The sequence below is a fragment of the Salinispora pacifica DSM 45544 genome, from assembly GCF_000378845.1.
In the GTDB taxonomy this organism is placed as follows: domain Bacteria; phylum Actinomycetota; class Actinomycetes; order Mycobacteriales; family Micromonosporaceae; genus Micromonospora; species Micromonospora pacifica.
In genome coordinates this window covers 84,458-142,128 of the sequence record NZ_KB905359.1, presented here as the reverse complement: position 1 = coordinate 142,128, position 57,671 = coordinate 84,458, and the positions used below count along the sequence as shown (strand labels likewise).

The 57,671-nt window shown below is 70.0% G+C and carries 44 protein-coding genes (2 of these 44 running past the window's edge); 24 read left to right on the top strand and 20 right to left on the bottom strand.

Annotation, left to right across the window (positions count from 1 at the left end):
* From SALPAC3_RS0100515 to SALPAC3_RS0100490, 6 genes are all read right to left on the bottom strand, one after another.
* Nucleotides 1-724 carry the 5' portion of a cytochrome P450 gene (locus tag SALPAC3_RS0100515; protein ID WP_018219304.1) on the bottom strand. The gene continues 638 nt to the left of window position 1, outside the view, so the window shows 724 of its 1,362 coding nt (coding positions 1-724); its start codon is at nucleotides 722-724; its stop codon lies off the left edge, out of view.
* Entirely contained in the window at nucleotides 721-1,278 is a 558-nt protein-coding gene (locus SALPAC3_RS0100510; RefSeq protein ID WP_018219303.1) for a flavin reductase family protein, read from the bottom strand. Before SALPAC3_RS0100510 ends, SALPAC3_RS0100515 begins: the two co-directional genes overlap by 4 nt.
* Nucleotides 1,275-1,712: an acyl-CoA thioesterase gene (locus SALPAC3_RS0100505; RefSeq protein WP_018219302.1), complete on the bottom strand. Its 438-nt coding sequence runs from the start codon at nucleotides 1,710-1,712 to the stop codon at nucleotides 1,275-1,277. Before SALPAC3_RS0100505 ends, SALPAC3_RS0100510 begins: the two co-directional genes overlap by 4 nt.
* A 2-nt stretch (nucleotides 1,713-1,714) precedes the next feature.
* Nucleotides 1,715-7,525 carry a type I polyketide synthase gene (locus SALPAC3_RS0100500; RefSeq protein ID WP_026185116.1) on the bottom strand — a complete coding sequence of 1,937 codons (5,811 nt, stop codon included), beginning with the start codon at nucleotides 7,523-7,525 and terminating at the stop codon, nucleotides 1,715-1,717.
* Nucleotides 7,526-7,629: 104 nt separating this feature from the next.
* Nucleotides 7,630-8,592, bottom strand: a complete 963-nt coding sequence (locus tag SALPAC3_RS0100495) for a DUF1702 family protein (RefSeq protein WP_018219300.1) — start codon at nucleotides 8,590-8,592, stop codon at nucleotides 7,630-7,632.
* A 163-nt stretch (nucleotides 8,593-8,755) separates the two neighbouring features.
* Complete coding sequence (locus SALPAC3_RS0100490; RefSeq protein WP_018219299.1) at nucleotides 8,756-9,745, bottom strand: DUF1702 family protein; 990 nt, start codon at nucleotides 9,743-9,745, stop codon at nucleotides 8,756-8,758.
* 169 nt (nucleotides 9,746-9,914) lie between these two features.
* Here SALPAC3_RS0100490 and SALPAC3_RS0100485 point away from each other — a divergent pair, with 169 nt between their 5' ends.
* The 4 genes from SALPAC3_RS0100485 (at nucleotide 9,915) to SALPAC3_RS0100470 (ending at nucleotide 14,527) form a co-directional block, all read left to right on the top strand.
* A complete protein-coding gene (locus SALPAC3_RS0100485) occupies nucleotides 9,915-10,946 on the top strand; it encodes an NAD-dependent epimerase/dehydratase family protein (RefSeq protein WP_018219298.1) in 1,032 nt (343 codons plus the stop codon).
* Between the two features lie 227 nt (nucleotides 10,947-11,173).
* Nucleotides 11,174-11,743 carry a DUF5987 family protein gene (locus tag SALPAC3_RS0100480; RefSeq protein WP_026185115.1) on the top strand — a complete coding sequence of 190 codons (570 nt, stop codon included), beginning with the start codon at nucleotides 11,174-11,176 and terminating at the stop codon, nucleotides 11,741-11,743.
* Nucleotides 11,740-13,374 (top strand): GMC family oxidoreductase N-terminal domain-containing protein, encoded by a 1,635-nt coding sequence (locus SALPAC3_RS0100475; protein WP_018219296.1) that lies wholly within the window; start codon nucleotides 11,740-11,742, stop codon nucleotides 13,372-13,374. The genes SALPAC3_RS0100480 and SALPAC3_RS0100475 overlap by 4 nt, the downstream gene beginning before the upstream one ends.
* A 103-nt stretch (nucleotides 13,375-13,477) precedes the next feature.
* Nucleotides 13,478-14,527, top strand: a complete 1,050-nt coding sequence (locus SALPAC3_RS0100470; protein ID WP_018219295.1) for a carboxymuconolactone decarboxylase family protein — start codon at nucleotides 13,478-13,480, stop codon at nucleotides 14,525-14,527.
* Between the two features lie 197 nt (nucleotides 14,528-14,724).
* Here the strand turns inward: SALPAC3_RS0100470 and SALPAC3_RS0100465 are convergent, their stop codons facing one another.
* Entirely contained in the window at nucleotides 14,725-15,528 is an 804-nt protein-coding gene (locus SALPAC3_RS0100465; protein WP_018219294.1) for a TIGR03084 family metal-binding protein, read from the bottom strand.
* Nucleotides 15,529-15,866: 338 nt separating this feature from the next.
* On the opposite strand from SALPAC3_RS0100465, the gene SALPAC3_RS0100460 reads away from it, so the two are divergent.
* From SALPAC3_RS0100460 to rfbB, 5 genes are all read left to right on the top strand, one after another.
* Entirely contained in the window at nucleotides 15,867-17,087 is a 1,221-nt protein-coding gene (locus SALPAC3_RS0100460; RefSeq protein WP_332308156.1) for an acyl-CoA dehydrogenase family protein, read from the top strand.
* Between the two features lie 57 nt (nucleotides 17,088-17,144).
* Nucleotides 17,145-17,561 carry an SgcJ/EcaC family oxidoreductase gene (locus SALPAC3_RS0100455; RefSeq protein ID WP_018219292.1) on the top strand — a complete coding sequence of 139 codons (417 nt, stop codon included), beginning with the start codon at nucleotides 17,145-17,147 and terminating at the stop codon, nucleotides 17,559-17,561.
* 274 nt (nucleotides 17,562-17,835) lie between these two features.
* Entirely contained in the window at nucleotides 17,836-18,513 is a 678-nt protein-coding gene (locus tag SALPAC3_RS0100450) for a DUF2306 domain-containing protein (RefSeq protein ID WP_018219291.1), read from the top strand.
* Between the two features lie 408 nt (nucleotides 18,514-18,921).
* Entirely contained in the window at nucleotides 18,922-19,782 is an 861-nt protein-coding gene (gene rfbA, locus SALPAC3_RS0100440; RefSeq protein WP_018219289.1) for a glucose-1-phosphate thymidylyltransferase RfbA, read from the top strand.
* 44 nt (nucleotides 19,783-19,826) lie between these two features.
* Complete coding sequence (gene rfbB, locus SALPAC3_RS0100435) at nucleotides 19,827-20,831, top strand: dTDP-glucose 4,6-dehydratase (protein WP_018219288.1); 1,005 nt, start codon at nucleotides 19,827-19,829, stop codon at nucleotides 20,829-20,831.
* A 41-nt stretch (nucleotides 20,832-20,872) separates the two neighbouring features.
* On the opposite strand, the gene SALPAC3_RS0100430 is transcribed toward rfbB, so the two are convergent.
* The gene (locus tag SALPAC3_RS0100430; RefSeq protein ID WP_018219287.1) at nucleotides 20,873-21,754 is read right to left on the bottom strand and encodes an SRPBCC family protein; all 882 of its coding nucleotides are present in this window, start codon (nucleotides 21,752-21,754) and stop codon (nucleotides 20,873-20,875) included.
* On the bottom strand, nucleotides 21,747-22,304 hold the full coding sequence (locus tag SALPAC3_RS0100425; protein ID WP_018219286.1) for an ArsR/SmtB family transcription factor: 558 nt from the start codon (nucleotides 22,302-22,304) through the stop codon (nucleotides 21,747-21,749). Before SALPAC3_RS0100425 ends, SALPAC3_RS0100430 begins: the two co-directional genes overlap by 8 nt.
* Before the next feature lie 202 nt (nucleotides 22,305-22,506).
* On the opposite strand from SALPAC3_RS0100425, the gene SALPAC3_RS0100420 reads away from it, so the two are divergent.
* From SALPAC3_RS0100420 to SALPAC3_RS0100410, 3 genes are all read left to right on the top strand, one after another.
* Entirely contained in the window at nucleotides 22,507-23,247 is a 741-nt protein-coding gene (locus tag SALPAC3_RS0100420) for a methyltransferase (RefSeq protein ID WP_232430435.1), read from the top strand.
* 239 nt (nucleotides 23,248-23,486) lie between these two features.
* Entirely contained in the window at nucleotides 23,487-24,239 is a 753-nt protein-coding gene (locus SALPAC3_RS0100415; protein ID WP_018219284.1) for an SDR family NAD(P)-dependent oxidoreductase, read from the top strand.
* Nucleotides 24,240-24,293: 54 nt separating this feature from the next.
* On the top strand, nucleotides 24,294-25,319 hold the full coding sequence (locus SALPAC3_RS0100410; protein ID WP_018219283.1) for a phosphotransferase family protein: 1,026 nt from the start codon (nucleotides 24,294-24,296) through the stop codon (nucleotides 25,317-25,319).
* An 81-nt stretch (nucleotides 25,320-25,400) separates the two neighbouring features.
* Here the strand turns inward: SALPAC3_RS0100410 and SALPAC3_RS0100405 are convergent, their stop codons facing one another.
* Nucleotides 25,401-26,933 carry a class I SAM-dependent methyltransferase gene (locus SALPAC3_RS0100405; RefSeq protein ID WP_018219282.1) on the bottom strand — a complete coding sequence of 511 codons (1,533 nt, stop codon included), beginning with the start codon at nucleotides 26,931-26,933 and terminating at the stop codon, nucleotides 25,401-25,403.
* Between the two features lie 195 nt (nucleotides 26,934-27,128).
* On the opposite strand from SALPAC3_RS0100405, the gene SALPAC3_RS0100400 reads away from it, so the two are divergent.
* From SALPAC3_RS0100400 to SALPAC3_RS0100380, 5 genes are all read left to right on the top strand, one after another.
* Nucleotides 27,129-28,532, top strand: a complete 1,404-nt coding sequence (locus SALPAC3_RS0100400; protein ID WP_018219281.1) for an ABC transporter substrate-binding protein — start codon at nucleotides 27,129-27,131, stop codon at nucleotides 28,530-28,532.
* A gap of 25 nt (nucleotides 28,533-28,557) precedes the next feature.
* Complete coding sequence (locus tag SALPAC3_RS0100395) at nucleotides 28,558-30,219, top strand: carboxylesterase/lipase family protein (RefSeq protein WP_018219280.1); 1,662 nt, start codon at nucleotides 28,558-28,560, stop codon at nucleotides 30,217-30,219.
* A gap of 60 nt (nucleotides 30,220-30,279) precedes the next feature.
* A complete protein-coding gene (locus tag SALPAC3_RS0100390; RefSeq protein ID WP_018219279.1) occupies nucleotides 30,280-30,870 on the top strand; it encodes a dihydrofolate reductase family protein in 591 nt (196 codons plus the stop codon).
* Nucleotides 30,871-30,968: 98 nt separating this feature from the next.
* On the top strand, nucleotides 30,969-32,336 hold the full coding sequence (locus SALPAC3_RS0100385; RefSeq protein WP_026185113.1) for an aminotransferase family protein: 1,368 nt from the start codon (nucleotides 30,969-30,971) through the stop codon (nucleotides 32,334-32,336).
* A 24-nt stretch (nucleotides 32,337-32,360) separates the two neighbouring features.
* Complete coding sequence (locus SALPAC3_RS0100380; RefSeq protein WP_018219277.1) at nucleotides 32,361-33,953, top strand: GMC family oxidoreductase; 1,593 nt, start codon at nucleotides 32,361-32,363, stop codon at nucleotides 33,951-33,953.
* A 58-nt stretch (nucleotides 33,954-34,011) separates the two neighbouring features.
* Here SALPAC3_RS0100380 and SALPAC3_RS0100375 read toward each other — a convergent pair whose 3' ends face one another.
* Nucleotides 34,012-35,388 (bottom strand): condensation domain-containing protein, encoded by a 1,377-nt coding sequence (locus SALPAC3_RS0100375; protein WP_018219276.1) that lies wholly within the window; start codon nucleotides 35,386-35,388, stop codon nucleotides 34,012-34,014.
* Nucleotides 35,389-35,392: 4 nt separating this feature from the next.
* Nucleotides 35,393-36,718, bottom strand: coding sequence for a nucleotide disphospho-sugar-binding domain-containing protein (locus SALPAC3_RS0100370; protein WP_018219275.1), 1,326 nt, complete (start codon nucleotides 36,716-36,718; stop codon nucleotides 35,393-35,395).
* 300 nt (nucleotides 36,719-37,018) lie between these two features.
* On the opposite strand from SALPAC3_RS0100370, the gene SALPAC3_RS0100365 reads away from it, so the two are divergent.
* Nucleotides 37,019-38,386 carry an FAD-dependent oxidoreductase gene (locus tag SALPAC3_RS0100365; protein ID WP_033774791.1) on the top strand — a complete coding sequence of 456 codons (1,368 nt, stop codon included), beginning with the start codon at nucleotides 37,019-37,021 and terminating at the stop codon, nucleotides 38,384-38,386.
* 109 nt (nucleotides 38,387-38,495) lie between these two features.
* On the top strand, nucleotides 38,496-39,878 hold the full coding sequence (locus SALPAC3_RS0100360; protein WP_033774789.1) for an FAD-dependent oxidoreductase: 1,383 nt from the start codon (nucleotides 38,496-38,498) through the stop codon (nucleotides 39,876-39,878).
* Between the two features lie 229 nt (nucleotides 39,879-40,107).
* Here the strand turns inward: SALPAC3_RS0100360 and SALPAC3_RS0100355 are convergent, their stop codons facing one another.
* Nucleotides 40,108-41,331 (bottom strand): acyl-CoA dehydrogenase family protein, encoded by a 1,224-nt coding sequence (locus SALPAC3_RS0100355; RefSeq protein WP_018828006.1) that lies wholly within the window; start codon nucleotides 41,329-41,331, stop codon nucleotides 40,108-40,110.
* 120 nt (nucleotides 41,332-41,451) lie between these two features.
* Entirely contained in the window at nucleotides 41,452-43,062 is a 1,611-nt protein-coding gene (locus SALPAC3_RS0100350; RefSeq protein ID WP_018219271.1) for an MFS transporter, read from the bottom strand.
* Nucleotides 43,063-43,311: 249 nt separating this feature from the next.
* On the opposite strand from SALPAC3_RS0100350, the gene SALPAC3_RS0100345 reads away from it, so the two are divergent.
* The 3 genes from SALPAC3_RS0100345 to SALPAC3_RS0100335 all read left to right on the top strand — a co-directional run bounded on the left by SALPAC3_RS0100345 (nucleotide 43,312) and on the right by SALPAC3_RS0100335 (nucleotide 47,679).
* Nucleotides 43,312-44,694 carry an FAD-binding oxidoreductase gene (locus SALPAC3_RS0100345; RefSeq protein WP_018219270.1) on the top strand — a complete coding sequence of 461 codons (1,383 nt, stop codon included), beginning with the start codon at nucleotides 43,312-43,314 and terminating at the stop codon, nucleotides 44,692-44,694.
* A gap of 130 nt (nucleotides 44,695-44,824) precedes the next feature.
* Nucleotides 44,825-45,979 carry an epoxide hydrolase family protein gene (locus SALPAC3_RS0100340; RefSeq protein WP_018219269.1) on the top strand — a complete coding sequence of 385 codons (1,155 nt, stop codon included), beginning with the start codon at nucleotides 44,825-44,827 and terminating at the stop codon, nucleotides 45,977-45,979.
* 125 nt (nucleotides 45,980-46,104) lie between these two features.
* Nucleotides 46,105-47,679, top strand: a complete 1,575-nt coding sequence (locus SALPAC3_RS0100335) for an MFS transporter (protein ID WP_018219268.1) — start codon at nucleotides 46,105-46,107, stop codon at nucleotides 47,677-47,679.
* 255 nt (nucleotides 47,680-47,934) lie between these two features.
* On the opposite strand, the gene SALPAC3_RS0100330 is transcribed toward SALPAC3_RS0100335, so the two are convergent.
* A complete protein-coding gene (locus SALPAC3_RS0100330) occupies nucleotides 47,935-48,954 on the bottom strand; it encodes an alcohol dehydrogenase catalytic domain-containing protein (protein ID WP_018219267.1) in 1,020 nt (339 codons plus the stop codon).
* Nucleotides 48,955-49,027: 73 nt separating this feature from the next.
* Nucleotides 49,028-50,554, bottom strand: coding sequence for an alpha/beta hydrolase (locus tag SALPAC3_RS0100325; RefSeq protein WP_232430434.1), 1,527 nt, complete (start codon nucleotides 50,552-50,554; stop codon nucleotides 49,028-49,030).
* A gap of 199 nt (nucleotides 50,555-50,753) precedes the next feature.
* Between SALPAC3_RS0100325 and SALPAC3_RS0100320 the strand changes: the two genes are divergently transcribed.
* Both SALPAC3_RS0100320 and SALPAC3_RS0100315 read left to right on the top strand, forming a co-directional pair.
* Nucleotides 50,754-51,620 (top strand): formylglycine-generating enzyme family protein, encoded by an 867-nt coding sequence (locus SALPAC3_RS0100320; RefSeq protein ID WP_018219265.1) that lies wholly within the window; start codon nucleotides 50,754-50,756, stop codon nucleotides 51,618-51,620.
* 32 nt (nucleotides 51,621-51,652) lie between these two features.
* The gene (locus SALPAC3_RS0100315) at nucleotides 51,653-51,919 is read left to right on the top strand and encodes a MoaD/ThiS family protein (protein ID WP_232430433.1); all 267 of its coding nucleotides are present in this window, start codon (nucleotides 51,653-51,655) and stop codon (nucleotides 51,917-51,919) included.
* Nucleotides 51,920-51,994: 75 nt separating this feature from the next.
* On the opposite strand, the gene SALPAC3_RS0100310 is transcribed toward SALPAC3_RS0100315, so the two are convergent.
* The 4 genes in view from SALPAC3_RS0100310 to SALPAC3_RS0100295 are tightly spaced (at most 42 nt apart) and all read right to left on the bottom strand, a layout consistent with a single transcriptional unit that may run on beyond the window.
* The gene (locus SALPAC3_RS0100310) at nucleotides 51,995-53,554 is read right to left on the bottom strand and encodes a 4-hydroxyphenylacetate 3-hydroxylase N-terminal domain-containing protein (RefSeq protein ID WP_018219263.1); all 1,560 of its coding nucleotides are present in this window, start codon (nucleotides 53,552-53,554) and stop codon (nucleotides 51,995-51,997) included.
* A 42-nt stretch (nucleotides 53,555-53,596) separates the two neighbouring features.
* On the bottom strand, nucleotides 53,597-55,426 hold the full coding sequence (locus tag SALPAC3_RS0100305; RefSeq protein WP_018219262.1) for a non-ribosomal peptide synthetase: 1,830 nt from the start codon (nucleotides 55,424-55,426) through the stop codon (nucleotides 53,597-53,599).
* Nucleotides 55,427-55,429: 3 nt separating this feature from the next.
* On the bottom strand, nucleotides 55,430-57,118 hold the full coding sequence (locus SALPAC3_RS0100300) for a thiamine pyrophosphate-binding protein (protein ID WP_026185111.1): 1,689 nt from the start codon (nucleotides 57,116-57,118) through the stop codon (nucleotides 55,430-55,432).
* Nucleotides 57,119-57,158: 40 nt separating this feature from the next.
* A protein-coding gene (locus tag SALPAC3_RS0100295; RefSeq protein ID WP_018219260.1) for a class I SAM-dependent methyltransferase crosses the window boundary here: on the bottom strand, nucleotides 57,159-57,671 show its final stretch. Its footprint extends 540 nt past the window's final position; only the last 513 of its 1,053 coding nucleotides appear in the window; the start codon falls outside the window, past its right edge; it ends in the stop codon at nucleotides 57,159-57,161.

Sequence of the window (57,671 nt, the reverse complement as noted above, 5' to 3'; positions counted from 1 at the left end):
GGGTGGAGAGGATCAGCCGGGACAGAACGTCGTCCCGACCCTCAACAGCCTGACCACGCTCCGCGGCCAGTACGTCAACGACCTCCTGCAGATGCTGACGGGCGCGCCGGAACCGCCGTTGCCGACGCAGGGGAATCCAGGTCGGTACCGTGTTCAGGGTTTCCAACTCGAACATCGCCTGGTCCTGCACCGCCGCGAACGACTCACCAACGCCGTGGAAGCCGGTCAGCTCCGCGTCGAGCAGGGTCCGGCCCAGCACCCCCAGGGTCAGCCGGGTCATCTCGTCCAGGACGTCCACCGGCGGTCCGTCCACCCGCGTCGCGAGGCGTGCGACGAGCCGGGTGGCTTCCTGCCCGACCGCCCCGGCGTACTGGGCCAGGCGCCGATTCTGAAACGCCGGTTGGATAACCCGCCGCTGTTTGCGCCACAGCTCGCCCTCGCTGGTCAGCAGGCCGTCACCGAGGGCACGCCGGGCATGTACCAACCCGATGCCCTTCTGATAGTTGGCGTGGTTATCCGCCAGGACGTGCTTGGCGTGGTCGGGATGGTTGAAGAAGTACAGCTTCTTCGGGCCAACCGGCAGCCGGGCGACGTCGCCGTACTCAGCCGCCGCCGACGTCATCATTCCGAGCCGGTCGCGCCCCAGGGCCAGCAGCAGGCGCAGGCCCGCCGTGACCGGAGGACCGGGTGGGATCCGCCCACCCCGGTCCGCAATCACCGTCATGCCGCGTCTCCGATCTGCCGCTGGAGCTGACCGAACCTGCCGGACATGAACAGCAGCGCCTCGTCATCTGGCCGGCGCTGCGCAGACAGCAGTCGACCGACGAAGATGGTGTGGTCGCCACCGTCGTACGAGCCCCACACCGCGCACTCGAAGTGGGCCAGCGCCCCGGTGATCAGCGGCACCCCGGTCGACGAACCGGGCAACCAATCCACCCGGTCGAACTGTTCGGCGCCCAACGGGCGGCGCGCATCGGCGAAGTACCGCGCCACCGACTCCTGCCCCGACCTGAGCACCGAAACCCCGAACTCACCCATGTCACCCAAAAAGCCGTGCATCATGGCCGTCCGGTTCACGCAGACCAGCAGTAGCGGCGGATCCAGTGACACCGAGGCGAACGAATTGGCGGTCATGCCGTGCGGGGTGTCACCACCGACCGTCACCACGGTGACACCAGTGGCGAAGGCCCCATACGCCCTCCGCAGCGCCTTCGACTCGGTTACGCCGGTAGTGAGTGTCCGCTGTGGCTTCACGTCTGCCTCCTCGTAGGCTGTCACAACCCCGCCGCCGCGTAGGGCTCCAGCGCCCGGATCAGCGCCTCGGGCACCCGCGCCGGCACGGTCTGGGTGTTCGGCCCACGCATACAGGCCACCCGCTGGCGGCCTCGGGCTACCACCGTTTCCCGACCGTCCGGGTCGAGTCGCACATAGTCGAAACTGAACTCCACCTGGGTCTGTGCGAGCTGGGCCAACCGCATTCGAATCGACAACTCGTCAAAGGCGGTGATCTCGGCGAAGAACTCACAGTCGACTCGGAGGGTGAACAGCTTCAGGTCGTCGCGGAGGTCGGCGAGCACCTCCGGGGCTCGCTCCTTGAGGAACATCTCCCGGCATCGCCCCTGCCAGCGCAGGTAGTTGACGTAGTACACGTTGCCGACGAGGTTGGTCTCCTCGAAGCCGACGGTGTGCACGTATTCGAAGTACTTGTCCACGGTCAGTGCTGTCCTTCCGTCAGGATGGCGATGGCAACCGGCGCCGACAGATTCCGTACGGTCGCCACCAGGGTGGCGATCCGCAGGTTGCCGGAGCCGAACAGCTGCCAGCCCGGCCGATCCGAGCGCAACAGGGTCAGCGGCGCCCGGTGGGAAAGACCCGCCTTGCGCAGGCACTCGATCGCCGCCCAGGTACGGGTAGCCGAGGCGTGATACGACTCGTCGATCTCGGTGGCTACCAGGCGGGCCAGCTCCGCGAACGGACCGAGCAAGCCCTGCCATACCGACTCGTCGCGGTCTCGGACCGTCTCCACGTCGCACGCGACGGTCCGGTCCGCTACCGTGCAGAGGGTCAGCCCGGAAACGTGTGAGGCCGAGAGCTGGCGACCACCATGCAGCTCTGGGCGACCGTCGGGACGATAGTGGACCTGCGCGGGGTGGCCCAGCGCATGGCCGGCCGCGACGGCGGTGACCGCACGCCGCTCCCGCAGCCACTGCTCGCTCCGGCCGGAGGTCTCCGGTTGTGCGGTGGCCGAGTGCGGTAGCACTGTCACGGCGACCTGGGCACCGACCAGATCACCGACGCTGCGCTCCAGGTAGGAGCCCAGTAGCGGCGCCACCCATGGGCCGCGGCCGTCCTTCTTGCGGACCGCGCGGAGACGCAGACCGTCCCAACGTTCCAGCACGGTGCCGTCGGCGGACCGCAGGGCGATGTCGTACACGTACGTGTCGCCGTCCCGGCTCCGCTCCACCGCGCAGTAGCGCAGCTCCTCGGCGCCGCCCAGCCGCGGCCCGGCCGGGTAAAGGCGGGCGATACCGGCCGGTAGCAGTGTGCCGTCCGGAACGCAGACCTGGTTGCCGTGCATCAATGCATCCCGGACACCCGGGTCACCGAGCAAGAGGGTGGCCGGCAGATAGTCGGCGAACCAGCGAGTGTCGGCCACCGCTGCCACCACTGCGTCGACGTGCCGGGCCGCAGCCCGGTGGTAGCGGCGCAGGCGCTGGAAGAGGGCTCCCTGGAACAGGGTGTCTCCGTAGAGCTCCGATACGGGGTTCAGCGGCACCGCCGGCAGCCCGTCAGGGACCTCGTCGGGGGGGCCGGCCGGCGCCGGCGCTCCGGTAAAGCGCAGGCGGGCACGGAAGTGGGCGGCGGCGAAGTCGGTTTCGGCACTCTGAATGACCGCGTCAACCACCCCCTCCTCGACCACCAGGGTGGCGATCCGGATGAGGGTGCGGCCCTGCGGCGGAACCACGATCGGGCGGAGGAACTCCGCCTCCTCGATCACCGGGGTCTCCTCGCGCCCGAGTACCGCCGCGGCGACCTGGGCCATGGCCTCCATGCCGAACACCGCCGGGAACAACAGATTCCCATCCAACCGGTGGTCGGCAAGGTACAGGTCGGTCGCCGGATTCAGCTCGGTCTCCACGACCATCTCGACACCGTCGTACCAGACCAACGGCCGGTCGACGAAGCGCAACAGCGGCAGCTCGGGCCGATTCCGGCGGACCGTGTCGACTCCCTCGATCCGACCGCTCACCACCACCTTGGCGGGAACCTGCGGATCCGCGATGAGCCGGCGCAGCAGGTGCACCCCTTGATCCGGAGTAACCGGGGTGATGCCGTCGCGGGTGAGCGTCTCCACCACCGAGAGCCGCTCGCCCATGCCGACGCCGGACCAGACCGACCACTCCAGGCAGAGTGCACGACACTTCGGGTAGCGGCGACCGAAGTCCTCGGTCAGCTCGGCCAGCCAGTCGTTGGCGACCGCGTAGTGGGCCTCACCGCGCAGGCCGGCCCGCCCGATGATGCTGCCGAAGGTGACCAGCAGCTTCAGCTGGTCTCCGGCAACAGCATCGAGGACCGATCGCAGCCCGTCGATCTTCGGAGCGAAAGTACGTCGAATCGTCTCCGTGGTGACGCCGGTCAGCGCGGCCGGTTCGTTCCGACCGGCGCCGTGCAGCACCGCGGTCACGGAGCCAACCGCGTCGACCAGTTCGACGACGGCTCGCCGGACCTGCTCGGCATCGGCGACATCCGCGCGGACGTAGTGCACGCGGACCCCGGCATCGCGCATCCGGTCCAGGTTGGCGGCCAACTCCGAGTCGTCGGCCGGGTCGGAGCGGCCCAGTACCGCCAGCGTGGCTCCACTGTCCCCGGCAAGGGCCAACGCGCACTCGGCGGTGATGCCCTTGCCGCCGCCGGTGGCGAGCAGCACGTCGTCGGGGCCCAGCACGGGGACGTTCCGCTCGGCCTGCACCGGCAGTACGCGCAGCGTCGGCACCCGTCGATGGCCCGCCTCGTCGTAGTGCACCTCGCTGAAGGTGGTGGTCGCCGCGACCTCCTGGACGATCCGGTCCACCGCACCCGGCTCCGGCCTGATGTCCACGATGGTGGTACGGACCTGAGGGGCCTCGAGCCGTAGGGTCCGTGCCATACCGGCGGCACCGGCGCCCTGCTGCACCAGGACGAACCGGCCGGTACCGGCGGTGATCGCGGCACGGGCACCTTCCAGCGCCACCTGCAGGTCCACCTCCGCGCAGCGTTCCGGCAGGCAGACGAGCACTCCCTCCCCGACTCCGCCCGCCTGCAACGCTTGCCGAAGTGACTCGGCGAGTGGGTGGCCGTCGGTGGCGTAAAGCTGCCACCTTCCGGCAGAGACAGCACCGGAACGCGCCGGCAGCGGCACCTCCTCCAACTCCACGGACCAGGCACGGCACCAGTCGGCGACGCCGTTGACCAGCAATGGACCCGCCTGCTCGGCATGGGCGGCGACACCGGAGCCGGTGAGCTGGTCGAGCGCTTCGGCGAGCTGGCCGACGGTTGCCGTGGCGAAGTTGGTCGGTGTCTGCGCTGCCGGGATGTGCAGGTGCTGCGCGGCCTGGTTGACGAGTTGCCCGACGGTGATCGAGCTCAGATGCAGGTCGTCGAGGAGCTGACTGCCGTCGTGCACCATCTCCATCGGCAACTCGGCTCGCTCGGCAGCCAGCCGACGCAGCAACTCCAGGCTGGTCTCCTCGGCACGATCACTCACCGTCGGCGCCGGCCCGGTGGCCGGCTGGGCGGGGGCTTCGGCGCTTTCGGGCAGGTGCAGCGTGGGTGCCGACTCGCACGGACTGGCGAAGAAGCGGAACTCCTGCCCCAGCTCCAACGGCCGGACCAGCCGGTCGTGGAAGAGGATTCCATCGACCGGCGCAGCACCCAGGACGTAGCCGGCAGCAGCCACCCGGAGCAGCCCGACCAGGGATTCGTCGTCGGTGTCCAGCGCGATCGCGGGGACGTCGGTGGCGGCCGCGGCCAGCCCGGAGAGCACCCTGCCGGGACCGACCTCGATGAAGAGGTCGACCTCCTTGGCGGCCAGGACGACGGCCTGGCTGAACAGCACCGGGTCAGTAACCTGCTGGTGCAGCAGTTCCACCACGTCGGTGTCGGGGGCAAGCGCCTCCCCGGTGACGGTGGAGATCACCGACCCGGCCACCCGGTCGAACCGCTCCCCCGACAGCGCCTCCCGGAGGGCGTCCGCGGCCGGCGCCACCAGGCTGGAGTGGAAGGCATGCGAGACCGACAGCGAGGTGGCCCGCAGCCCGTCGGCAGCCGCCCGCTCGCACGCCTGCCCGACCGCCGTCACCGTGCCGGCCACCACGGTGTGCTCGGGACCGTTGTGGGCGGCGATCACCACCGGCAACCCGGCGACCAGCCCGGCGACGCGTTCCGCGGGTGCGTTGATGTCGGCCATCGTGCCGGACGCGCTGTGCTCCCCCATCGTCCGGCCCCGAAGCCGGGCGATCCGCAGCAGCGCCTCGTCATCAAAGGCGCCGGCCCAGTGCAGCGCGGCGATCTCACCGAGGCTGTGCCCGACGGCGACGCTGGCATCCAGCTTCAACAACGACAGGGCTCGTAGCCCGGCCAGCGCACCGGTGACGATCCGGGGCTGCGCCACCTCGGTGACGACCATGTCACCGCTGCCGGGCAGGTCGGCCCGCTCGTACACCTCGGCGACGTCGGAGAATCGGCGTCGTAGGGCGCCGCCGGAGGTACCCCGTCCGGAGCCCTGCCCGGGGAAGAGGTAGCCGATCCGGGCAGCAGGGCCGCGTACGTGACCGAGCAGACACCGACCGTCGGGAGTGACCAGCCGCACCGTGTTGGCGTCCAAGGCCTCGCAGGCCCGGCGTAGCTGCCGCTCGGCGTCCGCCGGGGAGGTGACCACCACGGCCGCCCGGTAGGGCAGCTCCCGCAGCTCACGGTGGAGAGTCGCGGCGAGGTCGGCAAGCTGGGCGTAGGAGACGGTGGGGGCGAACTCCAGCAACCGGCCGAGCCGCTCGCGCAGCTGGGTCGGCGATGCCCCGTCGACCAGAAGGAGCTCCGCGTCCTGGAGCGAGGTGGCGAGGCGGCGCGACCGGCTGTCCAGCCGGGTCGACCGGCGGGGGCGGTCGGCAGCCAGCACGAGGTGGGTGTTGATGCCGCCGAAACCCATGGCGGTGATGCCGGCCCGCAGCGGCACGTCCCGCGGCCAGGGCTCGGCCTGCCGCAGGGCCCGCAGGGCGTCGCCGTGCTCCGTGAACGACTCGTGGGGCTCGACGCAGCCGACCGTCGGGGGCAGGACCTCGTGGTGCACGGCCATCGCGGCCTTGATCAGACCGGCGACCCCGGCGGCGGCCTTGGTATGCCCGATCATGCCCTTGATCGAGCTGATCGCCGCGGGTGGGGCATCGGGGTCAGCGGCCCGTCGGGCCAGTGACAAGGCGTTGAGCTCGGTGGCGTCGCCGACCGCGGTGCCGGTGCCATGCCCCTCGAACAGTCCGACCGTCTCGATGCCGAAGCCAGCCCGGTCGTAGGCCCGGCGCAACGCCAGCTGGTAGCCGCTGACCTCGGGCCGGGTGATGCCGCCCTTGCCGTCGGAGGAGATTCCCCAGCCCGCGATGGTGGTGTAGCTCCGGTGCCCGGCACGGCTGGCGTCCGCCTCACGCATCAGCACGACCATGCCGCAGCCCTCGCCGGGCCAGAAGCCGTTGGAACCGCGGTCGTACACCCGCATCTCGTGTCGGGCGAGTGCGCCGGTCTTCGCGAATCCGATGATCTCGAATGGGTCGATGGAGAGGTCGACACCCCCGGCGATCGCCACGTCGACCTCGCCGTTGACCAGGGCCTTGCAGGCGGTGGCGACGGAGAGCAGGGACGACGAGCAGGCGCCGTCCACGGTGTAGCCTCCGCCGTTGAGGTCGAAGTAGTTGCAGATCCGCCCGGCGATGGTGTTCGACAGTCCGCCGGCGAGCGTGTCCTCGTCCACCGGCGGGAACGGGCCCTTGAAGGTCGCCTCGAAGTCGGCGAGGAACTTGCTGAGCTGGTCGTCGTCCCAGTCCTGTTCCTTGAGCGCGGCGGCGACCATTCGCCGGACATAGGGCCAGCGCAGCCGGAGCTGGTTCGCGCGGGAGAACTCTCCCGTGAGGGTGTTTCCCACGACCACGCCGGTGCGTTCCCGGGGTAGCCCTTCGCCCATCGGGAACCCGGCGTCGGCCATGGCTGACGCCGCCATGTCCAGCGCCAGCCAGTGGGTCAGGTCGGTGGAGCGGTAGGTGCTGCCGGCGACCTTGTAGCCAATCCGGTCGAACTCGTACCCCTCGATCACCGCGGCGTTGGGCGAATAGAACTTGTCCGGTGTCGTTGCGTCGGGATCCCAGTAGTCATCGAGACTCATCCGTTCCGGGGGCAGCCGGCGGAACGCGCGTCGCCCGGCGAGGGCGTTCTCCCAAAGTTCTCGCGGGCTGGTGGCGTCCGGGTACCGGCACGCCATCCCGACTACAGCGATCCTGGCCATAAGAGCTCTCCTCTGATGTTTGCGGTAGTGGTACGGCCGATCGGCACGGTGGCCGGAATTCGGATCTGAGTCCGAAACGGACTCACCGCCTCCTCGGGCCGCCTTCAGCTCCGTGCCTGGAACTCTGCGGCGACCGCCCGTCGCCACCGCTCGTAGGCGGGGACAGCATCGGGCGTATCGCGCGGGACGGTAGCGTCGGTCACCTTGGCCGCCTCGGCCGGCGTCATGCCGCAGAACACCGACGTGGCCAGCTCGTTGTGCGGAACGACCAGGCCGGCCCGGACCCGGGCACCGGCGGCGAAGGCACTGCCCTGGGCCACGGCGGCGCGGTACTCGCCAGCGCGCTCCCGGAAGCGGATCAACTCCGCCTCGGCGGCGCCGCCGGCGTAGGTTGCCGCCAGGCCCGCCCCGGCGTACAGGTCGGCACGGCGGTGCTCGGGAAAGCCGGCGATCAGATCCGCGACGTGGTCCGCGTCGGTGCCGCCGACGAACCAGATGGCCCGACCGACACCCTGATCGATCACCCGGACCCCATACCCGGCGGGTCCCTCCGCCGGCCAGGGGAAGGTACGAGGCCGGTACTGGCGGTGCACGTACCGCTCGGTGTGGAAGTACGCCTGGTGGAAGCCGTAGCCGTCGAGGACCAGCCAGCGCAGCAGCGGGTCCGGCGCGTAGAGCTGGCTCCAGCGAACCCGCGGTAGCCGCGCCATGGCCCACCCCACTCCGACGTACGCCATGTAGACGTGCCGGTCACCCTGGCCATCGAGCAGGTCCGGCACATGTCGGGGGCGCCCCAGGCGCAACCCGTCCCGGACCGCGAAGCCCATCGCCGCACCCTCATACGCGAAGCCCCGAAAACGGATAGGAATGGTTTCCAGACGGGCTTCGACGGTGGCAACGTCCGGTCCTTCGGCGGCAAACCCATAGCCGGACAGAAACGATGAGCCGACGGTCTCCAGCAGCGTCCGCGATTCTTCGTTTTTGACCCGGAAACCGCGAACGTCCAGCTTGGTCTGGGAAATGTTCGGCGTCAGAATCCTGCGACGCAGACCACGGAGGTTCCGCATTGGCACTTGCCCCCAAGAAGAGTGGATGTGACAGCCGACCCGCTTATGGCCGTCCATTTCGATGATGGCAAAGGCAATCGTCGTGATGTTCTTCAACCGTGCGGACCCGGGCGCGGCTCGGGCACATCCACCGCAACCGGTGACGGGGCGACCTGGCTCCGGGTCAGGGCCGCGCCGCATCGGCCGGCACCAGGCGCGCGCGCAGCGTGCGGCGCCACACCTCGTACGCCGGCAGACCGGGCTCGGCCGCAGCGGAGACGACGTCGCTGGCGAGCCGCGCCGCATCCGCCACCGACCGGTCGCCCAACGCCCACATGGCGACCTCACTGTGCTCGGGCACGTACCCGGCATGGCTGCGGGCCTTGGCCGCGAACGCCGCCCCCTGGGCGAGGTCGCCGGCGTACGGACCGGCGGCCCGGCGGATCGCGGCCAGGTCGGCCGACGTGCCGCCACCGGCGAAGGTCGCCGCGAGGCCGACCCCGCTCCACAGGTCACCGTGCCGCTGCTCGGCGAAGGCGTGCAGCGCGGCGGTGACGTCGGCGGTCCGTCCCCCGTGGATGAACCACAGCGCCCGACCGATCCCCTGGTCCACTGCCCGGGCGAAGTAGTCCGCGTGGCCCTGCCACGGATACGCCCGCAGGCGGTCCTGCCGGGTGACGTAGCGCTCAACGTCGAAATATGCGCGATCAAAGCCGTAGCCATCGACGGCCAGCCACGTCATCGTCGGGTGATACGGGGAGCCGGTGAGGTCGGGCACCACGTGCCGCCACAGCCGGCGGGGCAGTCGAGCCATCGCGAACCCGATGCCGATATAGGCGAGGAAGAGGTGTCGGTCACCGGCTCCGCGCAACAGGTTCCGGGTACGGGTGCCCCGGCCCGGCGGCAGCACGTCGAGGAGCGTGTAGGCCATCGTGGCGCCCTCGTAGGCGAAGCCAGCCAACTCTCCGTCAACGAGGTCGAGCCGACGCTCCAGCTCCCACAGGTCGCGGGTGTCGATACCCCACTCGAAACCGCAGATCACCGACTGCGGGACCGCCTCCAGTCGGCGGGTCACCGGCGACGGCTCCCCCGGAAAGCCACGGCGGGCGAAGGAGACCTCGGCCAGCGACGGCGACATGAGCAGGCGACGCACCGAACCCAGCACGCTCGGCATGGCAGTCTCCCTCTCGGTACGACGACTTCCGCCGGAGCCGGCGGCGTCTCCATCGTCCGGGTCGGCGCGGTCCGCGACCTCTTCTGCGTTGCGCACCCTCGGAGAAGGCCCGTCGGCGCGCCGGGCAAATGATGGATCGGGAGCGATGCCACCGAGGATGGGAGCGGCGATGCGGGTACTCGTGACCGGCGGGACCGGCTATGTCGGTGCCCATTCGACCGCAGCACTGCTGACCGGCGGGTACGCGGTGCGGATGCTCGTACGCGAACCGGACCGCGTTGACGCGACGCTGGCCGCGCTCGGCATCGACTCTCGACAGGTCGAGCTCGTTGCCGGGGATGTCACCGACGCCGTCACGGTGGCGCGGGCCGTTGACGGGTGCGCGGCGGTGCTGCACGCCGCCGGGGTCTACAGCTTCCACCCGCGTGATCGGCGGCGAATGGCGGCGGTCAACGTCGACGGCACCGAGCTGGTGCTCCGACTCGCCCGGTCGGCGGGGCTGGACCCGATCGTGCACGTCTCCACCTTCGGTGCGCTGCTGCCGGCCTGGTCAGCACCCCTGAGTCCGGAGTCGCCGGTCGGTAGCGCGCGGGAGCCGTACCTGGCGAGCAAGGCCGCCGCTGACCGCATCGCGCGTCGCCATCAGCGCGACGGGGCACCGGTCGTGATCACCTACCCGCTGGCCTGCCTCGGACCGTACGACCCGCACCTGGGCGATCAGCTACGCCGGGTGCGGGACACGCTCCGGGGCCGGCTACCGCTCTGGCCCACCGGCGGCTTCCCCGTCGGCGATGTCCGGGACGTTGCCCGGCTGCATGTCGCCGTGCTGCAGCCAGGACATGGGCCGCGCCGCCTGCTGGCACCCGGCCGGTACGTGCGCACCGACGAGTTCGTGGCATCGTTACGGCGGGTCACCGGGCGCACGCTGCCCGCCCTGCGGCTGCCGGCCGCCGGGTTGGAGCCGGCCGGACGTCTGGTCACCGCGGTACAGCGGTGGGTGCCGGCGCACCTACCCGTCCAGTACGGAGCCATCCACCTCTGCCGGCTCGCCCGCCCGGTGGACAACACCGCGACCAGGGAGCTCCTCGGCGACCGGGGCCGGGACCTCGACGAGACGATGGCCGACTCCGTTCGCTGGCTGGCCATCACCGGCCGGTTGAGTGCTCGGCAGGCCGGGCGGGTCGCGGTCGACAACGGCTGAAAGTCAACCGCCCATTCGACCCGCCCAAACCTGCCTCCGCAACGAAAAAGGTGCACCCACTCGGCGACACCATCGATGATGCAGTAATTGAGCGTCGCATCCGCTCACCAATCTGCACCTTCATCATTTTTCGCCACACCTTAATCGACACAGGGCTAAGCGAGAAGCCACCAGAAATGACCGCGATGCCTCGACGGACGTACACCGCAGAGACAAAAGGGGAGGCCATGCATACGGAAGGGCCCGACGCCGAACAGACCCGAGTCATGACACTCGAAGCGTTTGCCGACACTATTGTTCCGGGACAGAAGCGTTCACCCGATGACCGGGCGATCGCTGGCGTCTCGGCTGACGGCGGCGCCGTCGCCAGTGGGGCACTGGCGCTGCTGGAGGATCCGGCCAGTGGGTTCGCCCTGACCCTGGCGCCACTGAGCACGGCACTGAACTCGCACGCTACCGGCTACGCCGAGGCGCGCGGGCTGCTACTCGACCCCGGTGTGCCGCCGTTCGTGGCACTCTCCTACGACCATCGCACCGCCCTTCTGAGCGAACTGCTGTCCCCGGAGCACGCCGAGCGGGAAATGTGGGTGGGGCTGGCGCTCTTCAGCAACATGGCCTTCGACAGCGCGGCGCACATCGGCACCCACGAGGCCCTTGCCGCCGGCCACCCAGGCCTGCTGACAATCGGCATTTCCCGGCCCGACGAGGACGGCCGCTGGCGGTTTCCCGAATACTCCTACGGCCAACCGTTGGCACCCCTACACCCCGACACCGTCGCCTCCGGGAGCCCCGCATGAACAGTACCGCCAGCACCGACGTACTGATCATCGGTAGCGGCTTCGGCGGCGCCATTCCCGCCTACCACCTGGCGGCGGGTGGGGCCAAGGTGGTGGTTCTTGAACGCGGACCGTGGCTGTCCGCCGAGGAGTTCGATCACGACTTCAAGCTCGGCTCCTCGTACACCCGCATCTTTGACTTCACCGTCGGCGACGGCATGAGCCTGCTCGGCGGCAACTGCGTCGGCGGTGGCAGCGTGGTCTATTTCGCCACGATGCCACGCGCGCCGCGGTTCGTCTTCGAGCGCCGTGGCAGTATCGGCCAGCGGATGTGGCCCGCGACCATCACCCGGGACAGCCTCGACCCCTGGTACGACCGGGCGACCGAGGCGCTGCCGGTCACGATGCAGAGCTGGGAGAAAGTTCCCTACGCCGGTGGCCTCTTCGCCGCGGCCTGCGCGCACGCCGGCCGGACCGCCAACCCGGTACCGTCGGCAGTCGACGTAGACATGTGCACGAATTGCAACTGGATGATGGCTGGCTGTCGCTTCGACGCCAAGCGCTCCCTGCTACTGAACTACCTGCCGGCCGCCCTCGCCCACGGTGCCGAGGTCCGCCCGCTGCACGAGGTACAACACCTCTCCCGCACCGACGACGGTGGCTATCGGGTGCACTACCGACACGTTGACGCCGAGGACTACCGGATCCTGCACGGCAGCGGCACGATCGACGCCAAGATCGTAATCGTCGCGGCAGGCGCCGGTGCCACGCCCGTGATCCTCCAGCGGTCCGCGGCGACCCTCGGCGCGATGCCCCCCGCGGTCGGCCGCTACTTCTCCAGCAACGGTGAGCGGCTGAACACCGCCGTATTCAACGAGGATCGCGTCCGCGAGGTGCTCGGCCTGTCCCGCCCCGGCGGCAAGGCGTACGCCGCCAACCAGATCGGGCGTGGACCGACCGTGGCGTCCTGGGATCGACTCGACCCGAACCTGCCCGAATTCGAGCGCTACTCGCTGGAGCAGCTCTACTTCCCGCCCGGCCTCGGCACCATCCTCGCCCAGGTACCCGATGCGACGGGACCCACCTGGTTCGGCGTGGAGAAGAAGGAACTGATGCGGCGCTGGCAGTCCTGGCTGACCATCTTCACCATGTCCGAGGACGACAACGAGGGTGTCTTCGGACCACCACCTGCCACCGGGAACGCCGATCGAATCTCCCAACAGATGCTCGGTCGTGGACCGCTCCGCTACCGCCCCACCCCGAACACGTTGCGCGGCTGGGCGGCCTCCGACGCCGACGTCAAAGACATCCTGGAGCGCGATGGGCTGGCCCGGGTGATGCCGTGGACCAACGATGTCGTCGGCGCGTACACCGTACATCCGCTCTCCTCCTGCCGAATTGGCGACAACCCCGAGACGTCCGCCCTCGATGACCGCCACGAGCTACGCCAGCACCCCGGGATCTTCGTCACCGACGGCTCCGCCGTACCCGGTGCCCTGACGGTGAACCCGGCGCTGACCATCGCCGCGCTCGCCGAGCGGGCCGTCCCGGGCATCATCCACGCCGCGCGCGAGCGCGGTGTGCAGGTCACCTACGGCGGATCCCTGCCGGAGGGCTCCGCCCGGCCCGTGCCGTTGACCACCGCCAGCTGAGGACGTGCCGCGGGCCGGGCCGGCGCAAGGCCGCCGGCCCGCGGCGTCGGGTAGGAGGGAGAAGCCGATGGGCCGATGGCTGGCGCGGGCGACGAGCCGAACGATGCTGACCCACATCCGGCACGTCACCCCGGTCCCGCCGAAGGCCGCGACCGGGTCCGTTGCCGAGGTCTATCGCCAGCTCGCCACCGACTTCGGCGTCTACGCGCCACCGGTGGTGCTGCACTCCCCCGCGCCCGAGGCGCTGCGCGCCTGCTGGGCATTGCTCCGGGAGACTCTGCTGGCCGACGGACTGGTCCCGCGGCAGGCCAAGGAGGTGGTGGCCGAGGCGGTGTCGCGCGGAAACCGCTGCCCCTACTGCGTCGAGGTGCACGGGGCGGCGGTGGCCGGGCTACCCGGCTACCGCCGGGGAGACGCCAAGAGCCAAGAAGCGGCGGCCGACCCTTACCTGGAGGCGCTCGCGGAGTGGGGGCGACGCAGCGGCGGGCCGTCCCACCGCCCGACGCCGGTCTTTCCCGTCGCGCACGCGCCGGAGCTGATCGGCGTGGCGGTGGTGTTCCACTACCTCAACCGAATGGTGAGCGTGTTTCTCCAAGAGTCGCCGTTGCCTGCCACCCCGGGACCGGTCCGCAACGTGGTCGACCGGGTCGCCGGTCGCGTGATGGGAGCGCTGGCCGGTGTCAGCGTCGTACCGGGCCGATCGGTGGACCTGCTACCGCCGGCCCCGATCCCGGCGGAGTTCAGCTGGTCACTCCCGCAACCGCACATCGCTGCCGCGATGGCGCGGTCTACCGACGCGCTGCACACCATCGGGGCGCAGGTGCTGCCGGGCCGAACCAGGGACCTGGTGCTGACGCTGCTCGCCGACCCGCCCGCAGCCACCCTGACCGCCGGCGCACGTTTCGAGGCGGCGCTTACCGCACTGCCCGCCGAGGAACTGCCCCTGGGCCGGCTGACGCTGCTGACCGCGCTTGCGCCCTACCGTGTTACCGCCGGCCACATCGCGGCCTGTCGTTCGGCCGGTGCCGATGATCGCACCCTGGTCGCCGCGGCCGCGTGGGCGAGCCTGACCGCGGCCCGCCTCGTCGGCGCCAACCTGGGCGACGACCTGACCACGCGCGCGGACGGCCCCGGACCAGAGGCGAGGAACTGAACCCGGACCGGTCGGGCCACCCGGTCCGGGCAGCGGGAGAAGACCTCGCCCGTCTGGGAACCACGGCGTCGTGGATCATCACGTCGTCGGATGCGACGGAGTTCCCGCGGTGGCGGGGCCGAAGGGGTCGGCTGGACGGTGGCCACATGTGGCGTTGTGCGGCCGGTGCGGGTCGCCCCGCACCGGCCGCCGTCCGCTCAGCGACTCCCAACGGCGAACTGCCCTGCGCGCCGGCCCTCGCCGGCGGGGCCACGGTACGCCTGGGCAAGGTCCAGCCAGCCGTCCGCCACGTCACCCGACGCCCGCAACGCCAGGTCGTCTCGGTGGCGACGGCGGGTCACCAGCAGGCAGAGGTCGACGGCTGATCCGGTGATCCGCTGCGCGGAGTCCTCCGGGCCGAAAGTCCAGACCTGGCCCGACGGGGCGGTCAACTCAAACCGAAGCTGCACGTCCGGCACCGCCAGGTTCCGCGACAGGTAACCGAAATCCCAGGTGCGAACGGCGAAGTCCACCAGGTGCCCGACGCGGTCGGTGTACTCCCGTCGGACGCCGAACGCGTCGGCAATGTCCTGTCCATGCGCGAAGGTCTCCATCATGCCGGCCTTGGCCAGCACCGCGGCCGGAAGCGGTCGGACCAGCCACGGGACCATCCGGTCCGGTGGTAGAGCGGCCAGCGCCTGCTCCGCACCGGCGCGCTCCGACCGCCAGCGGGACAGCAGCACCGGCGGCGGCTCGACGAGGAACTCGGCCATCGCCGCCTCGACATTTGCGCTGAAGTCGGCGGAGAGCTGAGAGATGACCTGCTTGAACGCCGTGGCGTTGGAGGCCGCGAGCGCCGCGAGCCGGAAGGTGGCCGCCAGGTGGGCAATCTGGTGGGCCACGGTCCAGCCCGGCGCGGGGGTAGGGGTCGTCCAATGCTCCTCGTCCACGTCGGCAACCAGCCGGTCGATCTCCTCACCTTCGGCGATAAGGTCCGCGGTCACGTTTGCCTGCTGCGTCACGCATGTTCCCCTTTCGTGCGGGCAGACCCCGCCGGCACCGGGATGCCGGTGAGCCTGATCGACGAGGCACCCCTGCCCAAGATCGAAGAATCGGGATAGTTCGAGGATGCGCGAGCCGACCACCGATGTCTTCTCCGTGGTTGCCCCAGTCCGGAGCCCACGGGACGAGACGCACCCTGGTGGACCCGCATTTCTGAAGATGCACCGAGGTCAGGGACGGTGCGAAGGTCGGGGCTGAGCGGCGGGGACCGTCGTGGTGTTCGTGGCGGCCCTCGCACTGGGCTCCGCCGTACCACGCACACCCGCGATCGACCGAGACGCCGGGCAGCAACGCCGCCATGGCCTGTACGGGCACTTCCGACCCGGCAAGGAGGACTCTGTTGGTGACGAAAGTTCCATCCCGCGAGGAGATGATCGACCGTATCTCCCAACTCGCCCCGCAACTTCGTAAGAACGCCACCTGGTCCGACGAGCACCGCCGGCTGCCGGACGACTCTGTCGACGCCCTCGCCGAGGCAGGGGTGTTCCGGATGCGGGTGCCGAAGCGCTACGGCGGTTTCGAGGCCGACACCCGGACCCTGGTGGACGTCACCGCCGAACTCGGTCGGGCCGACGGCTCGCTGTCCTGGGTTGCCTCGGTGTACTCCATTCCCACCTGGATGGTCGGCCTCTTTCCGGACGAGGTCCAGGACGAGGTGTTCGCCAAGCCGAACGTACGCGTCTGCGGAACGTTGAGCCCCAGCGCCATGGCGGCGCCCGCCGACGGCGGCATCGTGGTCAACGGCCGGTGGGGCTTCATGAGCGGCGCCGCGCACAGCGACTGGCAGGAGATCGTGGCCGTGCTGGTCGCGCCCGACCAGGAACCGCTGCCCGTGATGGCGCTGGTGCCGATGTCGGAGCTTCAGGTCGTTGACGACTGGCACACGTCCGGTCTACGGGGCACGGGCAGCGTCAGCACGATCGCCCAGGACGTCTTCGTGCCGCAAGCCCGGGTACTGCCACTACCGGCGGTCCTGCAGGGTCAGTCCGCCTCGCAACGCAATGCCGACTCCCCGATGTACCGGGCACCGCTGCTGCCGGTCGCGTCGGCCTCCTCGGTCGGCACCCTCGTCGGACTGAGCCGCGCCGCCCGCGAGGCGTTCCTCGATCGACTGCCCGAACGAAAAATCACCTACACCAACTACGCCCATCAGGCTGAAGCCACGGTGACCCATCTCCAGGTCGCGGATGCCGCGATGCGGGGCGACGAGGCCGAGTTCCACGCTCACCGACTTGCCGCGCTGGTAGACGGCAAGTGCGCCGACGGATCCGCCTGGACGCTGGAGGAGCGCTGCCGGGCCCGGGCCGACATGGGCGCGGTGGTGACGCGGGCGAAAGAGTCGGTGGACATCCTCAGCACCGGCAGTGGCGGGTCATCCATCTACGACGGGGTACCGATCCAGCGGATCCAGCGCGATGTGCACGCCGCTCACCTGCACGCACTCATGCACCCGAACACCAACGCGGAGCTGTACGGCCGCGTGTTGTGCGGCCAGGAGCCCAACACCCTCTACCTCTGACTGCCCGGCCCGCCGGCCGGTCCAGCCGGCGGGCCGTCACGGAAAGCGAGACAGCAGATGACCAGTGGCACCTCCACCATGCCCTCTGACGGCGCCGTCGACCCAGCGGAGATCGCCCAGCTCCCCCAGCGCATGATCGAGGCCTGGGCCGCGCACGACGCAGACCGCTTCGCCGACCTCTTCGTCGAGGACGGCACGCTAATCCTGCCGGGCCGTTTCCAGCAGGGCCGCGAGGCGGTCCGGTCCTTCATGGCGGCCGCCTTCCAGGGCGTCTACCAGGGCACCCGGGTCACCGGGAAGCCGATCGCCATCAAGCCCCTCGGTCCGGGAGCCGTCGCGCTGATCACCGAGGGTGGGGTGATACCGGCCGGCGCCGAGGAGTTGCCCGCCTCAGCCGCCATCCGGGCCAGTTGGATCCTGGTCCGCCAGGAGGAGGGTTGGCGCCTCGCGCTGTACCAGAACTGTCCCCGGTGACCCGGCGGCGACGAGCTGGCCTGGCGAGGAGAGCCGCCGGCTGATGCTCCGGCCGGCGGTCGGCGCAGCTGGCTCGCCAGCTCAGTAGGACGACGCCGAGGGACAGGACGGCACCCGGCGCCCGGCGTTCACCGGGCTGACCACCCCTTCGATCACGGTCCGAAGCACCGTTCGAACCGCGATGTCATCCCTGATGGACCGCAATTTGAAGGATGCGGTGCGATCACGACCGACATGAAGATGAGCCGGCATCCCGTCTCGCAAGGAGCATTACATGGTGCAGGCTCAACCACCAGTTACCGTGTCCACACCGTTGCGGTCCGCGCCTCCGTGGCAGCCGGTCGCGGTGGCGCTGATAGTCCTGGGAACAGTCTGGTTCCTGTCCTTCACCCTGCCGCTGTTCATTCCCCGCATCTTCGATCCGACCATCGCGCCGGTACGGGTACTGCACGGAGGCTTCGGCATCCTGGCACTCGTCACCGCGGTGCTGCAGATCTTGCCCGGTATCCGCCGCCGGTACCCCCGGTTCCACCGGTGGAACGGCCGGGTCTACCTGGTCGGTGGTGTGCTGCCCAGCGCACTGCTGCTGGTCGCCGTCCTGTTCGCCCTGCGAAACCCGCAGAACACCGCCGATTTCTTCTGGTGCGTGGTCTGGCTGGTGGTCAGCGGGATCGCGTGGCGAGCGGTGCGGCAACGCGACTACGCCAAGCACCGCCGGTACATGGCCTACAGCGTGGCGATCACCCTCGTCGCGGTCACCAACGCCGGGCTGGTCGTGGTTGCTCCCCAGATCTCGGCTGTCGTAAGCCCGCCGGTCCTGTACGACGCGCTGCACTGGTTCCCCTGGGTGACGCACCTCGCCATCGCACACTGGCTGGTAACCCACTACGGCGCGACACCCTATCCGGCCAGGCGCAGGCAGATCGCTGAGGCTTCCACCGTACCCGCCTGACCCCGTCGCACAGATCGTTCGCCCCCTCGCCGCGCCCCGTACCGCGCGAGGTGATCTCACCGATCACCGCCCTGCGGAAAGGGGCGCTGACCGCAGCCCAGGTGCCCCTGCCTGGGCTGCGGTCGTGTATCCGGCTGGCCGGGCCTGGCCAGCCGGTGCAGCCGTGGGACATCGGACGACGAGCAGCCTTGGAGATGACGGGCCGGCGCGGACCGGCGCATGCTGGGTGGGCGGAGGCGCCCAAGCTGACAACCGCGGCGGCGAACGCCACCGAGCACGACGTCCCGCCGGCACGGCCGGCCGCTACCCGGTTCGGATCAGCCCGCTGACACGTCCCCTTTGCCGCCCCAGCGCAAGGAGCCCACCTTGGCACCCAGTCGCCTTCACGCGGACCAGCACGCCGCACCGATGCGAGGAATCCTGCTCGCCGGTGGCACCGGAAGGAGACTACGACCGATCACCACGTCGGTCTCCAAGCACCTGCTGCCAGTCTACGACAAGCCGATGATCTTCTATCCACTGTCCACCCTGGTAAGCCTCGGGATCCGCGAGATCCTTCTGGTCACCACACCGGTGGACCGGCCACTGTTCCAGCGGTTGCTGGGCGACGGCTCCCAGTGGGGGCTGCGCCTGGAGTATGTCGCGCAGCCCCGACCGGAGGGGATCGCACAGGCGCTGGTGCTGGGCGAGGACTTCCTGGGCGGCATGAGCTCCGCGTTGGTCCTCGGGGACAACCTGTTCCACGGCATGGATTTCGCGGCGTGGGCCCGGTCCGGGGTGGAGTTGACCGGTGGCCACATCTTCGCCTACCCGGTGGATCAACCATCGGACTACGGGGTCGTCGAGTTCAGCTCCGACGGTCGCGTGCGCTCGCTGCAGGAGAAACCGGCCCGGCCGAGATCGCGGTACGCCGTACCGGGTCTCTACTTCTACGACACCGAGGTCGCCAAGATCGCGCGGGGTATGCGTCCGAGCGCCCGCGGCGAGCTGGAGATCACCGCCGTGAACGAGTACTACCTGCGCGAGCGGACGCTACGAGTCACGGTGATGGATCGTGGCTCGGTGTGGTTGGACACGGGAACGGTCGCCGACATGGCGCGGGCCACCGAGTACGTACGGGTCGTCGACGAGCGGCACGGCATCAAGATCGGATGCATTGAGGAGACCGCCTGGCGCGCGGGGTTCATCGACGACACGCAGCTGAGGCTGCTCGCACAACCGCTACTCGGCAGTGGTTACGGCGAGTACCTGCTGCGCCTGTTGGACTAGCGGCGGCTCGGCCAGCAGCCGAGACTGACGAAGGGGAACACGGAATGCGGATTCTGGTCACCGGCGGTGCGGGCTTCATCGGTTCGTGTCTCGTCCGAATGGCGCTACGGGGCGAGCTACCAGGTCTGGAGGACGCTCGGATCACCGTTTTGGACGCCCTCACCTACTCCGGTAATCGGGCGAACCTCGACCCGGTCCTGGGGCACGCCCGGCTCACACTCGTCCACGGCGACATCTGCGACGCCGATCTGGTCGATGCCCTGCTGCCCGGGCACGACGCGGTCGTCCATCTCGCGGCTGAGACGCACGTCGACCGTTCGATCGACGGTGGCACCGCCTTCGTCCGGACCAACGTGCTCGGCACCAGCGTGCTGCTGGAGGCGGCGCTGCGGCACGGCGTTGCCCGCTTCGTCCACGTCTCCACCGACGAGGTGTACGGCTCGATCGAGGTGGGCGCCTGGGACGAAGACTGTTCGGTACGGCCGAACTCGCCGTACTCGGCCAGCAAGGCGGGCGCCGATGTGCTGGCCATGGCCTATCACCACACCCACGAACTACCCGTGATCATCACCCGGGGCTCGAACACCTACGGTCCCTACCAGTTCCCGGAGAAGATCATCCCGCTCTTCGTGACAAACCTGTTGGACGGCCTGACCGTGCCGGTGTATGGCGACGGCGAGAACGTGCGGGACTGGCTGCACGTGACGGACCACTGTCGTGGTATCGCCCTCGCGCTCACCGGTGGACGTCCCGGCCGCGTCTACCACGTCGGCGGCGGCACCGAGATCACCAACAACGAACTCGCCGCGCTGCTGATCCAGGCGTGCGGGGCGAACAGCGACCTGATCCAGCATGTCACCGACCGCCGGGGCCACGACCGCCGGTACGCATTGGACATCTCCCGAATCACCGCCGAACTCGGATACCGGCCACGGGTGCCGTTCCGGAACGGCATCCGGACGACGGTCGAGTGGTACCGCGCGCATCGCGCGTGGTGGCAGCCACTGCGCCGCCGCATGGAGCAGGAGGCGCTGATGACCGGCCGCTGAGGGCACCAGGCCGACCGGCGGGGCGACGTGGGGCCCGCGGTTCACCCGATGGTCAGGATGCCCTCGGGCGCGTTGTTGAGCCGAACTTCGAGCCACATCGGCTGCCAGCAGCTGAGCCCGTGGTAACGACGCAGTTCCGCGATGCCGCCCAACCAGCCCATCCAGGCGCTGTACGGCGGGTCGTCCGCGGCGAAGCCACTCTGCACGATGGTCAACCGGGTCTGGCCCTCGGAGTCCGCCAGTTCCCACGACGTGACCAGCCCGTTGTCCCAGGCGAGCGAGAGTCGCGCCGCCGGCTCGAGATCGATGATCTGGGCGGGGGTCGGGTCGGCCTCGTACCCACCCATCGCCCACCGCCCGCCGACCTCCGGCTCGAGCTCGACCCGGGCGCCGAACCAACGGGCGAACTGGGCCGGCTCGACCAACGAGTCGAACACCTCATCGGGCGGGGCGTCCAGCAGCACCTCTGCCCGCATCTCGGTGCTGGTGAAGTCGCACTTCGGGGTCAACTCGCGTCCCTCGACGTACTCCACCAGGTTGGCGATCGACAGCGCCCAGAAGGTATGCACCCGGCTCAGCGTGCCGACCTCGGCCACCATCTCCTCGAAGTTGGGCAGGTCGGTCTGGGTCACGGTCAGGACGGTGGCGTCCGAGCCGTCTTCGGCGAGGCCGAACTCGACGGTGGTGTCGGTGTCGTCCAGTCGCCACTCGAACCGCAGCGAGTGGTCGTCGACGTGCAGCAGCCGCTGGTGTGGCGCGTCGCCCTCCGGGGTGAACCGTCCCCAGAACTCGAACCGCTCGGGCAGCCGCACGTCGACATGCTCCGCCAGCCAGACGCGCAACGCCCCGGGATCGGTCAGCACCTGCCGCACCCGGGCGACAGGTGCCGGCACTCGAACCCGGTGCACCAGCAGATCACTCATCCTGGCCTACCTCCGGATAACACGCGACCACCAGATTGAACGGCTCCCCCTCTGAACCACCGTAGCGGGTGAACAGCTCCTGGAGCGTGGACGTGAGGTCATCCAGGAACTCCTGCCGGCGATCTGGCCGGACGCGGATCCGGCCGGAGATGCCGATGGAGGACGCTTCGGCCGTCGCGGGGCGGAGTGCCGCCACGTCCGCCTGGACCTTCTCCACCAGGTCGAGCAGGTAGCCGAGGCTCAGCTCGTCCCGGCCGACACTGCCACCGATCCGGCCGACGAGCCGCGGCGAGAGCCAGTACGAACGAGCGGTGGCCTGGTAGATGCCCTCGATGATGCCCCGCACCCGGCGCTCGGCGACCTGACTGACCAGACCCGCCTCCTGCAGGCGCTTGACGTGGTAGTAGACCCGCTGCGGGGTCTGGCCGAGGGAGGCCGCCACCTCCGTACACGAACGCGGCTCACCGAGGAGCCGCAGCACGTCGATGCGCTGCGGTTTGAGCAGCGCCTCCGCCTGGGAGATCTCGTCGAGATACAGGACATCCAGCATTTCAAAATATCTTTGAACGTCGTGCCACCTTTTGTCAATCGCAGGCACGTACGCCCGGGAGCCACATCCCACCGGATCAGGAGAGCACACCGGAAGTTGTCCGGCCGGTCACACCCTTCCATACTCCGGATCAGGTGCCCGAGCCGCCGGCGCGTGCCCGGCCGGGCCGGGACACACCCGCCGCCGGCCAAGCGGAAGGACGATGATGAATCAGCTCGGCTACGTCATGGGTCGACAGACCGTACAGGCACTACAGGACGGCCAGGACAGCACCTTCACCCTGCTGGACCGGGAGTGGGACCAGCTCGGCGCCGTGTTCGGCGGCGACATCATGCACGCCACCGCCTTCTTCACCAGCTCGCTGCCGCTGGACGGGGGCGCCGCCTTCCTGGAGATGGGCTGCGGCAGCGGCATCACCGCCGTCACCGCCGCGCTGGCCGGTTGCGCTCCGGTGGTCGCCGCCGATGTCAATCCGGCCGCCGCGAAGAACGTGCGGCTCAACGCCGAGCGACACGGCGTCGGGGACCGGGTCGATGCGGTGACCAGCTATCTGTTCCGCCAGCTCGATCCCGACCGCCGGTTCGACATCATCTACTGGAACTCCAACTTCATCGAGGGACCCACGCTGGACGGCGAGCAGTCGTACGTCGAGGCGGCCGTGCTCGACCCAGGCTACCGCGCCCACCGCGAGTTCTTCGCCGAGGCGCCGAAGTACCTGGCCCGGGATGGTTCGATCTTCCTCGGGTTCAGCGAGATGGTGGGCAACCGGTCACTGCTCGAAGAGTTCGCGGACGCCGCGGGCCTGAACTGCGAGGCGTACCGCCAACAGAGCTTCGACGTGCCGTACGAGCAGTTCGGCCCGGATCCGGAGTACGCCGCGCACGCCGACGACGCCGGACTGCTCCACCCGGACTTCACCCTGCTGAGGTTCCGCCGCCGCTGAACGTACGCCCGAGATTCTTGACAAACTAGATTTTTACGTACAGTATCCTCCTCGGAAGGTATCCGAACTGCGCCCTGGACGGCGCACCGCGTCGTTGGCGCGCACGACCGCCTCCCCGGCGGCCACGCCTTGCGCGGCAGCCACTGCCGCCGGGGCGTCGGCCCCGACCCCGCCCCTCCGGGAGTCGGCGGCCGTTGGCTCCCGCGCCGACGACCGCTACCGGAGGGGTGGTGCGGGCAATGTTGCTCCAAGACAAAGTGGCGGTCGTATACGGCGCAGGTGGGCCGATCGGGCAGGCCATCGCCCGCGGCTTCGCCGGCCAGGGCGCCCGGATTCACCTAGCCGGACGGACGCCGGCGAAGCTCGACGTGGCGGCCGACGCGATCCGCGGCGACGGCGGAGCGGTGGCCACAGCCCGTGTCGACGCCCTCGACGAGAAGTCGGTCGCGGACTTCGTGGAGAATGTCGTCAAGAAAGACGGCAGGCTGGACATCTCGGTCAACGTGATCGGCTACCAGGACATCCACAAGCCACTGCTGGAGATCTCGACGGAGGAGTTCCTTCAGCCCATCGTCAATGCGACGCGCACCCAGTTCCTCACCACCCGGGCGGCGGTGCCGCACATGATCCGCAACGGGTCGGGGGCGGTGCTCACCTTCGGGGGCTCGGGTAACGGCATGTCCGGCCTGGGCGGTTTCAAGATCGCCCTGGATGCCGTGGAGGCCCTCCGCCGGCAGTGGGCGCAGGAGCTGGGCGCCCACGGCATCCGACTGATCACCCTACGGACGGGCGGCATCCCGGAATCGCTGCCCGACTCCCTGCCCGAGGACGAGCGCCGGGAGATCACGTCGATGATCGACGGCGCCACCCTGCTCAGGCGCTCCGCGACCTTGGCGGACGTGGGCAACATCGCGGCGTTCGCCGCGTCTGACCTGGCCCGCCCGATCACGGGCACCGAGATCAACATGACCTGCGGCGCGGTGCTCGAGTAGACGCACCAGACACCGCCATGGTCCGTTCGCGGTACAACAACATGAGGTGACGGCATGACTCCTGACTACGGCACGGCCGTGTGGTCCACCGAGCGGTGGCAGGCCTCCGCGGTCGAATGGGCCGAGTCCCAACTCCGGGTGGCCGGCATCCGACGCACCGGACCGGCAACCCAACCGCACTTGCGCCCGTGGGGCACCGTCCTGCAGATCCCGACCTCCGGTGGTACGTACTGGCTCAAGGCACCCGGGCCGCAGACCACCTTCGAGATCGGCCTCTACGAGGTCTTCTCCGAACTCTGCCCCGACCAGACGCTGACCGCGCTGGCCGCCGACGCCCGCCGCGGCCTGCTCCTACTGCCCGACGGCGGACCGGTGCTCGGCGACCGACTACAGGGCGAGGATCTCATCCGGGCGCTGACGGAGGCCCTGCCGCGATACGCCCGCCTACAGCGCGACCTGAGCGCACACGTACCCCGACTGCTGGAGGTCGGCGTGGCCGACATGCGGCCGGAGCGCATGCCGGAGCGTCTTTCGGAGGCCCTGCGTACGGTGGGCGCCTACACCGAGCAGTACGGCGAACCGGCCGACCGGCAGGCACTCGCCGACATAGCCGCGATGCGGGACCAGTTCGGTTCCTGGTGTGCCGAACTGGCGGACAGCCAGGTGCCGGCCAGTCTCGATCACGGCGACCTGCACCCGTGGAACATATTCGAGTCCACGGCGACCGTAGGCGGCCGAACGGCGTTCTACGACTGGGGCGACAGCGTGGTCACCCACCCGTTCGCCAGCATGCTGGTCGGCATCGGCATAGTGCGGCAGTTCCTCGAGGTTGGTGACGACGATCCGGCGGTGCTGCGGGTCCGGGACGCCTACCTGGACGCCTACTCCGACCTGGCCCCACGGGAGACGCTGCTCCGAGAGCTGGACCTGGCCTGCCGGCTGGCGAAGGTGAGCCGGGCACTGACCTGGGACAGGTCCCTGCAGGCACAGGGGTATGCCGAGGCCGGCGCCTTCGGTCGGGCACCGCTGGACTCACTCAGGTCACTGCTCACCGCCTCGCCCTTCCAACTCGCCGCCTGACGGCGAACCGGACGCGGAGGTGCTCTCGGCCCGCCCGCCTCTCGTCCTACCGGTCGGTGGGCGGGAGGAACACCACTGCGCTCAACCAACCCGTTCGGCGGTCATGATGATGAAGGATCCGGGTGTCCACTCGTCCCGGATCCTCATCCCCGCCGCGGCGATCCACCGCCGGACATCCGCGTGGTCGAACAGGTGCAGCCCGGCCGCGTGCTGCGGAAAGTGGTGCCGACCGACGAAGTATCGGTAGACCGGGTCGTCCGAGTTGCCGAACGTGAGCAAGGTGAAAGTTCCACCTCGCCGTAGACATCGGCCTACCTCGGCGATGGCCGCCGGCGCCTGCGCGGGGAACGCCTGCAGCGCGTTCCAGCACAGCACCGCGCCGAGCGTCGCGTCGCCGAACGGCAACATGTCCGCGCCGGTCAGGACCGCCGGCACCGCGGGCAGCCGTTCGCGCAGGGCGGCCAGCATCGGCAGGCCGAGATCGAGGGCGATGACGCGCTCCGCGCCGACCGCCTGCGCCAGCACCGAGGTCCAGCGGCCGGCCCCGGCGGCGAGATCGAGGACCGGGCCCTCCACCGGGCGTACGTGCTCGCTGATGTGGGCGTCCTCGATCTCCGGCGTCACCCGGGCGTCCCAGTTCGCCCCGCACAGGCGCAGGAAGTTCGGTCGGGCGTACGTCTCGTAGAAGTAGCCCATCGTGGGCATCTCGGCGAGCTTGAACAGGAAGTCGTCGGAGCGGTCGACATCGGTGCCCGTACCGGTCAGGTCGAGGATGCCGCCGGGAGCCGGGTAGCTGCGACCGCAACCGACACAGGACAGTGACGTGGCCCGCTGCGTCAGTTGGCCGTGGCAGTGCGGGCAGCGCAGGGCGTCGAGGTGCGGCGCGAACAACGGCGCGTCGGCCGGTGCCGGCGGAGTCCCCCCGGCGCGAGCGGACGCCGGGGCGGGAACGAAGGGTACCGGTGCCCCGTTCAGGACCGCCCAGTACGCCTTGGCGCCGAGATGGCCAAGCACCGTCTCGGTGTCGTTCGTCCAGTGCAGTTGGGCCTCCGCCGGCGTCAGCCGGCCGATCCAGTCCCGGTCGAAGGCGCGCTCGTCCTCGTCGAGCTCCCATGCCTCCGGGTAGGGAAACGCCCGGCCCACGTCAGGTCGGGCCGGGTCCAGGCGCTGCAGGGCTCGGTCCAGTCTCGACGCGTCGTCCGGGTCGAGGCCGGTGGCGGCGCCGAGCACCGGGTCACGGCGGTCCGGGAAGTGGGCCAGCAGATAGAGCAGTGCGAGGTATCGGGGCTGGCCAGGGGTGCTGCGCGTCCACTGGTCGAGGTAACTGTCGAACCCCTCGGCCACCACGTGACGTACCTCGGTCGCATCGGTGCCGCCGCCGGCTTCGAGGAGCAGACCGAACAGGATCGCGACCCTGCCCTGACGGTCGTCGTCGAGGTCGGGCAGGAGCTCGACCAGGCGGCGGGTGAGCGGTACCGCGCCAGGGCGCACCGCACCGTCGGCCCAGGCCCTCTCGACAAGCCGGACGAAGCAGGATGCGAGCTCGTCGCGGGATGCATCGACGAAGTCGTCGACCAGGTCGTCGTTCGCCGTGAAGGTCTCGGATCGAAGCATGGCAAGCCTTTCCAACAGGGGCCGGTCCGGACCGCCGGCGTCCTTCACTCTCGGCACCGTGCCGTCGCGGACGCATCTCCTGGCATGCGCTACGGCCGGTTCACGCACCGCACGGAGGGAGATGCCCGGCCCATTACCGGCTGAGAACCTGGGGCAGTTGGCCCCACGCGCGCCCGGCGACAGGGAGACGATCACATGAGCAGCACGACGGTCCTCGACATCTGGGTGTCGGACCTGACCTTTCCCGGCTACATGGACTGGTGGACCCGCAAGGCCGCGGAGTTCGAGCAGGCCCATCCGCGTTACACGGTCGCGCTACGCGGCCTGGACTTCTTCACCGGCCCCCAGCAGGTCGCGCGGGCGGTCGCCGAGGGCCGCGGTCCCGCGATCGCGGAGTACTACTTCTACCTGAGTCAGGCGGCGCGCGACACCCGGGCCCCGGACGGAAGCCCGCAGTGGACTTCGGTCCAGCGGGCGATAGACGGCCGGGACGAGATCCTCGGCGAGCCTGTGGTGATCGACGACATCGTGCCGGCGGCACGCGACTACTACACGCTGCGGGACGACCTGACGTCCATGCCCTCGATCGTCACGACGAGTCTGCTGTACGCGAACACCGACCTGCTGGAGCGGGCCGGCCTGACCCGGCTGCCGGCCACGTGGAAGGAGGTGGAGGCGGCCTGCGCGGCGCTGACCGAACTCGACGGCGGGCCGTCGCACGGCATCACCTGGTCCAACCACGGCATGTTCTTCCAACAGGCACTGGCCAGCCAGGGCGGGCGGCTGACCGACAATGCCAACGGGCGGGCCGGTCGAGCCCGACAGATCGACCTTCGCTCCCCGGAGATGCTCCGCTGGGTCAACTGGTGGCGTCAGCTGCACGACGCCGGCCACTACCTGCACACCGGGGGGATCCCGGACTGGCAGGGCACCTTCCAGGCATTCGCCGACCGCCGGACCGGCCTGCGGATCAGCTCCTCCAACGACGTCAGCTACATGGCCGAGGCAGCTCGGGCCCAGGGTATCGGCCTCGTGGCCGGCCCGTTCCCCCGCCAGGAGGAGATGCCGTTCGTCGGCAACGCCATCGCCGGCAGCTCGTTCTGGCTGGCGGACCGGCTGGATCCGGTCACCCGGGACGGGGCACTGGCCTTCCTGCAGTTCGTTCACAACCCGCGCAACGCCGCCGAGCGGCACCGGGTGAGCAGCTTCCTGCCGCTCACCCACTCCGCCTTCGACCTGCTGGAGCAGGAGGGCTGGTTCGACCAGCACCCGTACCACCGCGCCGCCACGGATGCCCTCCGGCTGCATCCCGAGACCGGGCACGAGGTGTGGCCGCCGTCGCACGGTGCCCAGTTCGGTGAGTTCGCCCGAGCCCAGGACCTCATGACCCGGGCCATGCGCGACGTGCTGCACGGCGCCGATGCCGAGGAGCGGTTCGCCGCGGCCAGCGACGCCGCGCAGCAGCTGCTCGACGCGTACAACACAGCAGTCGAGTCCGGTTCTCCGGTCACGCCGGAGGCATTGCGGATCGAGTACTTCACCGGCGCCGAGAGCTACTCCGGCACCGACCTCGAGAACGTCGTGCGCCTCAACCGCTGATGCCCAAGGCGACTGGAAGGATCCCATGACACGCCTGTCCGCCCTCCGACGACTGTGGTCACCCCGCCGCCAGCTGGCGGCCGTGCTGGCGACCGCCGCGCTGGTCGTCGCACCGCTGTCGGTACCCACCGCACAGGCCCGGGGTGGCGATCCCGCCCTGGTCCGCACCGAATCCGGAGTGGTGCGCGGCACCGTCACCGAGACCCGTCGCGAGTTCCTCGGCATTCCGTACGCGGCACCGCCCGTCGGTGAACTGCGCTGGGCCTCGCCGCGGCCGGTCACCCCCTGGAACACCCCCCGGGACGCCACCCGGCCCGGGCAGCGGTGCACACAGTTGCCGCTCCCGCCGTATCTCAGCGGGGAGAGCGAGGACTGCCTCTTCCTCAACGTGACCACCCCCCGCCGACCGGGCGGACCGAAGCCGGTCATGCTCTGGTTCCACCCTGGCGGGTTCACCGGCGGCTCCGGAACAGAGACGACGCCCACCCGGCTGGCCGTGCAGGGCGATGTCATCGTGGTAACCATCAACTACCGGGTCGGCGTACTCGGTTTCCTCACCCTCCCGGAACTCGACGGGGGTGGGGCACGGCACCGCTCCGGCAACTTCGGCGTGGAGGACCAGCAGGCCGCGCTGCGGTGGGTACGTCGCAACGCCGCCGCGTTCGGCGGGGATCCGCGCAACGTCACCATCTTCGGGCAGTGGTCGGGAGGACGCAGCGTCTGTGTCCAACTGGCGGCACCGGGTGCGGCCGGGCTGTTCCATCGCGCGATCACCATGAGCAATCCGTGCACCCTCAACGACGTGCCGAAGCCGGACGGCTCGCTGGACCCACAGCCACTCGGGCTGCCACGCCCACGGGCCGAGGCAGAGGCCCGCGGGCGCGAGTTCGCCGCCTCGGTGGGCTGCGTCGACCCGGCCACGGTGTCCGCCTGCCTACGAGCCAAGCCCGCCGACGAGCTGCTGGGCAAGGCGGAGTACCTCGTCTTCACGCCGGTCTTCGGCGGCGGTGGGGTACTCCCGGTCGACCCCGTCAGCGCGATCCGGGCCGGGCGTACTGCCCGGGTCCCGATGATGCTGGGTGTGAACCGAGACGCCTACCGCACCTCGGACGCCTTCCTTGAGGCATACGGCTTTCCGCCGCTGACACCCGAGGGCTACGTGCAGCGGGTCCGCAACCTCGTCGGCGCCGCCGATGAGCAGAAGGTGCTGGAGCGCTACCCGCTGGACCGGTACGGCGTTCCCAGCGTGGCGTGGTCGGCCCTGGCCACCGACGCGTTGCTCGCCCGCCCGTTGACGGACACCGTCGACCTGCTCGTCCGCCACCGCGTCCCCACCTACACGTACGAGTTCGCGGATCCCGACGCGCCCTGGTACGCCAACACCCCGCTGCCGAGCTTCCCGACCGGCTCGTTCCAGGACTCCGAGGTGCAGTACCTCTTCGACACCACGTACTTCGCCGGACGGCAGCTGACCCCAGCGCAGCGCCAGCTGTCCGACACGATGATCGCCTATTGGGCGCGCTTCGCCCGCACCGGTAATCCGAACGGTCCGGGCCTCCCCCGCTGGCCGCGCAGTCACCGGGGCGCCGACACCGCGCAGCAGTTGGCGCCGGGGCCGGACGGTATCCGTCAGGTCCCCTTCCGGCAAGACCACTCCGTCGACTTCTGGCGGGACCTGCTGCCCTGACCCGGTCCGGCTGTCGCGTGGCGTACCGCCGCGCGACAGCCGTGGGGAGAAAGAGACCACATGCGCAAGGTGATCGTCCAGATGTCGGTGTCCCTGGACGGCTTCGTCGCTACCACCGACCATGACCTGGAGTGGATCTTCCCGCAGTTCGACGATGCCACCCTGGCGTGGGTCAGGGAGACGATTCAGGAGACGGACACCCAGCTCATCGGTCGGGTGAACTACCTGGAGCAGGCGGCACACTGGCCGCGGTCGACCGAAGGTCTCGCCCCCCTGCTCAATGCGGCCGAGAAGATCGTCTTCTCGCGGACACTCGAGCGGCTGTCCTGGCGCAACTCCCGGTTGGCCACGGGCGATCCGGCCACGGAGATCGCGCGGCTGAAGCGGCTGCCGGGCAGGCATGTGCTGGTGCCCGGCGGGGCGGGCTTCGTCCGTGGTCTCGTGGACGCCGGTCTGGTGGACGAGTACCGGTTGATAGTTCATCCGGTCGCCCTCGGCGCCGGGCTGGCTATCTTCCCGCGCCGGCTGAAGCTACGTCTGATCGACCAGGTCCGCTTCGCCACCGGCGCGGTCGCCCTGACGCTACGTCCGGCCGACCGAGACCATAATGGACAGCTTAGTCGGGAATCTTCTGCCGAAGATCCCTTATAGCGCATTTGAGGAGACGCTTTCGCCTTCGTCCCGTACGACGATGAACGAGCAGCCGATCCGGCTGCAACCTCACCAGGCGAATGCGAGAGGGGCTCGTCGTGACCACGGCAGAAACGCAGACGACACCCGCGATGTCGGCGAACCCGCTGGAGGATCTGGACCGGCGGCATCTGGTGCACCCCCACCAGTCCAAGGCAGACACCGAGCGCACCGTCATCGTCAGCGGGACGGGTTGCACCGTTCGGGACACCCGCGGGCGTGACTTCCTCGACGTTTCGGGCGCCGGCAACTGGGCCTGCCAGATCGGGTACGGCCGCACCGAGGTGGTGGAGGCCGGCGCCGAGCAGTTGCGCGACCTCGCGTACTTCTCCGGCTTCTTCGGCTTCTCCAACGACAAGTCGGTCCGACTGGCCGAACGGCTGGCAGCGTTGGCGCCGGACGACATGAACCGGGTCTTCTTCACCGGTAGCGGGTCCGAGGGGGTGGAGACAGCCATCAAGGCCGCGCGGCTGTACCACCATCACCGCGGCGAGCCGGACCGCACCTGGATCATCTCCCGCAGTCTGGCCTACCACGGCGCCACCTACGGCAGCGGGACCACCACCGGATTCCCGCCCATGCAGGAGGGGGTGGGCCCCAATCTGCCGCACGTGGCGAAGGTTTCCCCGCCGTATCCGTACCGGGCCGAGGAGATGTACGGCGGTGAGGATCCCACCGACTTCCTGATCCGGGAACTGGAGACCACCATCCAGGAGCTGGGTCCGGGGCGAGTGGCAGCCATGATCGGCGAGCCGGTGATGGGCGGCGGAGGGATCCTCGTCCCGCCCGCCGACTACTGGCCGCGGGTACGGGAACTACTCAACCAGCACGGGATCCTGCTGATCGCCGACGAGGTGGTGACGGCGTTCGGCCGTACCGGCGCGTGGCTGGACTCCCCCGGCCGCGGGATGGCACCGGACATCATCGTCACGGCGAAGGGCCTCACCAGCGGTTACGCACCCCTGGGCGCGGTCCTGTTCCGAGACACGGTCGCCGAGACGGCGGCGGCCGACTACTTCTTCCACGGCCACACCTACTCCGCGCACCCGACCTGCTGCGCGGTGGCCCTGGCCAACCTCGAGGTGCTGGAGAAGGAGGGTCTCATCGACCAGGCGCACCTGGTGGCCGAGTGGTTCCGCGAGGACCTGCCCGCGCTGCTCGAGCTGCCGATGGTCGGCGACATCCGGATCGAGGGGGCGACGGCGGGCATCGAGCTCGTCGCCGGCCCGAACGACCGTACTCCCGTCATGGCCGGCGCGGTCACTGCCGAGATGCGCCACGCGCACCGGATCATCCTCCGTGAGTACGGCCCCACGGTCGTCCTGTCGCCGCCCCTGGTGATCAGTCGCGAGGAGGTCCGCCGGACGACCGAAGCACTCTCCGACGTGATCTCGCGGCTGCGGCCCGACGGCACCGTCGGTAGGTAGACCCGCCCGACCTGAAGGGATGAGATGTACGACTACGTCATCGTCGGCGGCGGATCCGCGGGGTGCGTGCTCGCCGCCCGGCTCAGCGAGGATCCGGACGTGCGGGTTTGCCTGGTCGAGGCCGGGCCGCCGGACACCGACGAGAACATCCACCTACCGCTGGGCGCCGGACAACTGTTCCGCACCCGGCTCGACTGGGACTACGACACCCACGATGAGCCTGAGCTCACGGGCCGACGGCTCTACCTGCCCCGGGGGCGGGTCCTCGGGGGCACCAGCGCCCTGAACGGCATGGTGTACATGCGCGGCAACCCGCTGGACTACGACGCTTGGCGGCAACCCGGGTGGGGCTTCGCCGACCTGCTGCCGTACTTCCTGCGCGCGGAGGACAACGAGCGCGGGCCGTCGGTGCACCACGGCGTGGGCGGGCCCCTCGCCGTGGCCGACAGTCGGTCAAACAATCCGATCGCCACGGCGTTCGTTGACGCGGCCGTGGAGGCGGGCTTCCCCAGCAATGACGACTTCAACGCCGACCAGCAGGACGGCTTCGGCCGGTACCAGCTGACGCAGCGTGACGGGCGACGGTGCAGCAGTGCCACCGCGTACCTGCATCCGGCCGCCGGTCGGCCCAACCTCGAGGTCGTGACGCACGTACAGGTGCACCGGATCCTGTTCGCCAGCGGACGCGCCGTCGGCGTCGTCGGGGACCGACTCGACGAGACGGTTCGCCTCGAGGCGCAGCGCGAGGTCATCGTCTGTGCCGGGGCCTACAACTCGCCGCAGCTGCTGATGCTCTCCGGCATCGGCGACCCGGCCGTCCTGGCCCCACTGGGCATCCCGGTGCTGGTCGAGCAGCCGGAAGTAGGGCGCAACCTGCAGGACCACCCGGCGGTCAACCTGGTCTTCACCCATCAACAGCCGTTCAGTCTGTTGACCGCGTTCGACGATGAACACCTGCGTGAGTACGCCGAGCACCGGCGTGGGCCGCTGACCTCCAACGTTCCGGAGACCGGGGGCTTCGTCCGCACCCGTGGCGGGCTGCCCGCGCCGGACGTGCAGTTCCACGCGTCCCCGCTCATGTTGCTGGACGGCGGCCTGGATGCGCCGACGGCGCACGCACTGTCGTACGGGCCCTGTCTGCTCACCCCGCGCAGCCGGGGCTCGGTGACCCTCGCCTCCCCCGCTCCGACCACCAAGCCCCGGATCCGACACGGCTACTACACCGAGCCCGAGGACCTCGACGGCATGGTGCGAGGGTTGCGCATCGCCCTGGAGGTGGCGCGGCAGAAGACGCTCGCGCCCTACACCGAACAGCCGTACCGGGTGCCGTCGTCGGAATCCACCGCCGAACTGCGCCAGTTCATCCGGCGCAACACCCAGACTCTGTTCCACCCTTCCGGCACCTGCGCCATCGGCACCGTGCTCGACGAGGAACTGCGGGTCCGGGGGGTGGACGGCCTGCGGGTGGTGGACGCTTCGGTGATGCCCACGCTGATCCGTGGCAACCCCAACGCCCCGGTGATGGCGATGGCCGAACGCGCCGCGGATCTGCTCCGCGGGGCCGGCTCCGGACGACCCCGGACGGCAGCGTCCGGTACGGGCAGCCGGGTCCGCTGAACCGAGCTGTGGGGCAGGTACACCAGACGGTGTACCTGCCCCACAGCTGTTCGGCGGGTCAGTTGGACGGCAGCAGCGCCTCCGGCCGTTCCACCATCTCCCCGAGCAGGTGGGCGAACTCGGCTGCCAGGGCCTCCACCGACGCGTCGTCGTGCAGATGGCGGTCCAGCTTGAGGCTGCTGACAGTGCCACCGGACGGGAGCACGTCGAGGGCCCACAGTCCCCCGTTGGGGATGTCGCAGCTGTCCCGAGCCGTCAGCAGACGCTCCCGCAGTTCGGTGTAGACCAGGTGGCCGACCCGGCGGCCCTCCAGCCCGGCCGGAAACTGCAGCAGCTCGAAGCCGAGGATGTCCTGTTCGGGTGCGGTGGCGGTCATCAGCTGCGGCGCCTCCCCCTCGACCAGCGGGAAGGGCAACTCGTGGGTGTAGGCGCCGAGGCAGGTGGCCCGGGTCTCCCGCAGCACGTCAACGAAGGTCCGGCACCGCGACAGGTCGATGCGCAGCGGCAGGAAGTTGAGGAAGGGGCCCACCGTCCGGGCGAACCGCTCAAGCTTCCGGCCGGAGCTGAAGCTGCCCACCACCACGTCATCGGTCTCCGCCCGCCTCCCCAGCAGCACCGCGAAGGCCGCCAGGAACGCCATGAACGGCGACGCCCGGTTGGCTCGCGCCAGCCGCAGCGTCGCGGCGGTCACGTCCGCATCCAACCGGGCGCGGTGGTCCGTGTACGCCGCAACGGCGCCGGCCACGGCGGGCCGGTCGGCGGTGATCGTGGTGAACCGGGCGTCGGCCAGCTTCTCCCGCCAGTAGCGGCGAGACACGGAGAGGTCCGCCCCCGTCAGCCAGTCCCGCTGGTCGCGCACGAAGTCGCGGTACTGCGGTACCACGGGCAGGCTCTCGGTTGACGCGTCGCAAAGCTGTGCGTAGCGCAGGGCCAGATCCTCGACGAGCACCCGCATCGACCACCCGTCGCCGGCGACATGGTGCACGACCAGGACGAGTACCGCGTCGTCGGCGGCGAAGCGGCCCAGGAAGGCCCGCAGATGCGGCAGCTCCCGCACCGGGTGGCGCCCGGACTCCACGGCATGCAGGAATTCCTGGGCCAGGAGCTCACGCCGCGCGGCCGCCGGGGCGGCGATGTTCTCGACGGTCAGGGGCACCGGGCGCGCGTCAACAACCCACTGCGACCCGGCCTCGGCACCCCGGCCGACGGCGGTGCGCAGCATCTCGTGCCGGCGTACCAGGTCGTCGAGCGCCGTCTGCAGGACGTCGACCCGCAACGGGCCACGCAGCCGCCAGCATGCTGAGGCAATGTGCTTGGCGCCGAAGGATCCACTCTCGTCGCCCGTGTCCAGGCCGTAGAGGAACTCCTGTTGCAGGGAGAGCGCGGAGGGCCCGGACCGATCGACCGTCGGTTCGGTGACCTCGGGCAGACTCATCGCCTCACCGCCGCACGAGGTCGGTCAGCGTAGGGATGATCTCGGCAGGGCTGGGCTTGGCGAGCCACTCCTGACGCAGCCGCTCGGCGCCCTGCCGGTACGACGGATCCTCCAGCAGGTTGACCAGTTGGGCGCGGATCTCCTCCGCGGACTGCCGCTGGTGGTTCATCCGCACGCCGGCCCCACGCTCGGTGATGTACTTCGAGCAGAACCACGAGTCCTGATGCCGGTCCGCGTTGCTGACCCGGATGTCGTCGCCCTCACCGGTGAAGATCTGCCGGTGCGGTTCCTCCGTGTCAATGATCATCTGTGGGATGCCGGCGGCCTGGGCCGCGCGGAAGGTGCCACCCGCACCGTGGTAGACGATCGCCGAGCAGCTGGGCAGAAGCTGGGCCAGCGGCACGAACTCCACCACGCGGACGTTGTCCGGCACTCGGGGGGTCGAGGCCAGCTGGCCCTCGCTCAGCGTGGCGACGACCTCAATGTCCAGTCCGTCAACCGCTTCCATGATCTTCGGTACCCGGGTGTCGCCGCCGGTCTGCCACAGCCGTACGGACAGCCCGAGCGAGACGGCGACCCGAGGCTTCTCCGGGCTGCCGTGCAGCCACTCCGGCAGCCGCCAACCACCGTGGTAGGGGATGCCCCGCACCGGCACGGTGTTCAACCGCTGAGACAGGCGCAGCTCCGCCGGCAACGGATCGACGGTCACCTGCCCGAGCAGCAGATCGTCGTCAACCTTCAGCCCGTACCGGTCCGCGACCGGAGTTACCGCCTCTACCAAAGGATTGCCGCCCAGCGCGGCGACAGCCGGGTTGCCCCGGTCCTGGAACAGCTCCACCGACCAGCCCCCGTAGTCCGGCCCGAGCAGCAGCCGGGAGTGGGCAGCCCCGCAGGCACGGGCGATTATGCCGCCCAGGGGGAACCAGGACTCCCAGAGCACGAGGTCGGGCTGCCAACGCTGGGCGAACTCGACCATCCCGTCGATGTCCGGACGGGCCTCACGGGGCAAGAAGAATCGCGCGTTCAACGAGTAGTACTGGTAGAAGACGTCCCAGTGGTCACGCTCGACCGGGTTCAGCGCGAAGGCATCAGCGAACCGCTCGCGCATCTCCTGGCTCGGCAACAGGCCGTGCTTCTTCCAGTTCGCCAGGGACAGCGGCACCATTTCGCCGAACGACACCACCGGTAGTCCGGCGGAGATGATGTCGTCCTCACCGCCCGGTGCGGTCACGACGCACACTTCGTGTCCGGCGTTGCGTAACGCCTGGGCGTAGGGCATGACCTGGTAGGAGTGGGTCGGGTGGGGAATGGTGGCGACCAGCACGCGCATGGATGCTCCCAGGACGACGTTGGACTCGTTTCGGGCAGACGGGTACGCACGAGGCGTACCGATGCAGCCAGTGCAGCACCGGACGGCGCGGGCGGGCATCTCCGAAGGTGCGCAGACCCCTCCGCCCGGAACCGGCTCGGCAAGCTCAGAGATGTCCCCGCGCCCGTGTCGGTGCGACCGTGACAACGGCTGGGGCGGCAGGCACCGGCCGTTGCTCGGCGCCCGGCTGTCCCGTCCCCACGACGGGAACGGCGAACCCGTGGCGCCGCCGGACGTTCCCCCGCGGAAGGGTGTGACTCCATGGGTCTGACTTCGAGGCAGCGCGCAGTGGTGATCGGCGGCAGCATCGCCGGCCTACTCGCCGCGCGAGTGCTCGCGGATGTCTATGCCGAGGTGGTGGTCGTCGACCGCGACGAGCTGACCGGCCGATCCTCGGCCCGGCGCGGTGTACCGCACGGTAGCCACGTGCACGGGCTGTTGGCCCGGGGCCAGCAGGTGATCGAGGAGCTGATGCCCGGCTTCACCGAACGGATGGTCGCCGATGGCGCGCCACTGTCGGACCTGTCGGACACCGTCCGTTGGTACTTCCACGGCCGCCGACTGAGGTCGGCACCGTCCGGACTGACCTGCGTCGCGGCGAGCCGGCCGATGGTGGAACGACACGTACGCGAGTCGGTGGCGCAGCTGCCGAACGTCAAGTTCCTCGAACGCCAACAGGTCCTCGGCCTGTTGACCTCGGCCGACGGCGGCACAGTCACCGGCGTGCGGGTCGGTGGTGTCGAGACCTCCGAGGACGAGCTCGTCGACGCTGATCTCGTGATCGACGCCTCCGGCCGAGGCTCCCGAACCCCCGTCTGGCTCTCCGAGTTGGGCTACAGCCGTCCCGCCGAGGAACGCGTCAAGATCGACCTGACCTACACCACCCGCCGGTTCCGCCTGCGCTCGAACGAGATGCTCGGCCGCGACATCTCCATCAACCCCGTGTCGAGCCCGTCGCACCCGCGCGGCGCCTTCTTCACCCGAATCGAGGACGGCCTCTGCGCCCTGTCACTCACCGGAGTGCTCGGCGACCGGGCACCCACCGACCCCGAAGGCTTCCTGTCCTGGGCGCGGTCACTACCCGTGCCCGACATCTACGACCTGGTCCGCGACGCGGAGCCGATCGACGAGGCGGTGGCGTTCCGCTATCCGGTCAGCGTACGCCGCCGGTACGAGCAGCTGACCCGTCTCCCGAGCGGCCTCCTGGTCGTCGGCGACGCGGTGTGCAGCTTCAACCCGGTCTACGGGCAGGGCATGTCCGTCGCCGCGTTGGAGGCGCTCGCCCTACGGGAGCACCTGCAGCGCAGTCCGGTTCCGGACCCGGCGGCCTTCTTCACCGACATCGCCTCGACCATCGATGTGGCGTGGGGCATCTCGGCGGGTGGCGACCTGGGCTACCCCGAGGTGACCGGCGAGCGCACCACCCAGATCCGGGTGATGAACGCCTACATGGGCCGGCTGCAACGCGCCGCCGTCCACGACGGGCAGATCACCCGGACCTTCATGCGGGTGGCCGGTTTGGTCGAGCCACCGCAGGCGCTGATGCGCCCCGGCATGCTGCTCCGGGTGCTGTGGCACGGCCGCCAACCGGCCGCCCGGCCCGCCACCGGTGCCGGAGCGGGCACGTGATGCCAACAGTGCGCGACGAGCAGGCGTCCAAGGGACTACCCAGCCGGCACGTGGCCCGGTCGGGGCGGGCCACCGGTGGTGCCGGGGCCACGAGAAGGGAGAGGATCCGATGAGCACTGCTCCGCGCAGATGTGCCGTGGTCATGGGGGCGAGCATGGCCGGCCTGCTGGCCGCCCGGGTGCTCGCCGAGGCGTACGAACGGGTCGTGGTCGTCGACCGCGACCAGGTGCTCGGGGTGCGCGAGTCCCGCCGCGGAACACCACACACCCGGCACGCGCACGGCCTGCACGCCCGGGGCCACCTCATCTTCGAGGAACTCTTTCCCGGGCTGACCGACGAACTGCGGGCCGCCGGGGTCCCCACCGGTGACCTCGGCGAGATGCGCTGGTACTTCGACGCCCGGGAACTCCGACCCGCGCACACCGGCCTGCTTTCGGTGACGGCCCTGCGGCCGGTGCTGGAGGAACATGTCCGGGCCCGGGTCACGGCGCTGCCCAACGTGCGGATCCGGGAACACTGCGACGTCCTGCGGCTGGAGACGAACGCGGGGGGTGAACGCGTCCAGGGGATCCGGGTACGCGATGCGAACGGCCGCGGCGACGAGGAACTGATCGAGGCCGACCTGGTGGTCGACACCACCGGCCGGGGCTCACGCACCCCATCCTGGTTGGCGCGGCTGGGGTACGAGCGGCCTCTCGACGAGCGGATGAAGATCGGCCTGGCCTACACCACCCGCCTCTACCGGTCCCGCCCCGAGATGTTCGACGGGGTCCAGTCGATCAACCCGGTGGCCTCGCCGGCGCATCCCCGCGGCGCGTTCTTCGGCCAGGTCGGCCCGGATCTGTGCATCTTGTCGCTGACCGGGATCCTGGGCGACCGGCCGCCGACCGATCCCGAGGGCTTCCTGGAGTTCTGTCGAACGCTGCCCGTGCCCGAGGTCTTCGAGGCGGTCAAGGACGCGGAGCCCGTGGACGACCCGGTCTGTTTCACATTTCCGGCGAGTGTGCGGCGACGGTACGAGCGGCTCTCCCGATTCCCCGACGGTCTGCTGGTACTCGGCGACGCGGTGTGCAGCTTCAACCCGGTTTACGGGCAGGGTATGTCGGTGGCCGCCCTGGAGGCGATGCAGCTACGCGAGCATCTGCGCTCGCCCGCCGCGCCCGAACCGCGACGCTTCTTCGCCGACCTCGCCCGGATCATCGACGTTCCGTGGGACATCTCGGCCGGCGGAGACCTCGACTTCCCCGAGGTGGAGGGTGATCGCCCGCTCAAGATCCGAGTGGCCAACGCCTACCTGGGCCGGTTGCGGTACGCGGCTACCCGAGACGCCCAGGTGACCGACGCGTTCATGCGGGTGGCGGGGCTGATGGATCCGCCGCAGGCACTGATGCGCCCGGGGATCGCGCTGCGGGTGCTACGGCACTCGCTGCGTCGGTCGAGCTCCGGCGCGCAGCCGGCCCGACCGGCCACTCCGGACCCGGCGCCCCGGTAGGCGTACCCCACTCGACCGTCGGCCGGTCCAGCGAACCGGCCGACGGTCGAGCCCGTCCAGCCGGCCCCACGGGCGTCCGGCGCGGTACGTCGACCGACCGGCGTCGGGATGGACAGCCGACGTCACCACCCGCCGCAGACCGCGGCCACGCCGGCGTTCGCCGCCGTGGCCGACGCCAGACGCTCCGGGCCACACGGATTCGGCGCTCGGGCCAACACCCGAGGCACCATCAGCGACCGAAGCGCTCCCGGGTGAACTCACGGTTCGCCTGGTGGGCCAGGAAGACACCGAGCCCGCCGTGGCTACGCATCATGGACATGTCTCGCCACACCCGCTCGATCCGCTCGCCCCGGCGTACCGCGCTGGACCCCGCGGTCGGGAAGAGCTGGGACTCCACGGCACGCCAGCAGAGCCGTGCCGCCTCCCGGCTCACCAGGGCCAGCCGCAGTTCCTCCGCCCGGGTGACCGTCGCCGGGTCCTCGCACAGCTCGCGCCACTGCCGTACCGCATCGAAGACGGCAGCCTCGGCGGTGTCGATCAGGGCGTGCGCTTCGGCGTACCGGAACTGGTAGTCGGCATCGTCGACCCGGTCGTGGATCGGCGGGTAGATGGTCGTGCGCGACAGCAGCAGTTCCTCGTACGCATCCAACGCGCCACGGGCCATGCCAGCCGCCAGCACCCCCAGCTCCAACAGCATGAAGCTGAGCTGGCCGCCGCCGTACTCGGGGCTCGCGTGCAGTTGCCGGCCGAGCGCGTCGGTGGCCGGCGACACCTGGCTCAGGTGCACCCGTCGGGTGAACCGGTCGGGCACCAGCGCGTCGCGCACCACGATGCTGTGCGACCCGCTACCCCGCAGCCCCAGCTGACCGCCCCAGTCGTCGAGCCGTTCCCACTGCTCACGTGGGAGCACGAAGAGCATCGGCTCGGGCTCGCCATCCGCTCCAGGAACGAGGGTGTGTGCGGCGAAGTGGGTCGCGAAGGGCGCCCCGGAGCAGTAGCCCCAGGTGCCGGTGATCCGCCAGTGCCCGTCCCCGGCGCGCTCCGCGGTGCCGCTCGGCACGACGGTCAACGGGCAGATGAAGTCGCCGTCGCGGAACAGCTCGTCCTGCGCCGCGCGGTCGAACAGTGTCGCCACCGGCAGCGCGTGGGCCGCGCCGAACAGGTACATCCAACCCGTGGAGGGGCAGGCGCGGGCCAGGGTCATCGCCACCCGGAAGAACGTGTCGACACCGAACTCATAGCCGCCGTACCGGCGTGGCACCAGGATGCGGTACAGCCCGGCTCGGGTGAACGCCTCGTGGACGTCGGGGGCGTAGAAGGTCCGCCGCTCCGTCTCGGCCTGCCGGTCCGTCAGGCCGGGGGCGAGTTGGGTGACCCGGGCGAGCAGTGCCTCCGGGGTCAGGTCGGGCTCGGGCGGCGGAGTCGGCGGGTGCTCGCGATCCCTCGTGACCATTGTCATCGCTCTGGTCCTTCGTCTCGTTGCTGGCGCGGCGGGCGTCGACAACCCTTCGACAGCCTGGCACCCCGGGCCGGCGGGGGCATCTTCGGTGTTGCCCCCGCCGGCCCGGAGCACTCAGCCGACCGGGTCCCGCTCGACCGACGCGGGTACGTCCGCCGGCCGGCCCGGGGCCGGCGGGGTCAGCTCGACGCCGTCCCCGTGGTACGGACGGCTACTCGGCGGCACATGCCGCAACATCGTGACGGCCACCACCGCCGCGGCCAGCGCCACCAGGGCGCTCGCCAGCGCCGTGGTGTGCAGGCTGGTGGTGATCGCGTCAAAGACGTCGGCGAAGAGCTGCTGGGATTGCTCCGCGGGGAGACCGCCGGCCACCGAGAAGGCGCCGGCCGCGCTGTCACGGGCGGCAGCGGCGACCGATTCGGGCAACGCCGGGTCGAGCTGAATGGAGTTTTGGTAGGCGGCCGTCCCGAACACACCGATGGTGGCGATACCCAACGCGATGCCGAGTTCGCCGGAGGTCTCGGTCAGCGAGGCGGCGGAGCCGGCCTTCTCCGCCGGCGCGGATTGCAGGGTCAGGCTGGCGCCGAGTGCGGCCAACGGAGCCAGGCCGATGCCGGTCACCACCGTGCCGGTCACCAGGAGGCCGAGCTGACCACTGTTGTCGACCTGGGTGAGGAGGAGGTATCCGCCGGCCTGGACGACGAGTCCGGCCGCGATGGCGAACGCCGGCCTGATCCGCCGGACCACCAGTGGGGCGATCTGGATGACCACCACGGAGGTGAGTGTTGACGGCAACAGCCACAGGGCGGTGGCCATCGGCGAAAGTCCCGCGACCGTCTGCAGGTAGAGGTAGACGAAGAGAATCGTGCCGGAAACCACACCGACGCAGAGGGTAAGCACCAGCGCGGAGCTGAGGGCACGGCTACGGAAGAGCCGTACGTCGAGCAACGGGCTGGCGAGCCGACGCTGCCGGAGCACGAACAGCACCCCGGCGACGATCCCCACGGCTACCGTGGTCAGTACCGTGGCGTCGACGCCGGTCCGGGACAGTTGCTTGAGCCCGTACACCAGCGACAGTACGGCCAGCAGCGACATCGCGACACTGACCAGGTCGACCCGGCCGGCACCGCTGCTCCGGCGTTCGGGGAGCAGCCGCGCCCCGAGCAACACGGTCAACAGGGTGACGGGCACGCCGATCAGGAACGCCGCACCCCACCACAGGTGCTCGATGAGCGCGCCACCGATCAACGGGCCGATGGCGGTGCCGGCGGTGAAACAGCCCATCCAGACCGCGATCGCCGTGGTGTGCTGCCGCCGGTCGCGGAACATGGCGCTGATCAGCGCCATGGTGGACGGCATGATGGTGGAGCCGGCGATGCCGACCAGGGCACGGGCGACGATGAGCATGCCGGCGCTGGTGGCGTAGGCCGCGAAGAGGCTCGCCGCGGCGAAGCCGACCAGGCCCAGGAACAGCAGGCGTTTGCGCCCTATCCGGTCGCCGAGGGTGCCCATGGTGACCAACAAGCCGGCGATCATGAAGTCGTGAATGTCGGTGATCCACAGCTGCTGAAGGCTGCTGGCGCCGAGGTCCGCGCCGATGTGCGGCAGAGCCAGATAGAGAACGCTACGGTCGAGCGCCACCAGGATGGTGGGCAACATCAGTACGGTCAACGCGACTATCTCGCGTCGGCCCGCGCGGATCGGTGGAGCGACAGCGCTGTCCATGAGATGCCTCTCTGCCGTTACCGGTACGTCGGATCGACGTAGGTGATCGCCAGTCTCACACCACGCGCGGCGGCGCCCTTCTTTCAGGATGCGTACTCTTCGGCCGCTGACCGGCAGCCGGACGGGCCGGGCACGGAGGAAGTTGCCCGGAACGCACCGCGGTGTCGAAACTCCCCGCAGCGCCGCCCGGCCGGGTCGCGCCGGCGGACGGCGCGACGTCGTCGTCCCGACACAGGAGGCGGTGCAGCGATGACGTCAGCGAACCGGAGCTACCCGGACGTCACCTGGCCGGGAGACCCGGGATACGCCTCGGCGACGCAGGTGTTCAACCTCGCCGGCGCACCCGAGCCGTCGGCCGCGCTGACCGCCACCTCGGTGGCGGAGGTCCGCGCCGCCCTGCGGTACGCCACGGCGCGGCGACTCCCGGTGCGGGTGCACACCACCGGGCACGGCAGCACCGGCGCCCGTCCCGTCCGCGGTGGCCTGCTCATCCGGACCCAGTTGCGGGACGAGGTGGCCGTGGACAGCGCACGCGGCACGGTCCGGGTGCCCGCCGGCTCCCGATGGGGCGAGGTGGTGGCCGCCACCGCCCCGCACGGCATGACGGTGGCGCACGGTTCCTCCCCCACCGTGGGCGTGGTCGGCTACGCGCTCGGCGGTGGGCTGAGCTTCTACGGCCGGACAACCGGCCTCGCGGCCAACACGATCCGCTCGGTGGATCTGGTCACCGCCGACGGCGAACTACGCCACGTCGACGCCGGCTCCGACCGGGAGCTGTTCTGGGCGCTGCGCGGCGGCGGGGGCGGCTTCGGCGTGGTGACCGCGTTGGAGCTGGAGATGCTGCCGGTCCATCGGGTGTTCACGGGTGCGGCCTGGTGGCGCGGCGAGCACGCGGAGCGGCTGCTGCGGATCTGGCGGGACTGGACGATGCGGGCTCCCCACACCGCGACCACCTCACTGCGGGTGATGAACCTGCCACGGATGCCGGAGGACCGGCTGGGGCTCTCCGACGGTGTCATGGTCAGCGTGGATGGTGCGGTCGTCTGCGATGAGGATCCGACCGCCCCGGTGGCGCGGGAACTGCTGGATCCGCTGCGGGCCGTGGCCGAGCCGGTTCTGGACACCTGGGCGCTGACGGATGTCATGGGGGTCCTGAGCGCACACATGGACCCGGACCAGCCGATGCCAGTGATCGGCGACCACCTGCTGCTCCGAGAACTGGACGATGAGGGGATCGGACGGCTGTTGGGAGTGCTCACGGAAGGCTCCGGCTCGCCCCTGATCGCGGCCGGGCTGCGGCAGCTCGGTGGTGCGTTCGCGACACCGGCGACGGCGGGTGGGGCGTTGGACCGGCTCGACGCCGCCTACTCGTACGCGGGTTCGGGCGTACCGATGGACGGTCGCACCGTGGACGCGCTCCGTGGGCACTGTCAGGTCGTCCGGGAGGCGCTACGGCCCTGGGACACCGGCGGCACCGTCCCGTCGTTCGTGGAGTCGTTCGACCAACCCCAGGGTCACCTCGACCCAGAGCGCGTCGAGGCGGTCGACCGGGTCCGGGAACGGGTCGACCCGCACGGCGTGCTGCGCGGCGATGTTGCACCGAACGCCACGTTCCGGTTTCGGACCGGCTGACTTCTCGCGGATTGCCGCGTTTCCTGCGGCGGGGCGGGTGCGCAACGGCCGAGGTGATCCGTCGGACAACCGGCGGTGAGGCTGGAGGTGGCTGATCCGGCCGTCAGGAGCGCACCCCAGTGGAGCTGCCATGCATCCCTTCCGTATCGAAATCCCGCAGCACGCGATCGACGATCTGCATCGGCGGTTGGCGGACACCCGCTGGCCGGACGAACTACCCGGGGTCGGTTGGAACCGCGGGGTACCACTGGCACACCTGCGGGATCTGGCCGCCTACTGGCGCGACGGGTTCGACTGGCGGGCCACCGAACGGCAGCTCAACACACACCCGCAGTTCCGGACAGAGATCGACGGCGCGACAGTGCACTTCCTGCACGTCCGGTCGCCGGAACGGGACGCCCTGCCCCTGGTCCTCACCCACGGCTGGCCCGGAGCCGTAACGGAGTTCACCGACGTCATCGGTCCGTTGACCGACCCCCGCCGGTACGGCGGCGACCCGGCCGACGCCTTCCACCTGGTTATTCCGTCGATACCCGGCTTCGGCTTCTCCACCCCGCTGACCAACACCGGCTGGAATGCCCGGCGGGTGGGGCAGGCGTGGGCGGCGTTGATGGCGCGGCTGGGCTACGAACGGTTCGGAGCGCAGGGCGGTGACGCGGGCTCCGTCATCTCGCTGGAGCTGGGCCGGCTCGCCCCCGAGCAGGTCGTCGGGGTGCACGTCAACATGCTGCTCACCTTTCCCTCCGGCGCGCAGGGAGAGCTTTCGGGCTTGACCGAGGTGGAGTTGGGGCGGCTGGAACGGCTGGCCCGGTTCGACACGGAGCTGTCCGGCTACATGAAGCTACAGTCGACCCGGCCGCAGACCGTCGCCTACGGGCTCACCGACTCCCCCGTCGGCCAGCTGGCCTGGGTGACCGAGAAGTTCCGCGAGTGGGCCGACCCAGCCAGCTGGGAGAGAGGCGCCATCGATCGCGACCGGGTGCTCGACATCGTGTCCATCTACTGGTTCACGGCCACGGCCGGTTCCTCAGCCCAGCACTATTACGAGGGCGCGCGCGACCTGGCGCCAGCGGCTGCCGGAGCTCGGCCCGACCCGCTCAAGGTGCCGGTGGGGGTGGCGGTGTTCCCGCACGACATCCTCCTGCCGATCCGACGGTTCGCCCAGCGGGACATCCCGAACATCGCGCACTGGACCGAGTTCGACCGGGGCGGTCACTTTGCCGCACTGGAGCAGCCCGAGTTGATCACTAGCGATATTCGCCGCTTCTTCCGTCCGTTGCGGTGACATTCGGGGGCGGCGCCGCCCGATCGAGCGCGGCTGATTGACAAACAGACGTTTTACGTACAAGGTGCTTGTTGCAATGTGCGCGTGCCGCCCCCGCCGCACTTCGGACGACAGAGGAGGATGCAATGGACCCGAGCGCCGAGATTCCCCCGCGGGCCGGCCGACGGGAGTTCATCGGCCTGGCAGTGCTGGCTCTACCCACGATGCTGGTGGCGATGGACATCAGCGTGCTGTACCTGGCGTTGCCCCATCTGAGCGGAGATCTGGGCGCCAGCAGCGTGCAGCAGCTCTGGGCCACCGACATCTACGGGTTCATGCTGGCCGGTCTGTTGGTCACCATGGGAAACGTCGGCGACCGGATCGGACGCAAACGACTGCTGATGTTCGGGGCCGCCGGCTTCGCAGTGGCCTCGGTCGTCGCGGCCTACTCCACCGACGCGACGATGCTCATCGCCGCCCGTGCGCTGCTGGGCATCGCCGGATCCACCCTGATGCCATCGATCATGTCGCTGATCAGCGCGATGTTCCGCGACCCGAAGCAGCACACCGGCGCTATCGCGGTCTGGATGAGCTGCTTCCTCGGCGGCACCGCCCTGGGGCCGATCATTGGTGGGGTGCTGCTCAACTCCTTCTGGTGGGGCTCGGTGTTCCTCGTGGCCGTGCCAATCATGGCGATGGTGCTGATCCTGGGGCCGTCCCTGCTGCCGGAATTCCGCAGCCCGCAGTCCGGCCGCATCGACCCGTTGAGCATCCTGCTCTCCCTGGCGACGATCCTGCCGCTCGTCTACGGCCTCAAGGAGATCCCCCGCACCGGCTTCGAACCCCTGCCGACCGTCGCCGTCCTGATCGGCCTGGTCTCCGGTGTGATCTTCGTACGCCGGCAGAACCGCCTCACCAGCCCACTGCTGGACCTGAAGCTGTTCAAGCACAAGATCTTCCGGCCGGCGCTGCTGCTGACCATGTTCGCCGGTCTGGTCGCGGGAAACCAGCTCTTCGTCTACCTCTACCTGCAGTCGGTGCAGCAGTTGTCGCCCCTGAGCACGGCGCTGTGGCTGCTGCCGTCGGCGCTGGCGATGATCATGATCATGCAACTCACGCCGCTGCTGGTCCGATCGATCCGGCCGGCGTACGTCATCGCGGGGGGCACCGTGCTGGCCTCCCTCGGGTACCTGACGCTCACCCAGGCCCCCAGCTCCGGAAACCTGACGTTGGTGGTCACCTCGCTGATCGTCATCAACCTGGGGACCGGCCCGATGGGCAGCATGTGCGCGGCACTGGCCATGCAGTCCGCCCCGCCGGAACGGGCCGGTTCCGCCGCTGCCATGACGTCCACCTCGGGTGAGCTCGGGATCGCCATGAGCATCGCCGTCCTGGGTACAATCGGCAACGCGATCTACACCCGGCAGTTCACCGCTCCGGCCGGCGTGCCGGTTGACCCGGCAGCGGAGGAGAGCGTCGCGGGTGCCCTGGAAAGCGCGACGCGACTGCCCGGCGATCAGGCCGCGGCGCTACTCAGCAGTGCCTACGACGCCATCACCAGCAGCCTGCACAGCACCTCGGTGGTCAGTGCGCTGCTGATGCTCGGCGCCACCGCCCTCACCCTGAGCACCCTGCGGCAGCTGCCCTCGAGTAACGAGGCGGCTGCGGCGGCCGAGGCGCAGGACCAGGCGCCGGACCCGGTCGCCGGCACCCACGCCTGACAGGGCGCTCCTCGTACGGCCGGTGGCGTGGTCCCATCCACAACGCCACCGGCCATACGGGTCAGAACCGGAGGCTTCCTCCGTCGCCTGGCACACTCGGACGGGAGCGGACAGGGCGGCGATACCGGTGATTAACCTGTTGATCAGCTACTGCCCAGCCCATGGCGACGGTCGACCTGACCGCTTCGGCGCCGGCAGGCATCGGCTACGGCGCCGCCCACCGCGTCGGTCAGGTCGAACCGCCTCGTCACCGGCCTAGCGGTAGTCGACCACGGCGCGGAACCGCACCGCACCGCGCTCGACCCGGTCCACCGCCTCGGCCACCTGTTCCTTCTCGAAGACCTCGGTCATCGGCGTCACTCTGCCGTCGGCCGCCAGGTCAAGGGCCTCGCTCAGATACTGCGGGCCGTTGTGGGTGGAGCCAATGATCCGTAGCCGGTTCGCCCACACCGGGCTGTCCGGTCCCACGGTGAAGGCCCCCGCCGGATCGATGCCGGCGAGCACCACCCGGCCGTTCGGACGTACGCCGGCCAACGCCTCGGTGGCCGCCGGATACGACGTTCCGGTCACCAGCAACACGTCGGCGCCGCCGGCCTCACGCAGCTCCGCACCACTGCCGACCACCAACCCGGCGCCCAGCTTGCGTGCCGTGCTCCGCTTGTCCTCAGACCGGGTGACTGCCACCGTGTCGAACCCGCAGGCACGGGCATACTGCACGGCCAGGTGGCCAACGCCACCGATGCCGAGCACAGCCACCCGCTCGTGCGGGGCCGGGTCGGACGCCCGGAGCGCGCTCCAGGCCGAGTAACCGGCGCAGAGCAACGGCGCCGCGGCCACGAAACCGAGCCCAGCCGGGAGCAGGACCGTGCTCGACGCCCGGGCCAGCACGTACTCGGCGTGTCCACCCTGGGTCGTGACGCCGGTCATCACCGGAGCGGCGCAGTTCATCCCGGACTGGCCCGTGAGCGGCAGACCCAGCCGGCAGTAGTCACAGCGCCCGCAGGTGTCCTGCACCCACGGCACCCCGACCCGGTCCCCCGGGCTACGGGTATGCACGCCCGGGCCCAGCTCGACAACCTCACCCACCGCCTCGTGCCCCGTGATCATCGGGTCGCGTGGCGGAGCTGGCAGGACGCCGCGACTAAGCCACACATCGTTGTGGCAGACCCCGCACACATGGACCCGGACCAGCACCTCACCGGGGCCGGGGCGGGGCGTCGGTACGTCCCGCAACTCCCACCGGGCACCAAGCGTCGGCACCACAGCAGCCTTCATGTGACCACTCCCTCTCCTCGAAGGGGCGGGTAACGGCCACCGCGGGTGCCGCACCCGCCCAAACGTTCATCCGTCAGCTCGGACAGACCCGATCGGTGGCCGGGCGTACGCCCGTCACCAGGAACCTTGTGGTCACCGCGTCCGCGCAGGCACCACCCGTACCCAGATAGGCGAGGTGGCCGCCGCTGTCGACGGTTACCAACCGCGCCCGCTGGCCCAACGCGTGCCGCATCTCCAGCGCGCCCTCCAACGGCGTGCCAGGATCACGACGATTCTGTACGAGCAAGATGTTCGACGGCCCTTCGGCAGTGATCCGTACCCGCGCCTCCACGGGTCGGACCGGCCAGAAGGCACACGGCCAAAGGCCCGCCGAGGCCGCCCCGTACAGGGGGTAGCGGGCGCGGTCCAACGTCACGGCGCGTTCGTACGGTCGTACCCCTCGCGGCCAGCCCTCGACGTTGTTGCAGGCCAGGTGGAGCAGGCCGGAGAAGTCGAACGCGGTATTCGACATCTGCCGCAGCAGCGTCGCCTCGGCCTCGGTCAGCGGCAGGCCGTCCGCACCCTTCCGGGCCGTTTGCCAGAACTGCGCCAGGTGGGGGAACGTGGTGTCACTGAACAGCATCGCGAACGTCAGGTAGCGCAGCAGGTGACCGTCGACTCCCTCCACCGGCGCGTCGTCCAGCCGGCGTGCCAGATGCAGCAGAGTGGACCGTACCTGACGTGGGTTGTCCCCGAGGTCGTAAATTTCTCGGTGCTCGGCCGCCCAGGCCGCGAAGTCGGGGAAGCGCTGCTCCACGCCCAGGCCGAGCCGCCGGGACCAGGTGTGGTCCATCCCGGTGGGTCCCACCACGCTGTCCAGGACGAACCGGTCGGTGCGCTGCGGGAACAGGGTGGCGTACACGGCTCCGAGGTAGGTACCGAACGAGTATCCGAGGTAGGAGATCCGCTGCTCACCGAGCGCCTGACGGATCTGGTCCAGGTCACGGGCAACATTGGCCACCGACATGTGCCGCATCAGTGGCGCGGTCGCGGAGCTGGCGCACTGCTGGGCGATCCTCCGCATCCGTTCCGCGTCCGCACGGATGTCGGCCTTGGTCTCGGCATACCGTCCGGGCGGGATGGTGAACATCTGCGCCGGCGTCAGGTCGCAGCTCACCGGCGTACTTGTGCCGATGCCACGCGGGTCGAACGCGATGAGATCGTAGTGGCGCCGAACGTCGGCGGGCAGCCCCCGCTCGACCAACCGCAACGGCAGGGCCAGCTCGGAGGTGAACTGGCCCCCCGGGTTGAGCACCAGCACGCCACGTCGGGCGTCCGGATCGGTGCCGGGAAGCCGGGAGATCCCCACCTCGATTCGCCGGCCGCCTGGGGCTCGGTAGTCCAGCGGGACCTCGATCGAGGCGCACTGGAGTCCCGCGGCGGCCTGGGCGGGGTCGGGACACGGCGTCCAGGCAACCTCCGACACGGCGGGGGCGGCCACAGCCGGTGTCGGCGGCGCCGGGGCGGCCACGACGGCCATCGCAACGGCGACCGCCACAAGCCCGCGCCACCGCGCCCCCCACGGTCGGCGCGGCCCGCTCGCATCGGTGTCGGAACGCATGTCTCTCCCCTCCGAAACAGATATCATCACCCACCTTAAAACCGTTTCACTCTGTTGATGAGCGTCGAAAAGAGCATTTTCGAATAAGCGTTACGGATTATGGCGGGGATAGGGTTCGAGAACCTGCGGCGTGGCGACTCGGCGCCGATCGGCCCGCTACTTCCGCACGATTCACTCCGTCGGCCCGGCAGGAGGGGTTATGGGCGAAATGGTGCGCGTCCCGGGCGGCTCGTTCGCCATCGGCACGCCGCCGTGGATGCTGGACTGGCTCGACCGGTCGGACCAGCCGCTCCCGCGTATCTGGTTTCACGACGAGACTCCCTCGTCGATGTGCACCGTCTCAACCTTCCACATCGACCGGGACCCGGTGACGGTCGCGGAGTTCGCCGCTTTCGTGACCGAAACCGGGTACCAGACCGATGCCGAAAGGCGCGGCTTCGGCATGGTCTATGGCGAAAACGGTTGGGCCGAGTGGGATGGTGCCCACTGGCGGGCCCCGGGCGGCCCCGGCACCAGCAGCGCCGGAATGGGCGACCATCCCGTGGTACACATTTCCTTTCCCGATGCCGGCGCCTACGCGCACTGGGCCGGAAAGAGGCTGCCCACCGAGAAGGAGTGGGAATACGCCGCCCGCGGTCCGCAGTTCCGCATCTGGCCGTGGGGGGACGAGTGGCACGACCCTCGGGCCAATACCGCCGAATACCACGCGGGCAGCCTGACCACCCTGGACGGCTGGGTGAAGTGGTGGAACTCGGTGTACGAGCGGCAGGGCGCGATGCCACTGACAACCCCGGTGGGCACCTTCGCCGTCCTCGGCGAGAGCCCTTTCGGGTGCCGGGACATGGCCGGCAACGTCTACGAGTGGACCTCCACCCGGTCCCGTCTCTATCACCCGGGTACCGAAGTCGACCCCAGCGTGCGCATGGCGATGGGCCGGTACCGCGTGATCAGGGGTGGCTCCTGGATGAATTTTCGGTACCAGGCGCGGTGCGCTGAACGCATTCACGGCGACCCGGAAGGGTGGTCGACCTTCGCGCACGGCTTCCGCTGCGCGCGGGACGGTTGAGACGAAAGCCCGGACACGACGAGGAGACTGACGTGGTAAAAATCGTTCTGCCATCGGTGTGGACCCAGGGTCACCGCACCGAGTTCACCGGGACCGAGGGCAAGCTGGATGCGGTTATCAAACGGTTCGCCGAGGAAAACCCCACCTATCGACGACGGCTGCTGGGTCCCGACTCCGAACCGTTGGGCTACCTGAACCTCGTGGTCGATGACGACATGGTCCCCCGGCACCTGCGCGCTGACACCGTGGTGACGTCGGGCAGCACCGTCACCGTCGTCTCGCCCATGGCCGGCGGCTGACCACCCCCATGGCGCCGGACCGGCCCCGATACCACCGGCCCTCCGGCAGTATCGGGGTCGCGCCACGGCTACCGCTCAACCGTTGAGCGTCGAGTTGCGCAGTCGGCGGAAGTCCGTGAACGACTCCAGGTCGTTCACCGTCCAACCGTCCAGGTCGTACTCCGCGAGGCACTCGTCCACGAACGCCTTGTAGCGGTCCAGATCGCCCGAAGCCAACTGAGCGCCGAGCAACTCCACGCGGGTACTCTCGTGGTTGCCGGCATAGTTGCGTTCGTACAACTCGTGCCGGCCGCCGAACTCGGTGCCGACGGCGTCCCACAGCAGCTTCATCACCTTGACCCGTTCCTCCGCACTCGCCCCATTGGAACCGCGGACGAAGCGGTCAAGATAGGGACGGATCTCCGGGTTACCGAAGTCGTCGGCACTGGAGTTGAGATAGATCAGACCACTGGCCACGTCCTGCATCGCGATCTCCCGGATGCGGGGATAGCCGATCTGCATGAACCACCGGTACGCCATGCCGTACTGGGGGTTCGGCAGCACCGCGCCGTTCTTCCACGGGACCGGATTGCGGGCCGCCGCGTCGGAGAGCGCCCAGAACAGGTTCCGCCAGGCGAGCACCTCACCGAGGCGGCTCTGCACGCCGCGGAAGTCCTGGGTGCCGGTCAGTTCCAAGGCACGGGCCAGCAGGCCAGCCAGAAACTCGATCTTCACCGCCAGCCGGGTGCAGCCCTGGAATACGAACCGCTCGAGAAAGCCGGAGTGGGAGCTGAACAGCTGGACCTTGCGCACGTCGCCGTAGATGAAGACGTTTTCCCAGGGGACCAGGACCTGGTCGAGCACCAGAATGGCGTCGTTCTCGTCGAGGCGCGAGGAGAGCGGGTAGTCGTAGGGGCTGCCCATCACCGCTGCCGCGGCGGAGTATGAGGCCCGACAGATCAACTTCAGTCCGGGCGCATCCATCGGCACGGTGGCGACCAGGGCGAACCGACGATCCTTGATCGGCAAGCCGTGGTGGGCGATGAAGTTGTAGTGGGTCAGCGCCGAGCCGGTCGCCACGACCTTCGCCCCGCTGACCACGAGGCCCGCGTCAGTCTCCCGTTCCACCTGGACGAAGACGTCACCCACCTTGTCCGGCGGCAGGTTCCGGTCCACCGGCGGGTGGACGATGGCGTGGTTCCAGTACAGCACCTTCTCCTGCGAGCGTGCGTACCACCGGCGTGCGTTGTCGGCGAAGGGGCCGTAGAAGTCGGCGTTGGCACCGAGCGTGCCGAGGAACGAGGCTTTGTAGTCCGGGCTGCGCCCCATCCAGCCGTAACTCAGCCGGGCCCAGGCGGCGATCGCCTGCTGGTCCGCGACGAGATCCTCGGCGCTGTGCGGAGTGGTGAAGAACCGGTGGGTGTAGCCGTCGCCACCGGTGTCGGTGGCAGTGGTCAGCACCGCCCGGTGGGCCGGGTCATGCAACGCGTCGTAGAGTCGGGCGGTCATCCTGACCGGATTGTGGAACGCCGGATGGGACGTGACGTCCTTGACCCGCTCCCCGTAGAGGAAGACCTCCCTGCTGTCCCGGATGCTCTCCACGTACTCGGCGCCGGTGAAAGGGCGCGTCTTTGGCCGGTCGCTCACGTCGATCACGCTCCTCACCGTCGCCGCTCCGGCGACGCCGCACGGTCAGGATCATCGTGGCAGCAGGGGCGGTCGGGCCTCGCCTTCCAACGTGCGCTCCACCGGGTCTGTCACCGCCCCCGCCGGTCGGCCATCCTCGTCGGACAGGCTCTTGCCGATAAGTTCGTCGAGCTCAGCCACGGTCGGCGCATCGAACAGGTCCGCCACACTGATCTCCACGCCGAACACCAGCCGGATCCGCCCGACCAGGCGCACCCCGAGCAACGACTGGCCGTCGAGGTCGAAGAAGCTGTCCATCAGGCCGACCTGCGGTACCTGCAAGATCTCCTCGAACAGGGCACACAGCCTGCGCTGCCGGTCGGTCAGCGGGCCGTCGGACCGGCCGGCGGGGGCCACGTCCGGCGCCGGCAGCGCGGCCCGGTCGAGCTTGCCGTTCGGCGTCAGCGGAAGCCGGTCCAACACGACGAGGTCGCTCGGCACCATGTACGGCGGGAGGTGGGCGGCTGCCCGCTCGCGCACCGCCGCGACGTCGAGCTGACCGGCGGGGGCGATCAGATAGCCAACCAGTCGCCGCTCCCCCGACGCGTCCGGGCGGTCCGCCACCACCACGTCCACCACCCCCGGGTGGGCGCCGAGCACCTGTTCCACCTCGGCCGGTTCGACCCGGAACCCCCGGATCTTCACCTGCGCGGTGGCCCGTCCGGCATGCTCCAACAGGCCCTCCGGCGTCCACCGCGCCAGGTCGCCGGTGCGGTACATCCGGGCGTCGCCTCCGGCGAAGGGATCCGGCCCGAACCGTTCGGCGGTCATGTCGGGACGGCTGGGATAGCCGATCGCGAGGCGCTCGCCACCGATGTACAGGTTTCCCACCAGACCCGGTCCGACCGGCACCAACCCGTCGTCGACGATGTACGCCCGCACGTCGTCCAACGGCTGGCCCATCGGTACCGTCACCTGCGGTGGGTGGTCGACCGTCATCGGCCAGCTCGACGCGAACGATGAGACCTCCGTAGCCCCGTACATGGCGCGCACCACCAGCTCGGGGCACGCGGCGAGGACCCGGCGGACAGCCTGCGCCGAGATGTTGTCCCCACCTGTCAGCACCTCCCGCAGGCCACGGAAGCACTCCGGCGCCTCGTCGGCGAGCACCCGGAACAGGCCGGCCGTGACGTGCGACGCGGTGATCCGGTGCCGGCGCACCAGCCGCTGCAGCGTGGTCGCGTCGATCACCTCGGGCGGCGCCAGGACCACCGTCCCGCCCCGCAGCAGGGGCACCCACAGCTCGTAGGTGGAGACTCCGTACGCATGCGGTGCCAGCATCAGCACCCGCTCGTGGTGCCCACTGTCCCAGCAGGAGTCGAGGGCCAGACCCAGCACCCCGCGATGGCTGACCGCCACGCCGAGCGGGGTGCCCTGGGTACCAGAGGTGTACATCATGTAGGCGGGATCGTGCCGGCCGACCGGTACCGGGTCGAGTCCTGCCGCCCCGGTGTCGCCGTCGGCACCGACCCGAACGACGTGTCGGACCCGCAGCTGGTCGCCCGAAACGTCGTCGGAGTCGGTGAGCAGGAGCTCTGCTCCCGCGTCGTCCAGCACCTGCTGCCGCCGAGAGGTCGGGTAGGCGTCGTGGATCGGAAGATAGAGGCCACCGGCGCGTAGTACGGCCAGGAGCGCGGCTACGAGGGCTGGCGAACGCCGCATCAGGATGGCCACCGGTTGCCCTCGTCGCAGACCGTGGTCGCGTAGCCGGTGTGACTCGGCACCGGCCCATGCGTCCAGCTCCCGGTACGTGAGCTGCTCGTCTCCGGACACCACCGCAACGGCGTCCGGACGGCTCCGCACCTGTTCCTGGAAGCATGCGTAGATGGAGTTGAACTGCACTACTCACTCCTTGCGCGGTTGGTCCGGGGGGCCGGAGAGAAGGTCAGTGAGGAAGTCGGCAACCACGTTGCGGGCGACCTTGCAGTCCAGCACCAGCACCCCGGGGCGATTCGAGGCCAACCACGACCGCACGGTCCAGAGGTCGGCCGGGCTGCGGACGGTCTGGGCCTGCCCGCCGAGCGCCCGGGCCAGGGCCGCGAAGTCGGTGTCGGCGAACGTCGCGCTGCTCAGATCGGCGCCCTGCGGCCCGTACATGTGGACCTCGAATCCGAACGCCGCGTCGTCGTAGATCACCACGAGCGCGGACGCCCCGCAGCGAATCAGGGTCTCCAGCTCAGGCAAGCCCATCAGGGCGCCTCCGTCGCCGAGAACGGCCACGGTCAGCCGGTCCGGTCGCCCGACCGCCGCCCCCACCGCACCGGCGAACCCCAGGCCGATCGCCTGGAAGGCCGCGCCCATAAAGGCCAGCCCAGCTGGGTCGGGCACGGGCCAGCTGCGGATCGGCCATTCGATGAACTGCCCACCGTCCAGCACCAGGGTCCGTTCAGCGGGCAGCAGCTCACCGAGCGACCGGGTGAGGGTGCGGGGATCGATCCGCCCGTCGCCCCCCGCGTCGTCGTACCTCGGCCGCTGGTCGCGCGCCAAGGCCACCCGCTCCGCCACCGACTCACGCCATCCCGCTCCGGGCCGCGGCCGCGCGTTTGCCAGGTCCAACAGGGCCGAGGCGGCCACCGAGGCGTCGGCGCGTACCCGCAGATCGACGCGGTCCGGACCCACTCCCGCGGCGATGTCGATCCGCACCAGCGTCGCGTCGGGGTCCAGCATGCGACCGTGGTGCAGGGTGAACGGGTCCAGCCCGGCGCCGAACGCGACGACCAGATCCGCCTCGCGGATCAGCGCGGCGGCCCCAGGGGTGGCGAAGCCGCCCATCACCCCCACGCTCCAGGGGTTTCCGATGAACAGGCCGCTGGCCATCACCGTGGTGGCGTACAGCGCACCCAGCCGGTCCCCCAGGTCCACGATCGCCTTTCCGGCACCGGCCCGCCATGCGCCCTGCCCGGCCAGCAGCAGGGGCCGGCGCGCCCGCGCGAGCGCGCCGGCGACGGCAGCCAGTTCGGCCAACGGGGGCACGGTAGGATCCTCGGCCGACGCATCAGCCAGATCTGCCTGGATGAGGGCGGACCGCTCCGTCGACGTGGTTTCGGACGCGTCGGCCGTCACCAGGTCGTTGGGCAGGCAGAGGACGGAGGCGCTGCCCGCGTTCGCCGCGCGCAGCGCCGCCGCGGCGGTCTCGGCCGCCGACGCGGCCGAGACGATGCGGAACACCCGGGCGCCGACCGAGGCCGCCAGGGCGGTCTGGTCGACGTCGTGCCGGCGCCGGCCCCGCAGCGGCGCGTCGCCGCAGAGCAGCAGTACGCCGCTGCCGTGGCGGGCAGCCTCGGCGAGGGCGGTCAGCGCGTTGGTGAAGCCCGCACCGTGCGAGGTGGTGCAGACCGTGGCCCTCCCCGTGACCCGGTGGTAGGCGTCGGCCATCGCCACCGCGGCTCCCTCGTGACGGGCGGAGACGTACCGTACGCCGGCACCGGTGAGTCCGGCGACGGCGAGGATGTTGCCGCCGCCCACCACGCCGAACGCGCACTGGACGCCCAGGCCGGCCAGGGTCTGGCCGATCAGCTCGGCTGTTGTGGTCATGCTCGCTCCAAGGAGGTCACCGGCCGGTTCGGGCACCGGGCTAGGCCAGTTCGAAGATCACTTCGCCGACGGTCAGGTTGATCCGGTTGGTCCGCAGCAGGCGCCAGCCCCCCTCCTCGAACACCCCCTCCCAGTCGGCGACAGTGGGCAGCGAGATGCCCATCAGGTCGTGCCCCAGCTCGAAGCCGGCCACGAAGATGGGCAGGTCCCGGTCGGCCGTGTGCTCGGTGCGGGTGGCGTCGCCGATCAGCAACCGACGCGCCGACGGGAAGCATTCCCGCAGCCGCCGCAGGGTCGCCACGCACCTGTCCTTGGGCCAGAAGTCGTGCCCCATCATGAAGCAGGTGAGCAGCTCGACCTCGGCGAACTCGGGTCGCGGTTCGAGGTCCAGCACGTCGGCCTCGATGAAGGTCGTCCGCTCGGCCACACCGGCTGCCTCCGCGTCACGCCGCGCGTCCTCCAACGGGGGACGGGCGCTGTCCACACCGATGCCCCGTGCCGCGGGGAAGCGACTGAGTAGGCTCCGCACCCGGGCCCCGCTGCCGCAACCGAG

Coding starts and splice junctions, on each gene's coding strand:
- SALPAC3_RS0100500 (WP_026185116.1), bottom strand. CDS start 7,525: ATGGCCAGGATCGCTGTAGTCGGGATGGCGTGCCGGTACCCGGACGCC.
- SALPAC3_RS0100495 (WP_018219300.1), bottom strand. CDS start 8,592: ATGCGGAACCTCCGTGGTCTGCGTCGCAGGATTCTGACGCCGAACATT.
- SALPAC3_RS0100490 (WP_018219299.1), bottom strand. CDS start 9,745: ATGCCGAGCGTGCTGGGTTCGGTGCGTCGCCTGCTCATGTCGCCGTCG.
- SALPAC3_RS0100485 (WP_018219298.1), top strand. CDS start 9,915: ATGCGGGTACTCGTGACCGGCGGGACCGGCTATGTCGGTGCCCATTCG.
- SALPAC3_RS0100480 (WP_026185115.1), top strand. CDS start 11,174: ATGCATACGGAAGGGCCCGACGCCGAACAGACCCGAGTCATGACACTC.
- SALPAC3_RS0100475 (WP_018219296.1), top strand. CDS start 11,740: ATGAACAGTACCGCCAGCACCGACGTACTGATCATCGGTAGCGGCTTC.
- SALPAC3_RS0100470 (WP_018219295.1), top strand. CDS start 13,478: ATGCTGACCCACATCCGGCACGTCACCCCGGTCCCGCCGAAGGCCGCG.
- SALPAC3_RS0100460 (WP_332308156.1), top strand. CDS start 15,867: ATGGCCTGTACGGGCACTTCCGACCCGGCAAGGAGGACTCTGTTGGTG.
- SALPAC3_RS0100455 (WP_018219292.1), top strand. CDS start 17,145: ATGACCAGTGGCACCTCCACCATGCCCTCTGACGGCGCCGTCGACCCA.
- SALPAC3_RS0100450 (WP_018219291.1), top strand. CDS start 17,836: ATGGTGCAGGCTCAACCACCAGTTACCGTGTCCACACCGTTGCGGTCC.
- rfbA (WP_018219289.1), top strand. CDS start 18,922: ATGCGAGGAATCCTGCTCGCCGGTGGCACCGGAAGGAGACTACGACCG.
- rfbB (WP_018219288.1), top strand. CDS start 19,827: ATGCGGATTCTGGTCACCGGCGGTGCGGGCTTCATCGGTTCGTGTCTC.
- SALPAC3_RS0100430 (WP_018219287.1), bottom strand. CDS start 21,754: ATGAGTGATCTGCTGGTGCACCGGGTTCGAGTGCCGGCACCTGTCGCC.
- SALPAC3_RS0100425 (WP_018219286.1), bottom strand. CDS start 22,304: ATGCTGGATGTCCTGTATCTCGACGAGATCTCCCAGGCGGAGGCGCTG.
- SALPAC3_RS0100420 (WP_232430435.1), top strand. CDS start 22,507: ATGATGAATCAGCTCGGCTACGTCATGGGTCGACAGACCGTACAGGCA.
- SALPAC3_RS0100415 (WP_018219284.1), top strand. CDS start 23,487: ATGTTGCTCCAAGACAAAGTGGCGGTCGTATACGGCGCAGGTGGGCCG.
- SALPAC3_RS0100410 (WP_018219283.1), top strand. CDS start 24,294: ATGACTCCTGACTACGGCACGGCCGTGTGGTCCACCGAGCGGTGGCAG.
- SALPAC3_RS0100405 (WP_018219282.1), bottom strand. CDS start 26,933: ATGCTTCGATCCGAGACCTTCACGGCGAACGACGACCTGGTCGACGAC.
- SALPAC3_RS0100400 (WP_018219281.1), top strand. CDS start 27,129: ATGAGCAGCACGACGGTCCTCGACATCTGGGTGTCGGACCTGACCTTT.
- SALPAC3_RS0100395 (WP_018219280.1), top strand. CDS start 28,558: ATGACACGCCTGTCCGCCCTCCGACGACTGTGGTCACCCCGCCGCCAG.
- SALPAC3_RS0100390 (WP_018219279.1), top strand. CDS start 30,280: ATGCGCAAGGTGATCGTCCAGATGTCGGTGTCCCTGGACGGCTTCGTC.
- SALPAC3_RS0100380 (WP_018219277.1), top strand. CDS start 32,361: ATGTACGACTACGTCATCGTCGGCGGCGGATCCGCGGGGTGCGTGCTC.
- SALPAC3_RS0100375 (WP_018219276.1), bottom strand. CDS start 35,388: ATGAGTCTGCCCGAGGTCACCGAACCGACGGTCGATCGGTCCGGGCCC.
- SALPAC3_RS0100370 (WP_018219275.1), bottom strand. CDS start 36,718: ATGCGCGTGCTGGTCGCCACCATTCCCCACCCGACCCACTCCTACCAG.
- SALPAC3_RS0100365 (WP_033774791.1), top strand. CDS start 37,019: ATGGGTCTGACTTCGAGGCAGCGCGCAGTGGTGATCGGCGGCAGCATC.
- SALPAC3_RS0100360 (WP_033774789.1), top strand. CDS start 38,496: ATGAGCACTGCTCCGCGCAGATGTGCCGTGGTCATGGGGGCGAGCATG.
- SALPAC3_RS0100355 (WP_018828006.1), bottom strand. CDS start 41,331: ATGGTCACGAGGGATCGCGAGCACCCGCCGACTCCGCCGCCCGAGCCC.
- SALPAC3_RS0100350 (WP_018219271.1), bottom strand. CDS start 43,062: ATGGACAGCGCTGTCGCTCCACCGATCCGCGCGGGCCGACGCGAGATA.
- SALPAC3_RS0100345 (WP_018219270.1), top strand. CDS start 43,312: ATGACGTCAGCGAACCGGAGCTACCCGGACGTCACCTGGCCGGGAGAC.
- SALPAC3_RS0100340 (WP_018219269.1), top strand. CDS start 44,825: ATGCATCCCTTCCGTATCGAAATCCCGCAGCACGCGATCGACGATCTG.
- SALPAC3_RS0100335 (WP_018219268.1), top strand. CDS start 46,105: ATGGACCCGAGCGCCGAGATTCCCCCGCGGGCCGGCCGACGGGAGTTC.
- SALPAC3_RS0100330 (WP_018219267.1), bottom strand. CDS start 48,954: ATGAAGGCTGCTGTGGTGCCGACGCTTGGTGCCCGGTGGGAGTTGCGG.
- SALPAC3_RS0100325 (WP_232430434.1), bottom strand. CDS start 50,554: ATGCGTTCCGACACCGATGCGAGCGGGCCGCGCCGACCGTGGGGGGCG.
- SALPAC3_RS0100320 (WP_018219265.1), top strand. CDS start 50,754: ATGGGCGAAATGGTGCGCGTCCCGGGCGGCTCGTTCGCCATCGGCACG.
- SALPAC3_RS0100300 (WP_026185111.1), bottom strand. CDS start 57,118: ATGACCACAACAGCCGAGCTGATCGGCCAGACCCTGGCCGGCCTGGGC.